This window comes from Amorphus sp. 3PC139-8 (genome assembly GCF_040750475.1).
GTDB lineage: Bacteria > Pseudomonadota > Alphaproteobacteria > Rhizobiales > Amorphaceae > Amorphus.
The window spans coordinates 285,912-342,700 of sequence record NZ_JABJVY010000001.1 but is presented as its reverse complement, the minus strand read 5'-3'; the positions used below and the strand labels follow the sequence as shown (position 1 = coordinate 342,700).

The 56,789-nt window shown below is 65.4% G+C and carries 52 protein-coding genes and 1 tRNA gene (3 of these 53 running past the window's edge); 15 read left to right on the top strand and 38 right to left on the bottom strand.

What is annotated here, in order from left to right:
• Positions 1-32 carry the start of a TetR/AcrR family transcriptional regulator gene (locus HNS03_RS01530; RefSeq protein WP_367192569.1) on the bottom strand. The gene continues 592 nt to the left of window position 1, outside the view, so 32 of the gene's 624 nt are visible here — the first part of the coding sequence; it begins with the start codon at positions 30-32; its stop codon lies beyond the left edge, outside the window.
• Positions 1-970 carry the 5' portion of an SDR family NAD(P)-dependent oxidoreductase gene (locus tag HNS03_RS01525; RefSeq protein WP_367192567.1) on the bottom strand. The gene continues 8 nt to the left of window position 1, outside the view, so the window shows 970 of its 978 coding nt (coding positions 1-970); its start codon is at positions 968-970; its stop codon lies off the left edge, out of view. Before HNS03_RS01525 ends, HNS03_RS01530 begins: the two co-directional genes overlap by 40 nt.
• Positions 971-990: 20 nt before the next feature.
• A complete protein-coding gene (locus HNS03_RS01520) occupies positions 991-1,572 on the bottom strand; it encodes a TetR/AcrR family transcriptional regulator (protein WP_367192565.1) in 582 nt (193 codons plus the stop codon).
• Between the two features lie 74 nt (positions 1,573-1,646).
• Here HNS03_RS01520 and HNS03_RS01515 point away from each other — a divergent pair, with 74 nt between their 5' ends.
• On the top strand, positions 1,647-2,417 hold the full coding sequence (locus HNS03_RS01515) for an SDR family NAD(P)-dependent oxidoreductase (RefSeq protein ID WP_367192563.1): 771 nt from the start codon (positions 1,647-1,649) through the stop codon (positions 2,415-2,417).
• A 552-nt stretch (positions 2,418-2,969) separates the two neighbouring features.
• Here the strand turns inward: HNS03_RS01515 and HNS03_RS01510 are convergent.
• The 5 genes from HNS03_RS01510 to HNS03_RS01490 form a co-directional block, all read right to left on the bottom strand.
• Positions 2,970-3,046: transfer RNA gene (locus HNS03_RS01510), tRNA-Arg, on the bottom strand.
• A gap of 242 nt (positions 3,047-3,288) precedes the next feature.
• Complete coding sequence (ftsY, locus tag HNS03_RS01505; protein ID WP_367192562.1) at positions 3,289-4,722, bottom strand: signal recognition particle-docking protein FtsY; 1,434 nt, start codon at positions 4,720-4,722, stop codon at positions 3,289-3,291.
• Entirely contained in the window at positions 4,719-6,038 is a 1,320-nt protein-coding gene (mtaB, locus tag HNS03_RS01500) for a tRNA (N(6)-L-threonylcarbamoyladenosine(37)-C(2))-methylthiotransferase MtaB (RefSeq protein WP_367192561.1), read from the bottom strand. Before mtaB ends, ftsY begins: the two co-directional genes overlap by 4 nt.
• Positions 6,039-6,091: 53 nt before the next feature.
• Positions 6,092-6,979 (bottom strand): diaminopimelate epimerase, encoded by an 888-nt coding sequence (dapF, locus tag HNS03_RS01495; protein ID WP_367192559.1) that lies wholly within the window; start codon positions 6,977-6,979, stop codon positions 6,092-6,094.
• An 80-nt stretch (positions 6,980-7,059) separates the two neighbouring features.
• Entirely contained in the window at positions 7,060-7,686 is a 627-nt protein-coding gene (locus HNS03_RS01490) for a L,D-transpeptidase (RefSeq protein ID WP_367192558.1), read from the bottom strand.
• A gap of 323 nt (positions 7,687-8,009) precedes the next feature.
• Here HNS03_RS01490 and HNS03_RS01485 point away from each other — a divergent pair, with 323 nt between their 5' ends.
• Both HNS03_RS01485 and HNS03_RS01480 read left to right on the top strand, forming a co-directional pair.
• Positions 8,010-8,723 (top strand): response regulator transcription factor, encoded by a 714-nt coding sequence (locus HNS03_RS01485; protein ID WP_367192556.1) that lies wholly within the window; start codon positions 8,010-8,012, stop codon positions 8,721-8,723.
• Complete coding sequence (locus HNS03_RS01480; protein WP_367192555.1) at positions 8,720-9,193, top strand: Crp/Fnr family transcriptional regulator; 474 nt, start codon at positions 8,720-8,722, stop codon at positions 9,191-9,193. Before HNS03_RS01485 ends, HNS03_RS01480 begins: the two co-directional genes overlap by 4 nt.
• A 50-nt stretch (positions 9,194-9,243) precedes the next feature.
• On the opposite strand, the gene HNS03_RS01475 is transcribed toward HNS03_RS01480, so the two are convergent.
• Entirely contained in the window at positions 9,244-11,496 is a 2,253-nt protein-coding gene (locus HNS03_RS01475) for a putative bifunctional diguanylate cyclase/phosphodiesterase (RefSeq protein WP_367192554.1), read from the bottom strand.
• Positions 11,497-12,142: 646 nt separating this feature from the next.
• On the opposite strand from HNS03_RS01475, the gene HNS03_RS01470 reads away from it, so the two are divergent.
• The 4 genes from HNS03_RS01470 to HNS03_RS01455 all read left to right on the top strand — a co-directional run bounded on the left by HNS03_RS01470 (position 12,143) and on the right by HNS03_RS01455 (position 17,384).
• Positions 12,143-12,835: a methyltransferase domain-containing protein gene (locus HNS03_RS01470; RefSeq protein WP_367192552.1), complete on the top strand. Its 693-nt coding sequence runs from the start codon at positions 12,143-12,145 to the stop codon at positions 12,833-12,835.
• 310 nt (positions 12,836-13,145) lie between these two features.
• Positions 13,146-14,093: a DnaJ C-terminal domain-containing protein gene (locus HNS03_RS01465; RefSeq protein ID WP_367192551.1), complete on the top strand. Its 948-nt coding sequence runs from the start codon at positions 13,146-13,148 to the stop codon at positions 14,091-14,093.
• A complete protein-coding gene (locus HNS03_RS01460) occupies positions 14,090-14,422 on the top strand; it encodes a hypothetical protein (protein WP_367192550.1) in 333 nt (110 codons plus the stop codon). The genes HNS03_RS01465 and HNS03_RS01460 overlap by 4 nt, the downstream gene beginning before the upstream one ends.
• 211 nt (positions 14,423-14,633) lie before the next feature.
• Positions 14,634-17,384 (top strand): cation-transporting P-type ATPase, encoded by a 2,751-nt coding sequence (locus HNS03_RS01455; protein WP_367192548.1) that lies wholly within the window; start codon positions 14,634-14,636, stop codon positions 17,382-17,384.
• A 46-nt stretch (positions 17,385-17,430) separates the two neighbouring features.
• On the opposite strand, the gene HNS03_RS01450 is transcribed toward HNS03_RS01455, so the two are convergent.
• Positions 17,431-18,918 carry a flavin-containing monooxygenase gene (locus HNS03_RS01450; RefSeq protein ID WP_367192546.1) on the bottom strand — a complete coding sequence of 496 codons (1,488 nt, stop codon included), beginning with the start codon at positions 18,916-18,918 and terminating at the stop codon, positions 17,431-17,433.
• Between the two features lie 37 nt (positions 18,919-18,955).
• Complete coding sequence (locus HNS03_RS01445; RefSeq protein WP_367192545.1) at positions 18,956-19,402, bottom strand: cupin domain-containing protein; 447 nt, start codon at positions 19,400-19,402, stop codon at positions 18,956-18,958.
• 168 nt (positions 19,403-19,570) lie between these two features.
• Here HNS03_RS01445 and HNS03_RS01440 point away from each other — a divergent pair, with 168 nt between their 5' ends.
• Positions 19,571-20,569, top strand: coding sequence for an AraC family transcriptional regulator (locus tag HNS03_RS01440; RefSeq protein WP_367192543.1), 999 nt, complete (start codon positions 19,571-19,573; stop codon positions 20,567-20,569).
• Between the two features lie 112 nt (positions 20,570-20,681).
• Here the strand turns inward: HNS03_RS01440 and HNS03_RS01435 are convergent, their stop codons facing one another.
• The 22 genes from HNS03_RS01435 to HNS03_RS01330 all read right to left on the bottom strand — a co-directional run bounded on the left by HNS03_RS01435 (position 20,682) and on the right by HNS03_RS01330 (position 43,655).
• Positions 20,682-21,110, bottom strand: a complete 429-nt coding sequence (locus HNS03_RS01435; RefSeq protein WP_367192542.1) for a nuclear transport factor 2 family protein — start codon at positions 21,108-21,110, stop codon at positions 20,682-20,684.
• 141 nt (positions 21,111-21,251) lie between these two features.
• On the bottom strand, positions 21,252-21,476 hold the full coding sequence (locus HNS03_RS01430) for a hypothetical protein (protein WP_367192540.1): 225 nt from the start codon (positions 21,474-21,476) through the stop codon (positions 21,252-21,254).
• Positions 21,477-21,915: 439 nt separating this feature from the next.
• Complete coding sequence (locus tag HNS03_RS01425) at positions 21,916-22,770, bottom strand: F0F1 ATP synthase subunit gamma (protein ID WP_367192538.1); 855 nt, start codon at positions 22,768-22,770, stop codon at positions 21,916-21,918.
• Positions 22,767-24,332, bottom strand: coding sequence for a F0F1 ATP synthase subunit alpha (locus HNS03_RS01420; protein ID WP_367192537.1), 1,566 nt, complete (start codon positions 24,330-24,332; stop codon positions 22,767-22,769). The genes HNS03_RS01425 and HNS03_RS01420 overlap by 4 nt, the downstream gene beginning before the upstream one ends.
• Positions 24,319-25,062, bottom strand: coding sequence for a F0F1 ATP synthase subunit delta (locus HNS03_RS01415; RefSeq protein ID WP_367192536.1), 744 nt, complete (start codon positions 25,060-25,062; stop codon positions 24,319-24,321). The genes HNS03_RS01420 and HNS03_RS01415 overlap by 14 nt, the downstream gene beginning before the upstream one ends.
• A gap of 37 nt (positions 25,063-25,099) precedes the next feature.
• A complete protein-coding gene (locus HNS03_RS01410; RefSeq protein ID WP_367192534.1) occupies positions 25,100-25,345 on the bottom strand; it encodes a F0F1 ATP synthase subunit C in 246 nt (81 codons plus the stop codon).
• Between the two features lie 25 nt (positions 25,346-25,370).
• On the bottom strand, positions 25,371-26,054 hold the full coding sequence (locus HNS03_RS01405) for a F0F1 ATP synthase subunit A (protein ID WP_367192532.1): 684 nt from the start codon (positions 26,052-26,054) through the stop codon (positions 25,371-25,373).
• Positions 26,051-26,347, bottom strand: coding sequence for an ATP synthase subunit I (locus HNS03_RS01400; RefSeq protein ID WP_367192530.1), 297 nt, complete (start codon positions 26,345-26,347; stop codon positions 26,051-26,053). Before HNS03_RS01400 ends, HNS03_RS01405 begins: the two co-directional genes overlap by 4 nt.
• Positions 26,348-26,351: 4 nt before the next feature.
• Positions 26,352-26,642 (bottom strand): AtpZ/AtpI family protein, encoded by a 291-nt coding sequence (locus tag HNS03_RS01395; RefSeq protein ID WP_367192528.1) that lies wholly within the window; start codon positions 26,640-26,642, stop codon positions 26,352-26,354.
• A complete protein-coding gene (locus tag HNS03_RS01390) occupies positions 26,639-27,097 on the bottom strand; it encodes a F0F1 ATP synthase subunit epsilon (protein ID WP_367192526.1) in 459 nt (152 codons plus the stop codon). The genes HNS03_RS01395 and HNS03_RS01390 overlap by 4 nt, the downstream gene beginning before the upstream one ends.
• Complete coding sequence (atpD, locus tag HNS03_RS01385; protein WP_367192524.1) at positions 27,094-28,554, bottom strand: F0F1 ATP synthase subunit beta; 1,461 nt, start codon at positions 28,552-28,554, stop codon at positions 27,094-27,096. The genes HNS03_RS01390 and atpD overlap by 4 nt, the downstream gene beginning before the upstream one ends.
• 103 nt (positions 28,555-28,657) lie before the next feature.
• Complete coding sequence (locus HNS03_RS01380; protein ID WP_367192522.1) at positions 28,658-31,138, bottom strand: mechanosensitive ion channel family protein; 2,481 nt, start codon at positions 31,136-31,138, stop codon at positions 28,658-28,660.
• Positions 31,139-31,268: 130 nt separating this feature from the next.
• A complete protein-coding gene (locus HNS03_RS01375; protein ID WP_367192521.1) occupies positions 31,269-32,180 on the bottom strand; it encodes a LysR substrate-binding domain-containing protein in 912 nt (303 codons plus the stop codon).
• Positions 32,181-32,291: 111 nt separating this feature from the next.
• Positions 32,292-33,746 (bottom strand): amidase, encoded by a 1,455-nt coding sequence (locus tag HNS03_RS01370; RefSeq protein WP_367192519.1) that lies wholly within the window; start codon positions 33,744-33,746, stop codon positions 32,292-32,294.
• Between the two features lie 11 nt (positions 33,747-33,757).
• Positions 33,758-34,558, bottom strand: a complete 801-nt coding sequence (locus HNS03_RS01365) for a xanthine dehydrogenase family protein subunit M (protein WP_367192517.1) — start codon at positions 34,556-34,558, stop codon at positions 33,758-33,760.
• 10 nt (positions 34,559-34,568) lie between these two features.
• On the bottom strand, positions 34,569-36,956 hold the full coding sequence (locus tag HNS03_RS01360; RefSeq protein ID WP_367192806.1) for a xanthine dehydrogenase family protein molybdopterin-binding subunit: 2,388 nt from the start codon (positions 36,954-36,956) through the stop codon (positions 34,569-34,571).
• 13 nt (positions 36,957-36,969) lie between these two features.
• On the bottom strand, positions 36,970-37,443 hold the full coding sequence (locus HNS03_RS01355) for a (2Fe-2S)-binding protein (protein WP_367192515.1): 474 nt from the start codon (positions 37,441-37,443) through the stop codon (positions 36,970-36,972).
• A gap of 30 nt (positions 37,444-37,473) precedes the next feature.
• A complete protein-coding gene (locus HNS03_RS01350; protein ID WP_367192514.1) occupies positions 37,474-38,598 on the bottom strand; it encodes an ABC transporter ATP-binding protein in 1,125 nt (374 codons plus the stop codon).
• 1 nt (position 38,599) lies between these two features.
• Positions 38,600-39,460, bottom strand: coding sequence for an ABC transporter permease (locus HNS03_RS01345; RefSeq protein WP_367192512.1), 861 nt, complete (start codon positions 39,458-39,460; stop codon positions 38,600-38,602).
• Positions 39,457-40,320 (bottom strand): ABC transporter permease, encoded by an 864-nt coding sequence (locus tag HNS03_RS01340; RefSeq protein WP_367192511.1) that lies wholly within the window; start codon positions 40,318-40,320, stop codon positions 39,457-39,459. Before HNS03_RS01340 ends, HNS03_RS01345 begins: the two co-directional genes overlap by 4 nt.
• 76 nt (positions 40,321-40,396) lie before the next feature.
• Complete coding sequence (locus tag HNS03_RS01335) at positions 40,397-41,719, bottom strand: PotD/PotF family extracellular solute-binding protein (protein WP_367192509.1); 1,323 nt, start codon at positions 41,717-41,719, stop codon at positions 40,397-40,399.
• Positions 41,720-42,038: 319 nt separating this feature from the next.
• A complete protein-coding gene (locus tag HNS03_RS01330; RefSeq protein ID WP_367192507.1) occupies positions 42,039-43,655 on the bottom strand; it encodes a GMC family oxidoreductase in 1,617 nt (538 codons plus the stop codon).
• Between the two features lie 358 nt (positions 43,656-44,013).
• Here HNS03_RS01330 and HNS03_RS01325 point away from each other — a divergent pair, with 358 nt between their 5' ends.
• Complete coding sequence (locus HNS03_RS01325; protein WP_367192506.1) at positions 44,014-45,198, top strand: TIGR03032 family protein; 1,185 nt, start codon at positions 44,014-44,016, stop codon at positions 45,196-45,198.
• A 106-nt stretch (positions 45,199-45,304) separates the two neighbouring features.
• Here the strand turns inward: HNS03_RS01325 and HNS03_RS01320 are convergent, their stop codons facing one another.
• The 5 genes from HNS03_RS01320 to HNS03_RS01300 form a co-directional block, all read right to left on the bottom strand.
• Complete coding sequence (locus HNS03_RS01320; RefSeq protein WP_367192504.1) at positions 45,305-46,003, bottom strand: ABC transporter ATP-binding protein; 699 nt, start codon at positions 46,001-46,003, stop codon at positions 45,305-45,307.
• Positions 45,996-46,742, bottom strand: a complete 747-nt coding sequence (locus HNS03_RS01315) for an ABC transporter ATP-binding protein (RefSeq protein ID WP_367192502.1) — start codon at positions 46,740-46,742, stop codon at positions 45,996-45,998. The genes HNS03_RS01320 and HNS03_RS01315 overlap by 8 nt, the downstream gene beginning before the upstream one ends.
• Positions 46,735-47,748: a branched-chain amino acid ABC transporter permease gene (locus HNS03_RS01310; protein ID WP_367192500.1), complete on the bottom strand. Its 1,014-nt coding sequence runs from the start codon at positions 47,746-47,748 to the stop codon at positions 46,735-46,737. The genes HNS03_RS01315 and HNS03_RS01310 overlap by 8 nt, the downstream gene beginning before the upstream one ends.
• Positions 47,749-47,759: 11 nt before the next feature.
• Positions 47,760-48,632 carry a branched-chain amino acid ABC transporter permease gene (locus HNS03_RS01305; RefSeq protein ID WP_367192498.1) on the bottom strand — a complete coding sequence of 291 codons (873 nt, stop codon included), beginning with the start codon at positions 48,630-48,632 and terminating at the stop codon, positions 47,760-47,762.
• Between the two features lie 85 nt (positions 48,633-48,717).
• Complete coding sequence (locus tag HNS03_RS01300) at positions 48,718-49,881, bottom strand: ABC transporter substrate-binding protein (protein WP_367192496.1); 1,164 nt, start codon at positions 49,879-49,881, stop codon at positions 48,718-48,720.
• A 395-nt stretch (positions 49,882-50,276) separates the two neighbouring features.
• Here HNS03_RS01300 and HNS03_RS01295 point away from each other — a divergent pair, with 395 nt between their 5' ends.
• The 6 genes from HNS03_RS01295 to boxC form a co-directional block, all read left to right on the top strand.
• Entirely contained in the window at positions 50,277-50,744 is a 468-nt protein-coding gene (locus HNS03_RS01295) for a DUF4863 family protein (RefSeq protein ID WP_367192495.1), read from the top strand.
• Positions 50,745-50,881: 137 nt separating this feature from the next.
• Entirely contained in the window at positions 50,882-52,432 is a 1,551-nt protein-coding gene (locus HNS03_RS01290) for a benzoate-CoA ligase family protein (RefSeq protein ID WP_367192493.1), read from the top strand.
• Entirely contained in the window at positions 52,429-53,244 is an 816-nt protein-coding gene (locus HNS03_RS01285; RefSeq protein WP_367192491.1) for an alpha/beta fold hydrolase, read from the top strand. Before HNS03_RS01290 ends, HNS03_RS01285 begins: the two co-directional genes overlap by 4 nt.
• Positions 53,241-54,803: a 3,4-dehydroadipyl-CoA semialdehyde dehydrogenase gene (locus HNS03_RS01280; protein ID WP_367192489.1), complete on the top strand. Its 1,563-nt coding sequence runs from the start codon at positions 53,241-53,243 to the stop codon at positions 54,801-54,803. Before HNS03_RS01285 ends, HNS03_RS01280 begins: the two co-directional genes overlap by 4 nt.
• Positions 54,800-55,372 (top strand): DUF309 domain-containing protein, encoded by a 573-nt coding sequence (locus HNS03_RS01275; RefSeq protein ID WP_367192487.1) that lies wholly within the window; start codon positions 54,800-54,802, stop codon positions 55,370-55,372. The genes HNS03_RS01280 and HNS03_RS01275 overlap by 4 nt, the downstream gene beginning before the upstream one ends.
• Positions 55,373-55,512: 140 nt before the next feature.
• A protein-coding gene (gene boxC, locus HNS03_RS01270) for a 2,3-epoxybenzoyl-CoA dihydrolase (protein ID WP_367192485.1) crosses the window boundary here: on the top strand, positions 55,513-56,789 show its 5' portion. It continues 385 nt past the right edge of the window; only the first 1,277 of its 1,662 coding nucleotides appear in the window; its start codon is at positions 55,513-55,515; the stop codon falls past the right edge of the window.

Genomic DNA, 56,789 nt, shown 5'->3' with positions numbered 1-56,789 from the left:
GCGGGTGAGTGAGTGCCTCCATCTGATTCCACAGTTTGGCGGCTCGCTGCGTATCAAAGGACAAAACCGAAGATCGCGCCTCCTCGAACTCGCCTGAATCACACTGGAAATACTTTCCAGAGCCGTTGGCGAATGCCGGGTCCGCCGCAAGCCTGGCCAGCATGGCGCCGGAGAATTCCAGCGAGCCCATCGTGACACCGATCCGCTTGAACAGCCATCGCGCCGCCGAGGTTTTCATCAGCCACTGCGCGGGTCTCGGCATGCCGCGGATGAACCCGCTGTCCGGGATGAAGCCAGGATCGAAGGCAATCGACGCGGTTCCGGCGCCAGCCCGTCGCAGACGACGGTGCAGTTCATACGCAGTCAGAACATTGCACAATTTCGATGTCGAATAACGTTTGCCTGCGGAAATCGGAGCCGCCCCATCCTTGCCCGCGTTCGCCAGAACGATCGCGTCCGGCTCGACCACCTTGCCGGCCAGCTTGCCATCCATCGTGTCCGGATCGTGGGTGCCGCTTGCCGTGAAGATAATCCGTCCGCCGTCGGCGATCTTGTCCGCCACAAGCTCAAGAAGGTGGAAATGCCCAAGGCAGTTTGTGGCGAATGTCAGTTCATAGCCATCTTCAGAGTAAGCGACGGGTCCATCGAAGCGACCGCCCGCATTGCACAACACGGCGTCCAGCGAGGCGAGGTGGCCGGATTCCAGGCGAGCGACAAGCTCGGCGGCGGCCTGCCTTACAGATCGCAAGGAGGAAGTATCCAGCGGGAGGGTGGTGACGTCCACACCGAAATCGCGTCGGAGATCGGTGGCGGCACGTTTCATCTGATCCGGGCTCCGTCCGGCGAGCAGGATGTTCCATTTGTAGCATGATGCCAGTCGGCGCGCGGCTGCATAGCCGATGCCGCCATGGCCGCCGGTGATCAAAACTGTAGGCATGAAATTCCTCGCGATGTTGACAGTGTCAACCAATCACGAGTCGGTTGACGTTGTCAACATACAGCCTTTCCCGACCCTGGCCGCGTCCCGCCGGCCTGGTCCAGGGTTCGGCTGAACTCCAAGATGGCAGTCTCCATTTCGGCGCAAAGCGTTTGATCCCTTGATGCCTTGCGTAAGATAGATGCGCCCACCATCGCCGCCATCAGCACCAGACGATCCGGCGACACCGGCTTGCCGGCGACCGTTTCCGCCAGAAGACCAAGCCCCTGTTCATACGCCGCGCGAAAGGCGCTGTCCTGGGGTGCGCGAGCCGCATCCATTGCCAGCGTAGCCATTGGGCACGCCTCGGCCAAAGGCTTGGGGGCCAGATAGTACGCTGCCAGATCGTATGCGCCTGTTTCCGCACGCTCGTCGAGCACGCGTTGAGCGCCCTCGAAGGCAAGCGTGCAAGCCTCTGCCAGCAAAGCGTCCTTGGACTCAAACTGCTTGGCGAAAGCGCCCTGCGTCAGCCCGACCGAGGTCATTACCTCGCGTATGCCGACGCCCTCCACACCCTTCTCGCGGATCAGATCCGCCGACGCCTCTAGCGCAGCGCGCCGGTTCTGACCAGCCTGCTGTTTGGATACACGACCCATTTTCGCCCTCGACTCTATAAATGACGTATGTAATCTATCAAATTAGATAGCAGATGTCATCTAAGGAGAATGGTATGGGTTTGCTGGATGGAAAAGTCGCGCTGGTAACGGGCAGCACGTCGGGCATCGGTGCGGCGAGCGCGCTGCTGTTTGCGAAAGAGGGGGCGCAGGTCGTGCTGACCGGGCGACGTGTCGAGGACGGTGAGGCGCTTGTCGCGGAGATCAAGACAGTTGGCGGCGACGCCTTTTTTGTTCAGGCCGATCTGAACGTAATCGAGTCCATTCCCGAGGTGGTCGCCGCTGTGGTTGAACGCTACGGCAGGCTCGACGTCGCCTTCAACAGCGCCGGCACCGCGACCGGTGGCCCGCTTGCGACCATGACCGAAGCTGAATGGGACCGCGTCAACGACACCAATCTGAAATCCGTCTATTTCTGCCTCAAGGCGCAGGCGGAACAAATGCAAGCCCAGGGCGGTGGCGGCTCTATCGTGCTGAATGGCTCGGTGCTCGCAAATATCGCCTTTCCGGGCACCACGATCTACAGCGCGAGCAAGGGTGGGATCACCGCAATGGCGCGCGCAGCCGCTGTTGAGCTCGGTCCGCTCGGCATCCGTGTCAACTCCATCAACCCATCGATCACCCGCACGCCGATGACCGAGAGCATGATTTCGGCCAACGAAGACGGTACTGAAACCCACCCGTTCGCGCCCGCGGGCAGCATTCCACTTGGCCGCTTGGCTGAACCTGAGGAAATTGCCAACGCAGCCCTGTTCCTGCTTTCCGATCGCGCATCCTACATCAATGGTCACGCGCTCGTCGTCGATGGTGGTCAAAGTGTGATGTGAAACCGTGTCGCCTATTCTGCGCGGCCCATCGCGATTTGCAGCGGTACTCCGATTTGAAGTGATTAAGGGCTCCCAGCCACGGCTGGTGTAAATGGCATCGCCAAAAATCAGACGGCAAAGCTGCTTCGAAAACTGAAAGAAGTGGCTGGTGGCCATGAGGCTCATGCGCCACTGATCGTGCTCATGGACCGGGTCAACTTGATGACACCTGAGAACACTCACCTAAACTCGTTCATGTATGAGCCAATCCTCGACATGTCTGCAGAATATTTGGCGCAGCTTCACAACGAACTGATTGCGGCTTGCGCAGTTTGATGCTTCTGCTCACCAAGGAAAACCCGCTTGTTCCCCTCGGATCCGCCTTCCTTCGCTTTGTGCGAAGGCGGCTCCGAGGGAAACAAGCTCTCTTAGGTGTCTATCTCTACCTATCTATTGAGAGCGGAGAGCGTACCAGAGGTCGCGCGAATTGACCCGGATTTACCTTCGCCGTGCTTCCTGTACGAAAACAGCAAAGCGGCAAAGCGGCAAAATCATCTAAGTCATTGAAAAGATTGGCGCACCCGACAGGATTCGAACCTGTGACCTCTGCCTTCGGAGGGCAGCGCTCTATCCAGCTGAGCTACGGGTGCGTGGACGCATCCTGATGCGAAGACCCCTTCCATATAAGATCCCGGTGCGCGCATCAACGCCGCTGTTCGTCCGATCCCCGCTTTGTTCTCTCGTTCGGAGTACCTATCGAAAAAGTGGGGCCCAGCTTGAAGCGATCACCGGTGCGCCGTCGACGACGATCGCCCAGAGCGCCTCCGCATTTTCGTGAAAGCCATAGTCCGAGCGCATCCCGATGGGGTCGGCAGATCCGATCGGACGCGCGTCATGCGGTCCCGTCGCGCAAGCCTGCGATCGCATTGGCGAAATCGTCGGCGGAGAAGGGGGCCAGATCGTCGATTCCCTCGCCAACGCCGACATAGTGGACCGGTAGTTTGTGGCGTGCGGCGATCGCCACCAGGATGCCGCCGCGGGCGGTGCCGTCGAGCTTGGTCATGACGAGGCCCGTCACGCCGACCGTCTTGGAAAAGATCTCCACCTGATTGAGCGCGTTTTGCCCGGTGGTGGCATCCAGCACCAGAAGCACGGCATGGGGCGCGTCCGGCACCTTCTTCTTGATGACGCGGACGACTTTTTCGAGTTCCGCCATCAGCTCGGTACGGTTCTGCAGCCGACCGGCCGTGTCGATCAGGAGCGCGTCGGCCCTCGCAGCGGTCGCCTCCTCCAGCGCGTCGTAGACGAGGCCGGCCGCATCGGCTCCGGTGTCGCGGGCCACCACCCGACTCTTGGTGCGCTCGCCCCAGATCTTGAGCTGCTCGACGGCGGCGGCGCGGAAGGTGTCGCCGGCGGCGAGCACCACATGCTTGCCCTCGCGCGCCAGCTTGGCCGCGATCTTGCCGATGGTCGTGGTCTTGCCGGTGCCGTTGACGCCGACCACCAGCACCACGAACGGCTTCTTGCTGGCATCGAGCGCAAACGGCGCCTCGACCGGCTGCAGCACGTTCGCCACTTCCTCGGCCAGGATCTGGCGCAGGGCGTCCGCCTCGATGCCTTTCTGATAGCGCTGCTCCGACAGGCGGTCGGTCACCGCCATGGCGGTCTCCACGCCGAGATCCGCCTGGATCAAGACGTCCTCCAGATCCTGCAGGGTCTCGCTATCGAGCTTGCGCTTGGTGAAAAGGCCGGTGACGCCTTCCGTCAGCGAGGAGGAGGTGCGGTCCAGCCCGGAAAACAGGCGGCGGAAGAAGCCGGCGCGGGTCTCCGGTGCGGCCGCAACGACCTCCTCGATCGCGTCCTCGGCGGTCGTTTCCGTGTCGTCGACGGGGGCACCCGTCAGATCCGCGTCTGCTGGTTCTTCGTCCTCCGTGGTGGCCGTGGACGGAGCTTGGAGATCGTCCTCGAGCGGTCCGGCGGGCGTCTCCTCGGCTGGGGACGGTTCCTGAGCCTTTAGCGCCGGTTCGTCCGGTTCCGGAACCGATTCAGCCTCGTTCAGGTCCGGGCTTGCAAGTGCCTCATCGCTCGCCTCGGTGCGCAGATCGTCCGAGACCTCGGCGGCTTCTTGCGCGCGCGCCTCGCTCGTCTCGTCGGAAATGACGGCGTGATCGGCCTCCGGTTCGGAAGCCTGTTCGTCTCCCTGGTCCGTTTGGCTTTCGTCGCCGTCGGCGCCCGCATCCTCGGTGGCCTCCGGCGCGCCGTCCGTCTCGGGCTTCTTGCCCCCGAACAGCCGCCGCCACATGCCGCCTTTCGGATTGCTCGTCATGCCGCCTCCGAAACAGGCTCGCCGAGGAGCCGGTCATCCGCCGCGCCGAGAATGCGGGTGGTCACCACAGCGCCGGCCGGGCCGGTCACCGCGACCGGGGTGAAGCCTTCCGTCCGCCCCAGACCTTCGCGCTCGATCAGGACGCTGCGGATCCGCCCCACCTCGGCCCGAAGATGGGCGGCGAATGCCGCCTCGCCGGCGGCCCTCAGCCGCGCGGCCCGTTCTTTCGCCGCAGCGCGCCCCACCTGGGGCATGCGGGCGGCCGGCGTTCCCGGCCGGGGCGAAAACGGAAAGACGTGGAGATGGGTCAGGCCGCAATCTCCCACCAGCGCCAGGGTGTTTTGAAACATCGCCTCGGTTTCGGTCGGAAAGCCGGCGATCAGGTCCGCGCCGAACACGACATCGGGTCGGAGCGTGCGCACGTCATCGCAAAACCGGATCGCATCGTCGCGCAAATGGCGCCGCTTCATCCGCTTCAAGATCATGTCGTCGCCGGCCTGCAGCGAGAGATGGAAATGGCCGAGCAGACGGGGTTCGCCGGCGATCGCTTCCATCAGGGCCGGGTCGACCTCGATGGAATCGATGGAGGACAGACGCAGCCGTGGCAAATCCGGAACCAGCTTCAAGATGCGCTGGACGAGATCGCCGAGCTTCGGCGTACCCGGCAGGTCCGGCCCGTAGCTGGTCAGATCCACGCCGGTCAGCACAACCTCCCGATAGCCATTGTCCACCAGGCGACGGATCTGGTCGACCACCAGACCCATGGGGACCGAGCGAGCGTTACCGCGACCATAGGGAATAATGCAGAAGGTGCAGCGGTGGTCGCAGCCATTTTGGACCTGGACGAAGGCCCGGGCGCGGCCGTCGAGGCCGTCGACCAGATGCCCGGCCGTTTCGCGCACGCTCATGATGTCGTTGACGCGCACCCGCTCGCCGGCCGTCACGCCGAAGCGAGCGAGATCGTGCCAGGTGCCGGGCTTGGTTTTGGCGTCGTTGCCGAGCACGAGGTCGACGGCATCGATGTCGGCAAAGGTTCCGGGCTCCGTCTGGGCGGCGCAACCGGTGACGACGATTTTCGCGCCCGGCCGCTCCCGGCGCAGGCGGCGGACGGTCTGGCGGGCCTGGCGCACGGCCTCGTTGGTGACGGCGCAGGTATTCACCACGATCAAGTCGTCATGGCCGGCGGCTTCCGCCTCGCGGCGGATCATCTCCGATTCCAGCGTGTTCAGCCGGCACCCGAGCGTGACCACGTCCACGCCCGGCGTATCCGCCGGCATCGGCTCATCGATCGTCTCGGTGGGGGGCGGAACGGTCATTTCAGTCCTGGTTGCTGTGGTTTGCGCCGGTGTCGCGGCGGCCGCAGATCCTGTCAAGCCGTCGCAGCGGCCGCGGCGCCCCGATCGATGGCGAACGTGCCGTCTTTCGGATCGAGCGTGCCGGTGAAGTCGGTTGCGACGGGTCCTGCCATGACGATGGTACCATCCGTCTCGATTTCGATCTTAAGGTCGCCCCCCGGCAGGCCGATCGTCACGCGCGGGCCGGTCCGTCCGGTACGGGCGGCCAGCGCACCGGTCGCGCAGGCCGCGGTGCCGCAGGCGCGCGTGGCGCCGGCGCCGCGCTCCCAGACGCGAAGGTCGATCCGGTTCGGCGCGACGACATGGGCAAAGCTGACATTGACGCGGTTGGGAAACAGCGGATCGTGCTCGATCGCGGGCCCAAGCGCCGCCAAGTCGATCGCGGCGGGATCGTCGACCCAGAAGACGACATGCGGGTTGCCCACATTCGCAACGCTGGCCGGGCCGAGGCCGGCCGCCTGCGCGGCGGCGATCTCGGTGACGGCGTCGGTGTCGGCAACGGCGTGGGCAAGCGGGATCTCCGCCCAGCCGAACCGCGCCTTGCCCATGTCGACGGCGACGGTTCCATCGGGCTTGCGCCAGGCGCGGAGGCGGCCGCCGAGCGTATTGATGGAAAGCTCCGGGCGGGCGGCTTCTGCAAACAGGCGGTCGGCGACGCAGCGCGCGGCGTTGCCGCAGGCTTCCACCTCGCCGCCATCGCCGTTGGCGATGCGCATGAAGATGTCGGCGCCGTGCGCGTCTGGCTCCAGCGTCACCACCTGGTCGAACCCAATACCGTCGGCGCGCGGCGACAGCTTGCGGATCGCGTCAGGCGTCAATCCGGTCGGCCGGTCGCGTCCGTCGACCACGAGAATGTCGTTGCCAAGGCCGTTCATCTTCACGAAAGGGAGCGACAGCGTCATAGGAATGCAGATCTTTAAAGGTCTCGGTTAACGGCAGGCACGCGGGCGGAGGATCCCCGCCCACGCCTGCCGAACCCGCTTTATATGGCGGATCGGCGCTTGTGGCGAAAGGTCCGGCGCTTGCGAACCGGACGCGGGCTTGCCGCAATCACGATCGGCCGGGCGGAAAGCAAGGTGCCGCCGAGCCGGCGCCAGACGTCTGGCGGTAGCGCAACGCAGCCGGCCGTCGGCGTCATTCCCTCGCGCGCGCAATGCAAAAATACCGCACTGCCGAGCCCGCGAACGCGCGGTCGGGTGTTGTGATCGATCATCACGACCACGTCATAGAGACCGTCGTCGCGCATCAACCTTTCGTGCGGCACGGGGCAGGGGAGCCAGACGTGGCGGTTGTAGAGCCCCGAGGCCGGGTCATCGGCCCAGCCGTCGTCGGCCCGCACCGGGCGGCGCGGCAGGGTGCCCCCGGCGCCGTCCGTGCGCTCGCGGCGATAGATCAGCGCGAGCGTATGAAAGCGCCCGATCGGCGTGGCTCCGTCGCCTTCCCGCTTGCGCGCCGAAAGTCCACCTTTGCCCAGTGCGCAGGTCATCACGCGCCCGTCGACGGCCAGAAGCCCTAGGGTCGGGCTGCGGGGATGCGGCCGCACCACCATCGCCGACCTTGGGCTGTGATGTCGGCTGCGCGGGGACAGGCCTGGGACGATCGGCATCATCGGGTCGAACCCGGATCACGATGAATTTTGGTGTGATCGGACCAGAACTCAGGAACGTGAGGCGCGTGCGGGGCGGAAATGGAAAACCGGTGCCGATTTTTCCTCATCGCGCGCGGCAAGGGGTCGCTTAACATCCCCTGGAATAATATCGCTTGCATAGACTTGTGGGTCTCTTGATGATTCGGTGGGCAAATTGGCGCACCAGGATGGGGCTTGAGGACTTGGCACCTGTTCCCGCCCCGAATTTGCTTGCATTGGTTAGGATCGATCACGCCTCAAAATCTTCGATCGATTCGGGATTTCCGTGATCCAGAGGACGCTTGATGACTGCCCGTAAGATTCTGATTGTAGATGACGACGAGGACCTGCGTGAAGGTCTCGCCGAGCAGCTCGGCCTCTATGAGGAGTTTCAGGTTCTGGAGGCACCGACGGCGGCCAAAGGGATCGAGACGGCCAAGGAGGAGCGCGCCGACCTGGTGCTCATGGACGTCGGGCTGCCGGATATCGACGGCCGCGAGGCGGTGAAGCTCCTGCGCAAAGCAGGCTTCAAGGCGCCGATCATCGTTCTGACCGCACAGGTGGGCGATTCCGACACCATTCTCGGCCTCGAAGCGGGTGCGAACGACTACGTCACGAAGCCGTTCAAGTTCGCCGTGCTCCTGGCCCGGATCCGGGCGCATCTGCGCCAGTACGAGCAGAGTGAGGACGCGACCTTCGCGATCGGGCCCTATTCGTTCCGTCCGTCCGCCAAGCTCCTGGTCGATGCGCGCGGAACCAAGATCCGGCTCACCGAGAAAGAGACCGCGATCTTGAAATATCTCTATCGGGCCGGCGAGCGCTCGGTTACGCGCGATGTCCTGCTGCACGAGGTCTGGGGCTATAATTCCGGCGTGACCACTCACACGCTGGAAACGCACATCTACCGCCTGCGCCAGAAAATCGAGCGAGATCCGTCGAGTGCTGAGCTTCTGGTCACCGAAGGCGGCGGCTACAAGCTCGTTCCGCAACCCGGACCCGGTGAGGCAGGCGGCGGATGAGCCTTTCCCGCGACATCGCGGTGATGCGGAAGACGCCCATGCTCGCTGGGCTGGAGGAAGAGCATCTGAGATTGCTCGCCTTTTCCAGCGAAACGCGCCGGCTGGAGCGAGGCGAGCTTCTGTTCGACCTGCACACGCCGACCATCGGGGCCGGGGTGATCGCGAGCGGTTCTTTGTCGGTGGCCTCCAGTGAGGAGTCGAGCCGTCGGTCGCGCCTGCTCGGCCCGGGCGGTATCGTGAACGGGCTCGCCTTGCTGCTGGAAGGCCGGCCGAGCGTGCGCGCCGTTGCCCAGGAGCCATCCGAGGTGATCGTCGTGGGACGCGCGCAGTTCCGCAAGATCCTGACTGAATATCCGGAGACGGCGCGCGATCTGGAGGCGAGGATTGCGCAAAATCTGCGCTCCATGGCCGAAGATCTCGAAGGTGTGCGCGCCCGACTTCTGGATCAGGGCGATGCTGGCTCGAAATAATACGTTCCCAAGCGGAAATGGAAACCGGCCGGCCCTTTGGGGCCGTCGCTCTATCCGAGGCCCGGAGGCGGCGCGGCCTCAGGAGTTACCGAAACCGTTGAACGAAAGCTGCTTCTCGGGACGGTTCGGTTTAGCGCCAGAAAGTCGCGAAACGGCATCGGTCGGCCGAGGAAGTTGCCTTGTGCGTGGCGGATGCCGAGATCGCGCAGCGCCTGCGCCTGCTCTTCCAACTCGACGCATTCGGCGACCACATCGATCGACAGCGACGAGCAGATCCGCATGATGCCGTCGATGATCGCGAGCTTATGCGGATCGACGTGGATGTCCTGGATCAGTTGCCGATCCACCTTCACCTGGCGGATGGCGTAGGCGTTGATCTGCACCAGCGAGGAGAAGCCGGTTCCGAAATCGTCGAAGGAGAAGTTCAAGCCGCGGTTCAGAAGATCGCGCAGGCGTTCGCCCATCTGGGCGTGGTCGCGATCGACCATGGTGTCTTCGGACAATTCGACGATGAAATCGTGGTAGCCGACGATCTGGTTGTCCAGCGCTTCAGCCAGCTTTTCGACAAAATCAGGGTTACGGATCTGGCTGCGGGAGACATTGAGGGAGAAGGGGACGGCGTCGAAGAACTCCGCCTTGTAGGCCGCCATGTCGGCGGCGGCGCGGCGGGTGATTTCCTGACCGATCAGCGGCGCCGTCTCGTAGTCGTCGATGGCCGCATGAAAGGCCATCGCCTCCAGGATGCCTTCCGAGCGCACCCAGCGGGCGAGCGCTTCCGCGCCGACGATCGCGCCGGTCTCCAGATCGAACTGGGGCTGATAGAACGGCACGATGGCGCCGGCCTCCACGGCCACGCGCACCTGTCTCAACAGATCGTCGCGCGCCTGCAGCTCGCGACCAAAGCGCGGTTCGTAGATCGTCAGCCGCTTCTCGCGCTGATTCTTGGTGCGGAAAAGGGCGATGTCGGCGTTGCGATAGAGGTCGTCGCCGGTATCGCCATGCTCTGGAAACAGCGCCACCCCCATGCTCATGCGAACGGGCATATGGGCGCCGCGGTAGTCGAACGCGAACTCCGTGGCCGACTTCAGGCGTTCGAGCGGCGGATGAATATCGCCGGTGCGATGGAGATCGCCGAGCACGATGGCGAACTCGTCGCCGCCCAGGCGGGCAATGGAATCGGTCGCGCGGATGGTGTCGAGCAGGACATCGGAGATCTGAGCGAGCAGCCGGTCGCCGGCCTCATGTCCGTAGACGTCGTTGACCATCTTGAAGTTGTCGATGTCGAGAATGACGAGGCCGATTTCCTCGTCGAACCGCTTGGCGTGCTCGATTGCCCGGGCGAGGCGATCGTGGAACAGCATCCGGTTCGGCAGGCCGGTCAGCGGGTCATGGTTTGCCGTCCACCACAGGCGCCGCTCCGCTTCCTTTTCCTCCGTCACGTCCTGGATAATGCCGAACAGGCCGACGGCCGTGCCACCGAGCCGCTCCACCTCGGCCATGATGCGAACGTGCTTCTGCTCGCCGATCGCCGTCGTCGTCGCCAATCCGATGACGAACCCGCGCCCGGTCGTCAGGGTCTCCTCGAAATTGCGGCGCAGATTCTCGCGCGCTTCGTCCCCGAACAGTTCGAGCGCTTCGTCCAGCGACAGGGATGGGCCCGGCGGCAGTCCGAAGATCCGAAACACTTCATCGGAAAATTCGAGGCCGCGCGTCTTGATGTCGAGATGCCAGCGGCCTGTTTTCGACATCGTCTCGATGCGCGACATCATGGCGTCGGAACGGCCGAGTTCGGCGGCCTCCCGCGCGCCATCGATGAGCTGTAAGGCGACCTCGCCAATGCTGGCCATCAACGGCTCGATCCGCGCCGACAGGCCGTTTCGATCTTGGTCGTCGTCCCCGATGACGGCGACGCCGACGGCCGGCGTATTTCCCGCCCGCGCGAGCTTCCGAACCAAGCAGGCGGGTGCGGCCAGCTCGGGGTCGGTTTCGTCGGCGGGGGCGTCAGGGTTGACGAGGTCGTCGTCGGCGGTTCCGTTCTCGCGATCCGCCTCTCCCTCTTGCCCCAAATTCTCAAGCGCTTTCGCTGCACCGTCATCGCCGGAGCAGGCAGCGCTGCTGCGCGCGAGCGCACGGCGCAAGGCTTCCACGCGTTTCCGGTCGTCCGCGTCGATCCCGAGCCAGATGCGGTTGTCGACGAGGATCAGGATCCCGGCCCCCCGAGCATCAAGCAGGCGGCGCACGAGCGAGGCCAGCGACCCGATTTCGGGCGAGACCTCCACCTCCCTTAGCTCTTTACCGAACATTCTCCCTCATGCGCAGGTTTCTGACGTCCCTCTTTTCTCGGCAAATCGAAGACCATTGGTTCAGCGGCATCAGCCGCCCGCGCCGCCGTTTAAAATCTCGGGGCCGGTCTTGCGACAGGCTCGCGTCACCTCGTCGAACGAGAGCGGCGGAACCCAGCAGTCATGCCGTATGCACGACTGCCGCAACCCCTTCTTTTTCAAGGTGCCTTCATTCCCAGGGTGCTAAATTCCCGGAGTGCTTGAGCGCCAAAAGCGTTCCTCAGCCCGGCGGCAGCAGGAGTGCCGCACAGATCGATCGAGGCTTCGGGCGGGTCGCTTCGTCTCGTCCGGACGAATTGCCCCTTCTCGCCGTTTTAGGCCGCTCTACGCACCGTTTTATTTTCGTCCTATGATATCAAATGTTTGAGCTGTCATGTTCCGTCGCCAAGTTGCCCACATGTGTCAGTCTCACATGTGGGCAACTTGGCGCGGCACTGATCCGGCCGTGAAAAATCTCCCCAACTTTTGAAGTATGAACGCAAATTTCGGCAATTGGAACACGTTTGTTGCGAAATCCTGCGTTGTTCCCTCTCTCGTTGTTTCATTCGTTCGGTATTGCGAGCCAACAGCAACGGGATTTTGCGTATGACGAAAGGACGAAATGCTGATGCCCGGCGAGGCCAGTCCTTGTTGCCCCATTTGCGGGGGCAGCGAATTCATTCCAGGTCCGAATGGTCGGCGTGCGCCGGACGGGTCTATGCCCAGGTGCGCGAGCTGCCGTTCTCTGGAGCGTCATCGGGCCTATCGGGTGGTCTTTCACGCGCTTGGTCCGGATCGCTTCGCGGACCTGCGCGCGCTCCAGTTCAGCCCCGATCGAGTCGTCGAGCCCGCATGGTTCGCGCAGCACGAAGTATCGGAATTCGGGACCGAAACCGCGCTCGATCTGCAGGCGATCGCCCGCGACGACGACAGCTATGATGCGATCGTCGTCAATCACGTCCTGGAGCATGTGCGGGATGATGCGGCGGCGGTGAGGGAGCTGGACCGCGTGGTGCGTCCGGACGGCTTCGTGTTCCTGTCTGTTCCCGATCCGGCGCGCACGCCCGCGACCCGCCACTATGGCCGCGCCAGGGAAGACAAGCACGGCCATTGGCGGATCTATGGACCGGACGTTGCCGATTTGCTCCAAAATGCGGCGCCCGAGATGCGTGTGGTGGTGACGCAGCCTGCCGATCCGGTCACCGGCGCGCCCGATACGGCCTATTTCCTGACGCGGTCGCAGGCGTTGGCAGATGACATCGTCGCCCGGTTACAGGCCGCCGGAATCGCCGCGCAGCCTCATGGGCTGGCAGAGGCGTAACGACGCCTTAACAGGCCCGAGAACATTTTTCGTTCAGGCTGAACGAGGAGGAATTGCTCAACCACTTGAATCAGGAGCCATTTCAAATCGATCAGGTGTTTTCACCTGATCGGAAAAGGCTCTGGAGCCGCTATGCTTCCACGGAATGGCAGAACGAATCTAAGTTGTTGTTTTGTCTCGCCTGTGGGCGGCGAGCCGGCTCCCGCTTCGCCTGGAAATGCTCTAGACGCGCCGGCCATCGATCTCCTAACTGATAGGGCGATGACGGTGATCCGGCGCGAGGGCGCCGGAAAGGTGGAAAGCGGGACCCGTGGCAGACAACCCCTATAGCATTCTCGGCGTGAAGCCGGACGCCAGCCAGGACGAGATTCGCAAGGCGTACCGCAAGCTCGCCAAGGAGAACCATCCCGACCTCAATCCCGGCAATGCCCAGGCGGCCGATCGCTTCAAGGATATCGCCAGCGCTTACGACATCGTCGGCGACGCGGAGAAGCGCGCGCGGTTCGATCGCGGCGAGATCGACGCCACCGGCGCCGAGCGGCCGGAACAGCAATATTATCGCGACTATGCCGAAGCGCCGGGCGGTCACTACTACTCTACGTCCGCCGGCTACGACGATCTCGGCGACATGTCGGACTTCTTCTCCGAAGTCTTTGGCGCCCGGGCGCGCGCGGCCGGGGCGGGCGGCGGTGCCGGCGAGCGCACGATGCGCATGCGTGGTCAGGACGTTCGCTACCATTTGGAGATCGACTTCCTGGAAGCCGTTACCGGTTCCAAGAAGCGGGTGACGATGCCGGACGGCAAGAGCCTCGAAATCGCGATCCCCGAGGGCTTGCGCGATGGCCAGACCATTCGCTTGAAGGGCCAGGGCGGGCCTGGATATGGCGGTGGCCCCGCCGGCGACGCATTCGTGGAGGTCGCGGTCCGGCCGCATCCCCAGTTCACGCGGCAGGGTGACGATATCGTCGTCGATCTGCCGATCTCCATCGACGAGGCGGTGCTTGGCGGCAAAGTCGAGGTGCCCACCACCACGGGCCGCGTGACGATGACGGTGCCGAAGGGTGCCAGCGGCGGCCAGACGCTGCGCCTGCGCGGCAAGGGCGTGAAGAAGCGCCAGGGCAGCGGTCACGGCGACCAGCTCGTTCGGCTGCAGATCCGGTTGCCGGAGACGGTCGACAGCGAGCTTGCCGACTTCATGGAAAGCTGGCGCAAGAGCCATGCCTACAATCCCCGCAAGGCGACGGAGGCGGGCCGATGAGATATACCGAGGAGCAGGTGGTTGCGGCCGTCGAAACGCTGACGATGGAGCGACTCCACGCCTGGGTTCGCGAAGGCTGGATCGTGCCGGCCAGCGGCGAAACCTTCGTCACGTACACGGAAATCGATGTGGCGCGCGTACGGCTGGTCTGCGATCTCACCGACACGCTTGCGGTCGGCGAGGAGGCGGTGCCGGTCATCCTCTCTCTGATCGATCAGGTTCATGGCCTGCGCTCCGAACTGAAGCGGATCGTCGCAGCCATCGAGCAGCAACCGGAGCCGGTGAAGCACGCGATCTTGAGCCGGATTGCGGAACGCCCGGACGATTGAGCCTTGGCAAGAGCACCCGCGGCGACACACCGCAGGCGATTTTGGCGTCATGGTCATGATCGGGTCAAGTCGACATTCTCTGTTCGCAGATGCAGCATGACGGGGCGACGGTGCTGGGGGCGGAATTCGGAAATGCGGGAACCGGTTTCCCGCCCCGTTCGGCGCCAGCTCGCCTCCCACGCCAACTCATCGTGATCTGGGAACGCCGACGATGACGACACCGGCCGCTTTGGAACGTGGCTCGACCAAGCTTGCGGATGGTTCGCCGGGCGAGATCTCCGCCTGGCATGCCGTCGCCGTCGACGAGGTGTTGTCGGCGCTGGAGGCGTCGCCGAATGGGCTCGCGTCTGGCGAAGCGACCCGTCGGCTGGAGGTCTACGGACCCAATCGCCTGCCGGAAGGCAAGCGGCAGAGCCCGCTTCTGCGGTTCGCGCTGCAGTTCCACAATCTGCTGATTTACGTGCTGATCGCGGCAGGCGTGTTGGCTGCCTTGATCGGACATGCGACCGATGCGGCCGTCATCTTCGCCGTGGTGGTGATCAACGCGCTGATCGGGTTCGTCCAGGAAGGGCGGGCAGAGCAGGCCCTCAATGCGATCCGCGGCATGATCGACCCGCATGCCTCGGTGCTCAGAGGGGGGCACCGTCTGGACGTGCCGGCGGCCGACGTGGTTCCGGGCGACGTGGTGCTCCTGGAAGCCGGCGACCGGGTGCCGGCCGACCTTCGGCTGATCCGCGCCCGCAATCTCCGCATCGACGAGGCGGTCCTGACCGGCGAGTCCGTGCCGGTGGACAAAGGCATCGAGCCGGTCGGCGAGAGCGCCGCTCTGGGCGACCGCCTGTCCATGGCCTTCTCCGGTACGATTGTGACGGCGGGGGCCGGAATCGGCGTCACGGTCGCAACCGGGGCCAAGACCGAGCTCGGCCGGATCAGCGCCATGATCGGCGCGGTGGAAACGCTGACCACTCCTCTGGTCCGGCAGATGGACGTGTTCGCCCGCCAGATCACGGTTGCGGTGATTGTGGTCTCGGCGCTGGTGTTCCTGTACGCCGTCTACGCCGATACCTATGCGCTGGACGACGCCTTCATGGCGGTCGTCGGCTTGCTGGTGGCGGCGATCCCCGAAGGCCTGCCGGCGGTGATGACGATCACGCTCGCCGTCGGGGTGCAGCGCATGGCCAGGCGCAACGCCATCATCCGCCGGCTGCCGGCGGTGGAAACGCTCGGCTCCGTCTCCGTGATTTGCTCCGACAAGACAGGGACGCTCACCCGCAACGAGATGACCGTCCGCGACGTCGTCACCGCCGAAGAGCGGCTGGCCGTCGACGGCACCGGCTATGCGCCGGAAGGTGGCTTTCGCTTGGGCGACACGGCGATCGATCCGCCCACCTTTCCGGTTCTGGAGGAGATTGGCCTGGCCGGCCTTCTCTGCAACGACGCCCAGCTTCTGGAGGGGCCTTCCGGTTGGGAGGTCGTCGGCGATCCGATGGAAGGCGCCTTGGTGGCGCTCGGCATCAAGGCCGGGCATTCCGCCGAGGCCGCGCGCGCCGAAATGACCCGTCTCGACGAAATCCCGTTCGATTCCCGCTACCGCTATATGGCGACCTTGAACGCCCGGGAGGGAGGCTGGCCGCCGATCGTCTACCTCAAAGGGGCGCCTGAACAGATCCTGGAGATGTGCGAATGGGCGGCGTCGCCGGAAGGGCCTCGCCCGATCGATCGGGATTATTGGCAGGCACGCCTGGCTGAACTCGCCGATGCCGGCGAGCGGGTGTTGGCGCTCGCCAAGACGACGCCCGACCCGGAGACCCGGGATATTTCGCCGGAGACGATCGACCACGGCCTCTGCCTGCTCGGCCTCGTCGGCCTGATCGATCCGCCGCGTGCGGAAGCAATCGCCGCCATCGCGGAATGCCGGGCGGCAGGCATCGGGGTAAAGATGATCACCGGCGACCATGCGGCAACCGCCCGCGCGATCGCGGTCCAACTCGGTCTTGCCGACGATCCGCGCGCGGTGACGGGTCGCGATCTCGACGGCCTCGACGACGCGGCGTTTGCCGAAAACGCCCGCGAGACGACCGTCTTCGCCCGCGTGAGCCCGGAGCACAAGCTGCGCCTGGTGGAGGCGCTTCAGGCGGATGGTTCCGTCATTGCCATGACCGGAGACGGCGTCAACGACGCGCCGGCCCTGAAGCGCGCCGATGTCGGCGTGGCCATGGGCAACAACGGCACCGAGGCGGCGAAAGAGGCGAGCGAAATGGTGCTCGCCGACGACAATTTCGCCTCCATCGTCGCCGCGGTGCGGGAGGGTCGGACAGTCTACGACAATTTGCTCAAGGTGATCGCCTGGACCCTGCCGACCAATGGCGGCGAGGCGATGACGATCATCCTGGCGATCCTGTTCGGGCTGACGCTGCCTGTCACGCCGGTGCAGATCCTCTGGATCAACATGATCACTGCGGTCGCCCTCGGCCTGACGCTGGCGTTCGAGCCCACCGAGCCCGGTGCCATGTCGCGGCCGGCTCGGCCACCCGGACAGCAGCTCATCTCCGGCCGCCTGCTCTGGCGCATCCTGTTCGTGTCGGGCTTGATGGTCACGGGCAGCTTCGGCGTCTACGCCTGGGCGACGGCGCGAGGCCTGGACGTGGCGACCGCCCGCACGATGGTGGTCAACACCCTCGTCGTGATGGAGATCTTTTACCTCTTTTCCGTGCGCTACGTGCACGGCCCGTCGCTCACCTTTGAGGGCGTGCTCGGCACCCGCGCGGTCTTGAGCGGAGTTGCGATCGTGATCGTGGCGCAGCTCGCCTTCACCTATCTGGCGCCGTTCCAGGCGATCTTCGACAGCCGTCCGCTGGATTTAGCCGATGGCGCGGTGATCATCGGTGCCGGCGTTGCGCTGCTCGTAATCGTGGAGGTCGAAAAGCGGATCGTCGGGCTGTTCGCGCGAGGATCCGGTTAACCGCAAAGCCAGGGAAAGTGGGAGCCGGTTTTCCGGCCCCCACCTGTCAGGCGGCTTTATATTGCGGCGCCGAGGCCAGGAATTCGGCGTAGGCAGCGGCGTTCGGGTAGGAGAATTGCTCGGCGAGCGGGTTGGAGCGCTTGCGTTTGGTCGCCCCGATATCGGCGAGCAGCTCGTCTAAATGGCGGAAGTGGAAGGGCGCGGAACAAAGTCCGCCATAGACCTGCGCCGCCGGGCGCTCGGTACGCCGCCAGGCCAGGTTCGCTTCGATGTCGGCCTCCATTTCCGCCCGGCTCGGCTGGTGGGCGAGCTGACCGTCCGCATAGCGCACCAGCCAGTTGGCGATCATTTCCGCCGACAGGACCGAGCAGAACGAGGAGTTGAAGCCGACGAAGCCCATCTCCGGCAGGTCGGGGTTCACCGATAGCCGGTACACCCGGTATTGCCCGTCCGGTTCGATCAGCTTGTCTCGGTACGCGGGATCGAGATAGGGGACGCCGAGCTTCCAGCCGACGGCGAGCACCGCGATGTCCGCCTTCACCCGGTCGCCGGTGGACAGCACGATCTCGTCGCCCTCGTAGCGCTCGAAGGTGCCCCGGATCGGCTTCACTGTGCCGGCCTTGAACGCTTCGAACAGGCCCGGGGTGACGATCGGCAGGGAGCAGGAGACCGCCTTCTCGATCGGCGTGTCGGGAACCATGTCCCATTTCTTCAGGCCGAGCTGCAACTTCAGCAGCGTTTCCAAGCCTCGGAAATTGGCCCAGACTAGCGGCTTGGTTGCCGCCGCCACGGTCCGCGCCACGGGGCCGCGACCCCAGCCGTTGAACTGCATTTCCTGGGCGCGGATATAGAGCAGCCGCTTGAAATTGATGCCGCCGATAAAATAAGGCACGCGCCACACATTCTCCCGGTAGACCAGGGTGACGGACGCGGCCTCGTTCTGGGCGGCGTTGACGGCGATATCGGTGCCGGACTTCGAGGCGCCGAGCACCACCACTTGCTTGCCGCGCACGATCGAGGGATCGGTATATTCCGACGAGTGCATCACCTTGCCGCCCCGGGCGATGAAGTCGTCCTGGCCTGGATGCGAGATGATGTTCTTGTCGGAAAACTGACCGGTGCCGACGGCGACGAAGTCGAAATCCTCCGAACGTTCGCCGTCGGGACCTTCAAGCGTCAGCGTCCAGCCGGGCTTGCCGTCGGCCCGGCGCGTCATCGCTGCGACGTTGGTGTTCAGGTGAAAAAGCGGCTTCAGATCGTGTTTGTCGGCGTACGAGTGCAGATAGGCATGCACCTGTGGCCCTTTCGGCCACTCGGGATAGTCGGCCGGCATCGGGTGGTCGGTGTAGCAGTAAAGATCCTTGGGCGACTGGGTCTGCACGCCCGGGTAGGAGCGCGACGGCTCCCAAACGCCGCCGATATCGTGGGTGCGCTCGAAGGCATGGACCTCGTGGCCCTTCTCATTGAACGCTTTCGCCGCCGCCAGGCCGCTCACGCCGCCGCCGATCACGGCAACTTTCTTTTTCGTCACCATGTCCTGTCTCCGTCTGGTCTGTTCCCGGTCGCCGCGATCAGGCGGCGTCCGGCGGCGGCAGGAAGTTGACGTCGTGCTCGGCGGAGATGCGCACGAGTTCGGCGGGATCGGTGACGTTGTCCAGGGCTGCGAACAGCGCGTAGAGCCGTCCGGCCGGGGCGACGCTGAAGACGGCGGTGGCGATCTTGCCGGACCGGTTGAAGATGCCGTGCGCCTCGTTCTGCGGCATGCGGATCGTGTCGCCGGCCTGAGCGACGTGTTTCTCAGGACCGAACTCGACCTCCAGCTCGCCATCCAGCACCGTGATCCATTCGTCTTGGGTGGTGTGGATGTGCGGCGGTACGAAGGTGCCGTCGGGAATGACGGCATGCCAGACGAAGGCGTGATCGCAATGGAGTTTGGGCGTGTAGGTGTGTCCGACGACGTTCCAGGCCGCGCCGTTGAGGCCGTCCGCGGCCTCTGTAACCCCTGCTTCGAGTTTCATGGATGAAGGCTCCCCTTTTGGTTATGGGGCAAGCCTACGTTGCGGCGCGCGCGGGCATTATCCGGAATGCGAATCAATCTCACCGCGCAAGCCGATTGAGTCCGATCCCGGATCACCTTGTCGCAGGCCAGCTTGACAGGCGAAATCGCCAAGCCGCATGATTCTTGCATGCCGACGACCGAGATCCATGAACCGCCGGCGCCTCTCGACCGGTTCCGACTGTTCAAGAGCACAGACCTCGACGAAGCGCGCACCTTCGTCGCGCGCACTTTCTGCGACCACCGCCTCGCCGTTACACGCGCGGGGGCGGGTCTCGACGCCTGCCACAACCATGTGCGCGGCGCGCAATTGTCGCTGAACTACATCCGTTATGGCGCCGATGTGGCGATCGAGCCGGGGGAGCTCGGGTCCTTCTATTTGTTTCAGATTCCGGTGTCGGGTGGCTCCACCATCCGCCATGGACGGCGCGAACTGACCACGACGTGTCAACGCGCGAGCGTGTTGAATCCCGATCGCCACACCGCCATGCGCTGGCATGAGGGCTGCGAAAAAATCCTGATCCAGGTCGACAAGAACGCGCTATCCCGGCTGGTCGAAACCCTGTCGGGTCACAGCCTATCCGGGCCGGTCCGGTTCGACCCGGAGATCGATTTCGCTCGGCCTGAGTTGGCGCGCTGGCGTGCGCACGTCTGCGCATTGTTTGCGGCCGCCGATGATGGGCGCGCCTTTGCCAAGTCGGCCGTGCCATTCCAGCGCTTGCTGGAAGACGAGCTTCTGTCGGCGTTCGTGATCCATCAGCCGGGCAATGCACGCCATCTTTTGGCGGACGAGCGCCGCGTGGCCCGCCCGCGTCACGTCAAACGAGCGCTCGACTATATCCGAGCCAACCTGGACGCGCCGATCGGGCTGGATGAGATCGCGGAGGCAGCGGGTGTGACCGGCCGCACGTTGCAGCTGGCTTTCCGGGAAAGCTTCGGGATGTCGCCGCTGGCGGTGGCCCGGCGCGAGCGCCTGAAGCAGGTGCAGTTCGCCCTGCTGAACCGCGATCCGGAGACCTCGATCGGCGATATCGCCGCCCGCTGGGGCTTTTTCCATCTCGGCCGTTTTTCCGCGCTCTACCGTGCGGAATTCGGCTGCCTTCCCAGCGAGACCAAGCCGCTGCATTGAGGGAGCAATTCGTTTCGCTTGCAGCTGCTAAGGCGAAGCGGGTACCGGTTCGCCGTTCGGAAACGCGTCGAAACAAGAGCTCGCGGGTCGCGTGTGACGCGAGGAGGCCGGCCTATATCGGCTGCGGCATCGAGTGCCACCAGATCCGAACCTCTTCCGCCAACCCGTCGTCAGCGAATTCGGCGACCAGCATCCCGTCCAGCTCCATGCGCGGCAGCGGATCGCCCGGCTTGCGGTCCGGTACGCCGGTCCCGGTGGATTTCGCCCAGATCTGAAACAGCTCTTCGGACGCGACCTGATAGGTCACGTTCCAGTGGGCGATGCCGCCGCGCTCGGTTTCCGCCAACACCTCGTAGCGGACGGAGATGTCGTCCTGGAGCTTGATCCGGTCCCAATATTGGGCGCGCGCCTCGGGCGTCGCCTGCACTTGGAACGGGGTGTTGTGATAGCGCCCGTCGGGCGTGAAGAGGGAGGCGAAGCCCTGCGAATCCTGCCCTTCCCAGACCCGCTTATAGGCGGCCATGAAGTCGTGAATGCCCATTTCGCTCCCCACCAGCCTTTCGATGTGATCGTTCGGCGGAGAGCATAGAGCCGTTCCCAATTCGACGGAATCGCGGAACGGCTCTCGCGTGTTGAAGCGTTTCGGGGCAGCGGAGCGGTGTCCGCCTGCCCAGAACCGATATCAGGCGGTGACCGGGTCGAGCTGAAGCGTGGTCACCGGCACGCCGAAGCGCTCCGCAAGATGCCAGCGCAGCTCGCGCATTGACTGATAATCGTAGCTACGGTCGAGGAGATGGCTCATCTCCACTTCGCCGTTGGTGTTGCGACGCCAGATCCGATCGAGGCGAAAGGTCGGGCCGTCGGTTTCCCGGTATCCCCCGGGGCGGGTCAGAAACGTGAACCTCATCATTGTTCCCTTCTTGTTGTTGTCACCGGTCGGTTACGTGCCGGCCTCGGTGAGGTGCCCACTTCAACTCTTCAGGTGTCGGTGGGCGTGCGGCCCTGCTTCGTGTCGTGCAGCCCAATTGGCCTCGTGCCGCGAAGGCCGCGATATCGCCTGCCTTTCGTCGAACCCGACGCCGTTTGCCGGACATCAAAGCCGGGGATGAATTGGCGATCCGTTCGAACAAACGTTCGCCCGAACTCCGGTCTTGTGCGCTTTGGGGGCCGATTCCTCGAACCCTCGCAAGCACCTACGATCACAGTCGGTTATGACGTGAAGATGACCCGGGCCTTGCGGAACGATGACGTTTCTGCGGCGTCGCGGGTCTCTGCCGGAAGGCTTGGATGTGGGAACCAAAACTGGAGAATACAAGACTCGCCGGCGGCGAGCGGGGCTCCGGCCTCTATCGCGCGCCGCTCGCCAGTTCGATGATCTCGGCGGTGATCTCGTCCTGGCGCACCTGTCGGGCGCGGGCGACCAGCTTGCCCATCGTGTCCTCGACATTTTCCTTGGCGGCGATCATGGCGCGCATGCGGGCGGCATTTTCCGCCGCGAACGAGAGCATCACCGCCTCGCACATCTCCGCGAAGACATATTCCTCCGCCAGCCGCGCGAGCAGGTGCTGCGGTTCCAGCGTCATCAAGGGCGTCTCCGCCGTTTCGGCGACCGGAAATCGGCTGAAGTCGAAAGGAACCAGCCGCTTTTCCATCACGGCGGACGGATCGCTGGCCTCCGGATCGGCATGCACCACGGTGACGCGCACCACCGCATCGGCGTCGAGACGGGAATAGAGCGCCTCCACGATCCGGTCGGCAAGGCTTGCCGCCTGGCCGGCATGCACCACCATCGGCGCCGACCAGTCGATCGACAAATCGCGCTCGGTCGCCAGCATCAATCCGCGATCGCCGACGAGCATGAGGTCCGTCGCGCCGGGCGGGTCGGCTGCGGCAAGCCGAGCGGCCGCGTCGAGAATGTGTTCGGAGAAGGCGCCGGCGAAGCCCTGCTCCGCCGTCAGCGCGACGATCGCATGGGTGCCGGTGATGGGGGTGTCGAGACGACTGCGGGCATCTTCCGGCAACACCGCCAGGCCTTCGCCGATCGCCGCCCCGATCGTGGTGGCATAGGCGCGTATACCGTCCAGATGGGCACGGGCCTCGCGGGTTCGGGCGGCGGCGATCGAACGCATCGCCGTAATGACGGCGGAGAGCTGATGCACCGTGCCGATGCGAGCCTCAACGTCGCGCAGCCGCTCCGTCATGGTGCGTCGCCGGCCGGCTGTGGCGTCTTTGCCGAGGCTGCCAGTTCGTCGGCGAGGGCCTTTACGGCCGCAACCAGCCGCTGCCGGACGCTGTCGTCGAGGGTCCCGTCGGGCGTGATCGCCGACACTGCATCGGTCGCCGTCTGATCGAGGTGGGAGGCAAGGCGCGGCCGGAGGGCGGCGAGCGTCTCCACCGGCAGGGCATCGAACACGCCATCTGCGAGCGCGGCCAGGAGGGCCACTTGGTCCACGAGCCGCAGGCTGGCGAACCGCGGCTGGATCAGGAGCGCGCGGATGCGTTCGCCGCGGGTGATTTGGCCCTTCACGCGGGTGTCGGACATGCCGCCGAAGCGGGTGAACATCTCCAATTCGAGAAACTGGGAATAGTCGAGCCGCAACCGACCCGAGACCGCCCTGAGTGAGGGAGCCTGGGCCTTGCCGCCGACCCGGCTCACCGACAGACCGACATCCACGGCCGGGCGCTGGTTCGAGGCGAACAGGCGGGAATCCAGGACGATCTGACCGTCGGTGATGGAGATCAGGTTGGTCGGGATGTAGGCGGAGAGGTTGCCGGCGTCGGTTTCGGCGATCGGCAGCGCGGTGAGCGAGCCGCCGCCGAGTTCGGGGGAGAGCTTGCCGGCCCGCTCCAGCATGCGGGCGTGAACATAGAAGATGTCGCCGGGATAGGCTTCGCGGCCGGGCGGCTCGCGGGTCAGAAGCGCGAGCTCGCGGTGGGTCGCGGCATGCTTGGTGAGATCGTCGATCACGATCAGGGCATCCTGGCCCTTGTCGCGGAAATATTCCGCGATCGAAAAGCCCGCGAACGGGGCGAGCCACTGCAGTCCGGGCGCTTCGGCCGCAGACGCGACCACGAAGATGCAGCGCTCCGGCGCGCCGTGTTCGCGGATGGCGGCGATGGCCCGCTCCACCGCCGTCGCCCGCTGGCCGACCGCGACATAGACGGAAATAATGTCGGAGCGCTTCTGATTGATGATCGCATCGACGGCGAGCGAGGTCTTGCCGGTCGCCCGATCGCCGATGATCAGCTCGCGTTGGCCGCGGCCGATGGAAAACAGCGCATCGACGACGAGGGTGCCGGTGGCGACCTGCTCGGAGACGAGATCGCGCTCGATGATCGCCGGCGCAGGTCGCTCCACCGGAACGGTTTCCTCCGCCACGATCGGTTCGCCCTCGTCGAGGGGGCGGCCGAGCGGATCGACGACGCGGCCCAGAAGGGAGGATCCGACGGGCACCCGGATCACTTCGCCGGTGCCCGTGACCGGAGTGCCGGCTTCAATATCGGTGCCTTCCTCGAGCAGCACCACGCTGACGGCGTCCGCGTCGAGAGTAAGCGCGAAGCCGGTGCGGTTGTTCGGGAAATGCAGAAGCTCGTTGAGCCGGACATCGGGCAGACCGGAAACGCGGGCGATGCCGTCGGCGATCTCCACCACCCGCCCGACGCTGCGGGTGCGGGGGGCAAGTTCTGTGCGGGCGACGGTCTTGCGGCTTTGCTCAAGCCAGCGATCGTCAATTTCCGGGGACGGCGCGTCAGGTTCGCTCATGCCGGGTGAGCTCCGTGAGAATCTGGGTCAGGTCGGCGCGCAGGTTGTTGGTCACCACGGCGTGCTCGGCGTTCAGTTCGAGCCCCGCGATCAGCGCCGGGTCGACGTCGATTTCGATTTCGATTTCGCGGCCGAGCGCCTTCGATAGCGCGCTTTGGCAAGCCGCCCGTTCGTCTGCCGTGAGTTCGCGCGGTGCCGTCAGCTGGACGGGTGCGCCATCGGCGCCGATTTCGGCGCGGATCGGCCCTTTCAGGTCGGCAACGCCGGCGGCGAGACCGTCGACGAAACCGAGCACGCGGACATTGTCGGGAAGGCGATCGACCAGCTTGGCCGCAATATCCACCGCAAGCTGCGCGGCGCGGTCTTTCGTGGTCGCCTCCGCCCGGGCTCGCTCGCGCTCGATTTCTGCGGTCGCTTCCGCGCGCAGCTTTTCGGCCTCCGCGCGTGCCGCCGCCAGGATCGACGCCTTCTGCTTTTCGCCCTCGGCCGCGGCCTCCTGGAGCTTCTGTCCGCGCTCTGCGGCAAGCGCCTGCTCGTCGGCTTCCGCCTTGGCGCGCTCCTCGTCGGCGGCCTTGCGCCGCGCTTCCGCCTCGTCCAGAAGCCTGCGCGCTTCCGCGCGCCGGGCCTCGATCATGTTGGCCACCGGACGGAACAGAAAGCGCGAAAGCAGCCAGATCAACACCAGCGCGTTGATCGTCTGCAGCGCGAGCGTCCACCAGTCGATGTGCATCTCTCGGTCCGGAGCGGGAGGAGCGGGGGAGGCTTCGTCAGCCCACGAACGGGTTGGCGAACAGGACCAGAAGCGCGACCACCAGGCAGTAGATCGCCATCGTCTCGATCATGGCCAGGCCGACGAACAGGGTTCGCGACAAGGTGCCGGCGGCTTCAGGCTGGCGGGCGATCGCATCCATGGCGGCGGCGACCGCGCGCCCCTCGCCCAGCGCTGGCCCGATGGCACCGAAAGACACGGCCATGGCGGCGGAAAAGATGGAGACGATTTCGATCCAGTTCATCGCGAGCGTCCGTTGCAGAGGAGAATCAGGAGGCGGATTTTTCCGGCGGTCGTCCTTCGGAGACGGCGGCGCCGATGAAGACTGTGGCGAGCACGGCGAAAATGTAGGCCTGGACGGCCCCGGTCAGCAGATCGAGCGCCATCAGCGGGATCGGAACCAGGAGGCCGGCGAGCGACAGCACGATGCCGACCACGAACACGCCGCTCATGATGTTGCCGAACAAGCGGACCACCAGCGAGAAGGTGCGGGTGATTTGCTCCACGATGTTGAGTGGGATCATCACCCAGGTCGGTTCGGCGAAGGTGGCGAGATAGCCTTTCAACCCGCGCGCCCGGATACCGTAGAAAATGGTGGCGACGAACACGATCAGCGCCAGCGCGGCATCGGTCTCCAGATGGGCCGTCGGAGGCTCCAGCCCAGGAACCAGAGACGACCAGTTCGCAATCAGCACATAGACGAAAATGGTGCCGATCAGAGCGCGAAACGGAGCGGGATCGCTCTGCATGGTGTCGCGGACCTGGTCGTCGACGAAGCCGACGATCATTTCCAGGACGGTCTGCATCCGGCCGGGCTCCAGCTTCAGCCGGCGGGTAAGCAGATAGGATCCGCCAGCGAGAATCACCATGATCGCCCAGGTGACGAGCACCGGCTGGGTGATCGGCACCGGCCCCAGATGAAACAGCGGCTCGACGATCAGTGGCGACGTCATGTGATCTTCCCCAGACGGCGGACTACGACGCGGCGGGCAAGCAAGAGACCAAGTGCGGCTGTCAGCAGCGGCAGCGCGCCGAGAAGAGCAATTCCGGCCAGCACCACGGCCAATATGACAAAGCGGCCGAGCTGTAGGGCGAGCGCAAGCGCGGTGCTGCCCCCTTCGGTGTAGAGCCGGGTATTCCACCACAGCGCACCGAAATGGACGATGCCGAGCCCCGCGCCCACGACGAAGCCGATGGCCGCGCCGACGGCGGGTTCGGAGATCAGGGCCTTGAGCGTTTCCATCATGGTCTCACGCCCTGTTCATCCATTTCCACGCCGACCAGAGGCCGAAGGCAGCGCCGATCATGATCAGGGGCGCGGTGAAGAAGACACCCGTCTCGAAGATGCGATCGAGCCAGCGCCCGATCAGAACGCCAATCAGGGTCGGAACGATGATGGTCCAGCCGAGAATGCCGATCTGGCCAAGCCGGGTGCCGAGCGAGGGTTCGGGATTGTCGCGCCCCTCCTTGGCGCTCTCGGCAGCTTTACGTGCGGCGTCGGCCAGCCGGTCCACGGGCTTGTCGGTGTTGCTCGGGGTCATGGCGCTTCCCCTTGCGCAAACGGCGAGTCATGCGTCTGGCCGTCCGGTCCCGGGCGCAGATAGTGCATGAGCTGACGCACGGCGCGGGCGTGAAGCTGCATCTGCTCGACCCGGGCGCGGCGGTCGATGTCGCTTTCCTGGCTGCGGAAGCGATCGACTTCCGCCTCCAGCGCGTCCAGGTCGGCTCCGACCATGCCCTGGCGGCAGGCAATCGCCACCTGCGCGCCGTCGGAGACCACCAAGACCCCCGCGCGCAGAACGCAATAGTGCTCCGTGTCGGCCCGGTCCCGCCAGCGAACGACGGAGGCTGGCAAAACGGTCAGGAGATCGGCATGGCCGGGCAGGATGCCGAAGCCGCCGCTTTCGTCTTCGGCGCGCACGGAGCGGATATCGGACGCATCGACCAGAACGTCTCCGGGTGTGGTGATGGTCAGGTGCAAGGTCCGTGCGCTCATGCCGCCGCTCCGCTCGCCGACGGTATGGCGGTTGCTTGGCCCGCGTTTTCCTTTTCGCGCGCCTCGTCCAGTGTGCCGATCATGTAGAGCGAGCTCTCGCTCCACCCGTCGCACTCGCCGGCCAGGATCGCCTGGCAGCCGGCAATGGTGTCCTCGATCTTGACCGAGCGGCCCGGCACGCCGGTGAACGCCTCGGTGACGGCGAAGGGCTGGGTCAGAAAGCGTTGCAACCGGCGGGCGCGCTCCACGATCCGGCGGTCGTCGGTGCCCAGCTCCTCCATGCCCAAAAGTGCGATCACGTCCTGCAATTCGCGGTAGTGCTCGATGGTGCGCCGCACCTCCGACGACACGCTGGCATGGGTTTCGCCGACGACCAGCGGATCCAGCAGGATCGACGAGGACTGGATCGGGTCGACCGCCGGGTACATGCCCTCCGCCGCCATGGAGCGTGAGAGCACCACCATGCTGTCCACATGGGTGGCGATTGTGGTGACGGCGGGATCGGTGAAGTCGTCCGCCGGTACGTAGACGGCCTCAATCGCAGTCACGGCGGCGTCGCCGACCGAGGCGATCCGCTCCTGAAGCGCGGCGACTTCACTCGCAAGCGTCGGCTGATAGCCGACGCGGGACGGCAGCCGGCCGAGCAAGCCGGAGACTTCCGCGCCCGCCTGGACGAAGCGGAAGATGTTGTCCATCAGCAGGAGCACGTCCTGGTGGCGCTCGTCGCGGAAATATTCGGCGATCGCGAGTGCGGTCATGGGCACCCGCCAGCGTGCGCCCGGCGGCTCGTTCATCTGGCCATAGACCAGGCAAGTGCGGTCGAGCACGCCGGAGTTCGTCATGTCGAGAAGCATCTCGTGGCCCTCGCGGGAGCGCTCGCCGACACCGGCGAACACCGAGATGCCCTGGTAGGCCGACGCCATGGCGTGGATCAGCTCCATCACCAGCACGGTCTTGCCGACGCCGGCGCCGCCGAACATGGCGGCCTTGCCGCCGCGTGCGAGCGGCGCGAGCAAGTCGATCACCTTGATGCCGGTGGCGAACAGGTCGGCCGAGCCGGTCTGGGCGGCGAAGGGCGGCGGCTGGCGATGGATCGGCCGCCGCGGCACGTCATCGGCAAGCGGGCCGTTCTTGTCGCCGATCGTGCCGACCACATCGAGAAGCCGGCCAAGCACCGCCTCGCCGACGGGAACGGTGATCGGCCCGCCGGCCGGCCGCACGATGTCGCCGCGTTTCAGCCCTGACGTCGCCTGGAGCGCGATCGCGCGCACGGTGTCGGCGGAAAGATGGGCCTGCACCTCGGCAACCACCGTTCCCCGGCCTTCGTCGTCGATGAAGAGCGCATCATCGATCGCGGGCAGCGAGCCACCGGTGAAGGTGATGTCGACGACCGCCCCGCGCAGCGCGATGACGTGTCCGTCCCCGGCTTGGCCGCGTGTCATCCGTACCTGACTCATGGGTTGTTGCTCGTGCCTTGAAGGCATGTGGCGAACTATGAGCCTCTAGGATGACTCCGACATTGCGTTGGAGCAATGCAGCGCACAATCGAGCCGCGGCGGTTCAGGTTCGTCCCCCGCGCGCGAACGACCAGAAGGTGCGCCGAGCGCGATGGGCCTTCATCTGGCCTGCGCCGACCTGCTCGGACATCGGCGGTGTGCCTTCGGGCGGATAGGCGAGCGAATTCTCGATTTCCGTGATCTCCGCGGCGGTCAGGTTCGGGAACGGCAGACGCTCGCCCTGGCGCCAGTCGTTCACTGTGCTTTCCGCCGCCGCCGCGCGCTCGGCGTCTAGGCCCCGGTCGCGGCCGAAATAGACGGTCTGCGCGGGCACGGCGAAGGCCGTTCCGGAACGCTCGACGATGTCCATGATGCGCAGGAACAGATCTTCACGGATCGCCAGGAACTCCGACCAATCGGTGGATTGGACATAGGCGAAGATCTCGATATCGAGGGCGTCCTCGCTGAAGCCGGCAAAGCGCACGCGGGCCGGGTCGTCTGTCACCTTCGGGTGGCCGATGAGGAGCTTGCGCAACTCCACCAGCACGTAGCGGAGCTGATCCGGTGTGGTCTCGTAACGTAGCGAGATCGTCTTGCTCAGAAGGATACGGTCGCGCTTGCCGTAGTTCTCCAGGTGCATGTTGACGAAGTCGGCGTTCGGCACCGAGACGATGGTCCGATCCAGGGTGCGGACGGTGGTGGAGCGGATGCCGATCCGTTCCACCGTGCCGATGCGGTCGCCGAAGCGGCAGAAATCGCCAACGGCCAGCGGCCGGTCGGCAAACAGAATGAAGCCGGCGATCACGTTCTCCAGCGTCGAGCGCGCGGCGAGGGCGACAGCCAGACCACCGATACCGAAGCCGGCGAGTGCCGCGCCGTAGGGAATGTTCAGCGCTTCGGCCAAGAGCAGGAGATTGCCGAGAACGATGGCCACCTTGACCACGCCGACCAGGAGCGAGGCCAGGATGTCGCCGCGCTCGGAAATGACGCCGGCGTCGTCGAGCCAGCTTCGGATCCCGTTGACGATCCAGAACTCGATCGGGACTGCGCCGGCGATCATCGCGATCACGGCAACGGCGAGCACGATGCTGGCATAGCTATCCGGTAGCCCCAGCAGCACCAAGCCCCCATAGCTGATCAACCCGAACACCAGGAGCCGGACGCCCCAGACGGCGAACCGAGCCGAGCTGAAGGCGCTTTCCTCGCTGGTCGGTTCGCCGCTTGCGAACAGGCGCCTGAAAAGCATCAACACCAGGCTGATCAGCCCGGTCGCGATCACAGCAAACAGAAACACCGCGACCATTGCCACCCACTGCCAAATCTCCAACGGCCCGAGCGGCTCCAAGAGGCGCGGCATCAGATCGCCGAGGACACTGCGGATCTTGAAGAAAACGGCGGGTTCGGGCCGATAGAGCGGCAGCACGCGCGGAGCCGGCGGCATGTCCTCCGTCGCGGTGAAGAGCTGGCGGACGGAACGCAGCGTATCCGGCGTGAACTTCCACTGCACGCCGTCGTCCGTCTCAACCGGCGCAATTGCGATATCGCCCATGGGATGCGTGAAGTGGATGTAGGGCGTCTGGCTGTCGGGATCGTTGGGGATTTCCTGGTAGACGACTTCTCCGATCCGCGCGAGCACCTGCTCTAGATATTCCGCGATCAGGGTCGCTTCCCGGTCCCTGGCGACCGGGCTCAACTCGGAGAGGTCGAGAGTCGCGATCGCCGTATCCAGGCCACCCGGACCCACGCGCATGGAATCGATGAACGCTTCTATGGTGTCGCGGGGCGTCCGCATCTTGAAGATGTGATTGATCGGCGGCACGCGGCCGCCGGTGTCTGCCAAAAGTGCTGAAAGCTTGTTTTCGAGGTCCTGCTCGGGCGGGACCTCGATGAACCAATCGCCATTTTTCTGAACGAAGGTCAGATCGAAGGTCTGATCATCGTAGCGCGTAAGCGTCACGGTCGCTTCGCCGCTCGCCGACTGGGTTTCCTGGCGAATATCGTCGAGTTGGAACTGTAGCTGTTCGATCACCAGGCCGAGGAGCGCGGTTTCCTTGAGCTCGTCGCGGCGATCAAGGTCGCCATTTCCGAAGTCGAGCAGCGAGACGGCGTTGTCCAGATATTCGAGCTGCCCGTTTTCGACCGCATCGGAGATGACCATAAAGGCGTGCAGCACGTCGGCCGGATTGGCCTGGGAGATGTTGGTCTCCGCGTCGATGCTCTCCGCCGTAACGCGTGCGCCGGTCCACCAGACGTCCTGGCCGAACCGGCCCATGAAGCTGCTGCCGTCTTCCGACAACACGAAGACGAAGTCGCCGGTCTCGTCCGGCTCCGTCCAGGTTCCGGTCAACCGCCGGCCGTCAACGGTTCCTTCGATCGTCCCGGAATAGAGCGGGTAGGCGCCCACGACATGGTCGTCGGTTTGCTTCAGGGTCAGAAGCGCGCCGCCCTCCGGCCAGCGGGTATCCCAGTTTCCGCCCCAGTTCGGGTCGGCGGCGAGGGCCGGCGCCAGCGTGATGAGGAGCAGGGGAACGATTGGGGCGAACATCCTTGATATCCGCCGAATTCCGTCCGCAACCGTCTGCCTCATGTCGCCCCACAGATCGCTTCGTCGGTCTTGCCGGCGCCAACCAACACCATTGCCGGTGCCAATGGAACCCTTTCGCGGCCAAGCTACGCTATTTGCCGAAGATGTCGGAGGGGTGCGGTGCGGCGCGCGCAGCCTCCTCCGTGGTCGAGCCAAGATAGAAGCTCAGATATTCGTGCAGAGCGCGGGCGGCCGGGTTGACCGCCGAGCGCGATTTATAGAGCAGCATCTCCACTTTCGGCAGCAGCGGGAAGGCGTCGCTGGGAGAGATTTCGCGCATGCCGGGCACGATCGCATGGCGCCCGAGCACGGTGACGGCCATACCGGAGAAAACCGCGGCCTGCAGTCCGGACACGCTTTCGGAAATGCAGGCGATGCGCCAGGGGCGTCCGCTTGCCTCCATCGCCTCGATGGCGTGGTCGCGAAAGATGTTTCCCGGCGGCAGCAGCGCGAGAGGGACCGGGCTCTCTTCGTGGGCGGTGGATTGCTCGCCGGTGATCCAGATGAGCTGTTCGCGATGCACCACCTGCCCGCCTGTGAAATCGTTCATGCGGGTGACCAGCGCAACGTCGACCTCGCCGCGATGGACGAGCTTCACCAGCGGGGTCGAGAGCGAGCACTGAAGCTGGACCTGGATGCGTGGAAATTCCTTGCGGAAATGGGAAAGCACGTCCGGCAGCACGTAGGCCGCATAGAGGTCGGGGGTGCCGAGCACCACTTGGCCTTCGATCTCGTCGGAGGCGAGCTTGGAAACCAGCTCGTCATGGGTCCTGAGGATCGATTTGGCGTAGGTGAGGATCAGTTCGCCGTCGCGGGTGAGAACCATCCGCCGCGCTTCCTGGCGAAACAGGACGCGTCCGCTCAAGTCCTCCAACCGCTTCAATTGCAGCGTGATGGCGGGCTGGGTGCGCCCCAGCCGCCGCGCCGTCTCGGTGACGCTTCCGGTTTCCGCAATCGACAGCAGGGAGCGGAGGACGCGGATGTCGAACGTCAGGGCGCTCATCTTGGCTTCAGCCCATTCCCTCCTCAGTCACGGCGGCGTCTGCGTCTCGGGCAGACGCCGCACGCGATCGTCAACAGCGCACGGAAGCAAGATGCGCGCCATCTTGAGGGATCAAAGCGCCGGCCAGTGCTGAGCCCACGGCCGGGCCAGCTCGAACGCGGACGCCACGGTCACCAGCCGCTCCTCCTGTAGCCAGGGCGCGACCACCTGCAGGCCGATCGGCAGGCCGTCGGTGTCGAAGCCGCACGGGAGACTCGCCGCCGGAAGGCCGGCCAGGTTCATGGGCCAGGTGAAGGGCGACCATCCCAGATGCGGGTCGACGGGGCGTCCGTCGATGCGATCGACGCCAAGCGTGCCTGCAGCGAAGGCAGTGACGGCGACGGTCGGGGTCGCGATCACGTCTACGGAGCCGAACAGCTCCAGGAACCGTCCGCGCAGCTTGGAGCGCCGGTGCGAGGCTTCCACATAGTCGACGGCGCTATAGGTTCGGCCGCGGGCGATCACCTTCAGGAAGTCCGGGTCGGAGGCATCGAAGGCTTGATCGTCGCGCTCCCCAACGGAGGCGGCCTGCTCGGCGAAGGCGATCGGCTGCAGGATGTCTTCCAGAATGTTCGGCGCGATGCCGGTTTCCAGAAGGCGAACGTCGGCGCCGAGCTCGGAAAGCGTCGCGACCGCGGCCTCGAACGCGGCGGCGACTTGCGGGTCGACCGCGGCGTAGCCGAGGTCGGGCGAGATGCCGATCACGAGGCCTTTGAGCGAGCCGTCGCCAGCCGTGTCGAAGTGGTAGGCCGACGGGAACGAGGCGGCATCGCGCGCGTCGTAGCCGGCGAGCACCTCCAGCATGGTGGCGGCATCGGCCACCGTGCGGGCAATCGGGCCGGTGTGGGCGAGACTGCCCCAGGACGGTGGAAAGAAGCCCGGCGCCCGGGAGACGAGCCCGTAGGTCGGCTTGATGCCGAACACTCCGCAAAAGGAAGAGGGAACGCGGATGGAGCCGACGCCATCGGTGCCGACCGCGATCGGCCCGCCGCCGCCGGCGACGGCCGCCGCCGCGCCGCCCGACGAGCCGCCACTGGTGCGGTCGGTCGACCACGGATTGCGGGTGATCCCGGTCACCGGGCTGTCGGCGGTGAGCTTGTAGCCGGACTCGCACGTGGTGGTCTTACAGGTGATGATGGCGCCCGCCTCCTGCAAGCGGGCCACCACATGGGCGTCGGCTTTGGGCACGAAGTCGGCCAGCGAGGGCGCGCCGCCCTTTGCGACCACGTCCTTCACGAACACCAGGTCCTTGATGGTGACCGGTACACCGGCGAGCGGGCCGAGCACGGCGCCGCTGCGATAGGCGGCCGTGGCGGCCTCCGCCGCCGCCGTCGCCTGGTCGTAGAGCTCGGTCACGACCACGTTGCAGGCCGCGTCCACCGTCTCCAGACGGCCGATCACCTGGGCCATCACCTCGCTCGGCGAGAAAGCGGCGGAGCGGAAACCGGCCACCAGCTCGACGGCCGATAGGCACGCGAGGTCCTGCGGAGCGGTCGCCTGCGCGCCGCTCACGATCGACTGCGACATGTCGGATGCTCCTATCGGGCAGCGAGCGCTGAGGCGACGGCGCGCTTGGCCATCACCATGACCATGTGGGCGCGATAGTCGGCGTCGGCGTGGATGTCGGAGTTGAGTCCACTGGAATCGATCGACAAGCGATCGAGCGCGTGCGTCTCGAACGCGGCCGTCAGTGCCTCCTCAAGATCGGGGACGCGGAACACGCACGGGCCGGCACCGGTCACGGCCACCCGGACGCCATCGGCGAAGCGGGCGACGAACACGCCGACCAGGGCGAAGCGCGACGCCGGGCTCTTCAGTTTGGCGTAGCCGGCAGCGGAAGGGACCGGAAAGCGCACCGACGTGACGATCTCGTCGGCCTCCAGCGCCGTCTCGAACAAGCCGAGAAAATAAGCGTCGGCGGGGATTTCGCGCCGGTTGGTGATCACGGTCGCGCCGAGACCGAGAACGGCAGCCGGATAGTCCGCCGCCGGGTCGTTGTTGGCGATGGATCCGCCGATGGTGCCGCGATGGCGGACCTGCGGGTCGCCGATACCGCCGGCAAGGCTCGCGAGCGCCGGGAGGGTGGAGCGGACATCGGGCGAACCGGCGACGTCGGCGTGGCGTGTCAACGCGCCGATCGTCAACGTGCCGTCGCCGATGGCGATGCCGACCATATCGGGAAGCGTCGAGAGGTCGACGAGATCGCTCGGTGCGGCGAGCCGCTGATTGATCGTCGGCAACAGCGTCATCCCGCCGGCCAGGAACTTTCCGTCCTCTGCCCCGGCGATTTGGTGGGCGGCCTCCTCCAGCGAGGACGGCCGGTGCAGCGCAAATCCCATAGCGTTTCCCTCACTCTGCCGCGACGCTTGTCGGGCGCGCGTTTCTGATGACGTTCCAGAGCCGGTTCGGTGTCGCCGGCATGTCGACATGGGTGATGCCGAGCGGTTTCAGGGCGTCGACCACGGCGTTGATGACGGCGGCCGGCGAGCCGATCGTTCCGCACTCGCCGCAGCCCTTCACGCCCATTGGGGTGTGGGCGCACGGCGTGGTGTGCGGGGAGATCGTCAAGGACGGGAGCTGGTCAGCGCGCGGCATGCAGTAGTCCATGAACGAGCCGGAGATGAGCTGCCCGCTCTCCTCGTCGTAGACCCCGTGCTCGAACAGCGCTTGGCCGATGCCCTGAACGATGCCGCCGTGAAGCTGGCCCTCGACGATCATCGGGTTGATGATGGTGCCGACATCGTCGACGGCGACATAGCTCTTCAGCTCGATCTCGCCGGAATCCGGGTCGATCTCGACCTCGCAGAAGTGCGCGCCGCCGGGATAGGTGAAGTTGATCGGGTCGTAGTAGGCCTGCTCCTCAAGACCCGGCTCCAGCACCTCCAGCGGATAGTTGTGGGGGACGTAGGCCGCCCCCGCGATCTCGGCGAAGGACTTGGAGCGGTCGGTGCCGGCGACCTTGAAGTCGCCTTTCTCGAAGACGATGTCGTCGAGGCCGGCCTCCAGAAGATGGGCGGCGATCTTGCGGCCCTTCAGGATCACCTTGTCGCCAGCCTTTGCCAGAGCCGCGCCGCCCACCACCAGCGAGCGCGAGCCATAAGTCCCCATGCCGAACTGCACCCGGTCTGTGTCGCCGAAGACGATGTCGATATCCTCAAACGGCACGCCGAGCTGGTCGGAAACGATCTGGGCAAACGTGGTCTCGTGGCCCTGGCCGTGATTGTGGGTTCCGATCATCACCGAGACATGGCCGGTGGGATGCACGCGAACGGTGGCGCTTTCGTAGAGGCCGCCGCGCGCGCCCATCTGGCCGGCGAGCCGGGACGGGGCGAGGCCGCAGGCTTCCACGTAGGTCGCAAGTCCTAGGCCGCGATACTTGCCGCGCTGGGCCGCCTCGTGCCGACGCGCCTCGAAGCCGGCAATGTCGGCCACCTCGATCGCCTTCTCCAGGCAGCCCATGGGATCGCCGCTGTCATACTCCACGATCACCGGCGTCTGGTAGGGATACTCGTCGGCGGAAATCATGTTGCGCTTGCGGATCTCCACCTTGTCGATGCCGGTCTCGATCGCTGCAACGTCCACCAGCCGCTCCAGGACGAAGGTCGCCTCCGGCCGCCCGGCGCCGCGATAGGCGTCGACCGGCAGCGTGTTGGTGAAGACGACCTTCACCTCGCAATAGATCGCCGGCATCTTGTAGACGCCGGACAGAAGCGGTGCGTAGAGGTTGGTCGGAATGTTCGGCCCGAAGGTGGAGAGATAGCCGCCCATGTTGGCGAGCGTACGCACCCAGAGGCCCAGGAACTTGCCGTCGGCGTCGAGCGCCAGTTCCGCTTCCGTCACGTGATCCCGGCCCTGGCGGTCGGAGATGAAGCCCTCCGAACGGTCGCTGACCCATTTGACCGGCCGGCGGATCTTGCCGGCCACCCAGGTCAGCACCGCTTCTTCCGCGTAGTGGAACTGTTTCACGCCGAAGCCGCCGCCCACGTCCGGCGCCACGATCCGCAGCTTGTGCTGGGGAATGTTCAGCACCAGCCCGCCCATCAGAAAGCGCACCACATGGGGGAACTGGCTGGTGGTGTAGAGGGTGTAGTGGTCGCGGGCGCGGTCGTAGTCGGCGATCGCGGCGCGCGATTCCATCGGGTTGCCGATCAACCGGTTGTTGACCAGCTCGATCCGGGCGATGTGGGCGGCCTTGGCGCGGGCGTCGTCGACCGCCGCGGCATCGCCGAGCGACCAGTCGCAGCAGAGATTTTCCGGCACATCTTCGTGGACCAGCGGCGCGCTGGGCTTCAGCGCCTCGATCATGGAGACGACCGGCGTCAGCGGCTCGTAGTCGACGGCGACGAGATCGGCCGCGGCGCGCGCCATCTCAGGGGTTTCGGCGATCACGACGGCGACCGGATCGCCGACATGGCGGACCTTGTCGACGGCGAGCGGCGGATGGCGCGGCTCTTTCATGGGTTCGCCGTCCGAACCGGTGATGCCCCAGCCGACGGGCAGGCCGCCGACTCCATCGGCATCCATTTCGGCGCCGGTGAAGACGGCGACCACCCCCTCCGCCCCCTTGGCGGCGTCCGTGTCCACCGATTTGATCAGCGCATGGGCGAACGGAGAGCGCACGAAGATCGCGGCCGCCATGTTCGGCAGCTTGATGTCGGCGACGTAGCGGCCCTTGCCGGTGAGGAACCGGACGTCTTCCTTCCGCTTGGGAGCCTCGCCAATTCCGATCGACGTCATGGTCATCCCTTTCTCACACGCTTTGGTGCATGGCGGCGGTGCCGGCCAGCACGGACTTGACGATGTTCTGGTAGCCGGTGCAGCGACAGATGTTGCCTTCCAGCCAGCCGCGGACCTCCGCCTCGGTGGGCGACGGATGGCGGTTGGCGAAGTCGACCGCAGCAATCAGCATGCCGGGCGTGCAGAAGCCGCACTGAAGACCGTGATTTTCGCGAAAGGCCTGCTGCATCGGGTGCAGCTCGCCTTCGGGGCTCGCGAGCCCCTCCACGGTGGTCACCACCGCGCCCTCGAGCGAGGCGACGAGCAGCGCGCAGCTTTTCATGGACTCGCCGTCCACCATCACCAGGCAGGCTCCGCACTGGCTGGTGTCGCAGCCGATATGGGTGCCGGTCAGGTCCAGGGTCTCGCGCAACAGGTCGACCAGCCGCGTCGACGGCTCCACATCGACGCTCATCGGCTTGCCGTTCAGGACGAAACTGACGTTCATGGCGGGCGACCTTTCTACTTTTCGACTGTTTTACTGCGCCATCAGGTGGGCGTGTTCGATGTCCCAGGAGGCGTAGACCACGTCGCCGACGTGCATCGGATCCTGGAAGAAACGGCGTTCGGGAACGAAGGCGATGAAGGCGACATCCTCGCTGGTATCGAGCATGACCTTCACGAAGTTGCCCTGGTATTCGATCGCGGTGATGCGGCTGGAGACGGCGGCGCGACCGGGGCTGTCCAGGCGCTTGTCGGGGCGGATCAGCTCGATGTCGTCGCGGCGGATGGCGATATCGATCGAGGAGCCGGGCTCGATACGGGTCTTGCCGTCGATCGCGACCTCGATCGGGTCGCGGTCACGCGGGGCCACGGTGGCGCGCACGCCATTCACCGCCTCGACCCGGCCGGCGATGACGTTTTGCCCACCCATGAATTCCGCGACGTAGCGGTCGCGGGGCGAGATGTAGACCTCGCGGGCGGGGCCGGCTTGCTTGATCCGGCCCTTCTCCATCACCACGACGAGGTCGGCCAGCGCGATCGCCTCGAGCTGGGTGTGGGTGACGTGGACGAAGGTAATGCCTAGGTCCTTCTGCATGGAGGCGAGCTCGGTGCGCATCTGAATGCGCAGATGCTCGTCCAGCGCCGACAGCGGCTCGTCGAGAAGCAGGACCCGCGGTTCGGTGATGGCGGCGCGCGCTAGCGCGACGCGCTGCTGCTGACCGCCGGAGAGCTGGCCGGGCAGACGCTCGGCGAAGGTGCCGAGCTGCACCTTTTCGATCATCGCCTGGGCACGCTCGTAGCGCTCTTTTTTCCCCATTCCGCGCACCCGGAGCGCGTAAGCGATGTTGTCGCGTACCGAGAGATGCGGAAACAGCGCGTAGGACTGGAACATCATCGCCGTGCGCCGCTTGACCGGTGGCAGCCCGACCACGTTCTCACCGCCGATCAGCACCTCGCCGTCGGTCGGGTCTTCGTGACCCGCGATCATGCGCAGGATGGTGGACTTGCCGCAGCCGGATGGGCCGAGGATGCAGCAATAGGCGCCGTCGGGGATCTTCAGGTTGACGCCGTCCACGGCTCTCGACTGGCCATCGTAGGATTTCACGATGCCGGCAAGTTCGATGGCGCCGCGTCCGGGCGAGGTCGGGTTCGATTCCATATCAGGCCTCGTTGTCGATGCGCGCCGCCCGGCGCCGCTGGATCAGCACGATCGATCCGAGCGCCAGGCCGATGATGAGGAAGGAGACGACGGTGGTGACGGTCCCAAGCGCGTAGAGCGCGGGCGAGGTCACGTTGAGCGTCATGCTCCAGATCTCGAGCGGAAGCGTGTTGAGCGAGCCGGCCGACTGCAGCGTGCGGGCGAACTCGTCGTAGGAGAGCGTGAAGCCGAACAGCGCGACGGCCACGAGCCCCGGCAGCAGGATCGGCAGCACCACCAGCCAGACGGTCTGGAGCGGCGAGGCGCCGAGATCGCGCGAGGCCTCCTCCCAGGCGGAATTGAACCGCGACATCACGGCGAACATGATCAGGACGCCGAACGGCAGGGTCCAGGAGAGCTGGGCGCCGAGGGCGGAGGTGTACCAGGTCGGCTGCAGGCCGAGGAAGTTGAACATCAGTCCGACGCCGAGGCCCAGCACCAGGCCGGGCGCAACCAGGCTGCCGATCATCACGTAGAATACCGCGGTATCGCCCCAGAAGCGCCGGCGGAAGGCGAGGCCGGCGAGGAAGGACACCGCCACCGTCAGCGCTGTCACGATCAGGGCGAGCTTGATGGAGCGGTCGAACGAACCTTTCACGTCGCCGGTGCGCACCTGGGTGAACAGGTCGACGAACCAGTGCAGCGACAGGCCCTTCATGGGGAATACCAGCGCGCCGCGGACATCCTGGAAGGACAGGATGTAGATCGAGATCATCGGAGCGTAGAGCGCGACCACGTAGAAGATGAAGAAGGCGGCGAGGATGTAGAAGGTCCAGGGCCGGCCCGTACGCGGCTCGGCACTTTTGCGCGTCGGGCCGCTCATCGGGCGATCTCCTTGCGGATGTCCACCACACGCAGGATGGCGAAGACGACGGCGAACACGATGACGGTGAGAATGATCGAGTTGGCGGCGGCGGACGGATACTGCAGCACGCCGACATCCTCGTAGAGCGCGCCGACCACCGAGGCGGAGCCGCCGCCGGACATCACCTTCACCACGAAGAAGTCGCCCATCACGATCGAGAGGACGAAGATCGAGCCGAGCGCGATGCCCGTCTTGGACATGGGCACGATGATGTAGCGCATGATGTCGAGACGGCTGGAACCGGCATCGAGAGCGGCCTCGATCAGCGACTTGTCGATCTTCGCCATGGAATTGAAGATCGGCACGATCATGAAGATCGTGAGCTGGTGCACGTAGGCGACGATCACCGCGAAGCTGGAAAACAGCAGGAAGGTCAGCGGCTGGTCGATCGCGCCGGCACCCATCAGGCCTTGGTTGATCAGTCCTTCTTTCCCGAGTAGCGGCAGCCACGAGATCATCCGGATGATGTTGGAGGTCCAGAACGGGACCGTGCACAACAGGAACAGCCCAATCGCCAGCAGCGGGTTCTTCACGTGGAACACGAGAAAGTAGGAGACCCAGAATCCGATGACGGTGGTGAAGACCCAGGTGATCACCGCGAATTTGGCGGTCTCGAAGTAGAGGTCGAAGGTCAGCCGCGAATTGAAGATGTAGAGATAGTTGTCGAGGGTGATTGTCGGGATCATGCCGCCGAAGCCGTCCGTCTCCATCACGCTCGCCGCCAGGATCACGCCGAACGGCACGACGAAGAACGGGATCAGCACGAGCAGAAGCGGGGTGACCGCAAGCCATCCGAACGCGTCGGCGCGCTTGGCCATGATCGGAACTCCATGAGGTCGGAAAGGATCGGGGCGGCGGGCCGCCCCGAAATTTTGGTGGCCACGAACGCCCGGATCAGGCGACCTTGAACTCGTTCCAGCGCTTGTTCATGTAGGCCGCCTCGTCCATCAGCGTGTTCCAGCACGAGATGTTGGTGACGCGGTCCAGGAACGAGCCGCCGTCGCGCTTGGCGCCGGCCGGCTCCATCGGCACGCCGTAGGGGTCGTCGATCGGTGCCGGGGCTGGCTCGCCCTCGTACCAGTAGGCCCACTCGGCCGGCGTGAGGAACTCCTTGGCGGTGTCCGGTACCGGCGAATAGTAGCCGTAGCGCGCCACGAATCCTCCCTGCCAGCCGGAGAGGTACCAGTTCAGATACTCGTAGGCGGCGTCGAGCTTCTTGCCCGACAGGTGCTTCATCAGCGCCATGCCGTTGCACCAGCCGCGATAGCCTTCCTTGCCGTTCTTGCGGTTCACCGGCGCATAGATGCAGGGAACTTCCTTGACGCGGACGGCGGCCACGGCCGGCGACCACATGGACTGGATGATCACTTCGCCAGCCGCCATCAGGTTCACCGACTGGTCGAAGGTGGTCCAGGTGGCGCGGAAGTGGCCGTCACGCTTCAACTGGATCAAGGCGTCGATCGTCTTGTCGATCTCCTCCTTGGTCATGTTGCCCTTGTTGCCGTACTCGATCAGCCCGGCGCTTTCGAAGCAGAGCGCGGCGTCCATGATGCCGATCGCGGGCACGTCCAGAATGGCCGCCTTGCCCTTGTATTTCGGGTCGATCAGCTCCTTCCATTCGGTCACTTCGTGGCCGACGAGGTCGGGCCGGTAGCCGATGGAATCGGCGTTGTAGACCTGGGGCAGGAAGGTCATCCAATCGGTGACGCCCTCGTGCAGCTCGGTGGAATCCGGCGCCTCGATATACATCGCCTCATAGGGCGAAATGCCTTGGCGCGGGATCTCGAAGCCGGCGATCTCACCCTTGGTGAAGATGGGCAGGATGTTGTCGAATTGCTTGATCTTCGCCCGCTCGATGCCCTGGATCACGCCGCGCTTGGTGGCGAGCTTGGCCTGCCAGCCTTCCACATCGGCGATGTCCACCGAGTTCGGCTGGGTGATGAACCGGTTGATCGCGGCCGAGGTGTCGAGATTCTGCATCGTCACCTTGAAGCCGAGATCCTTCGACGCCTGGTCGCCGATCGCCTTCACGACGGAGTAGGACACGCCGACATGGGTCAGCTCGATATCCTTGATTTCTTGGGCCCAGATCGTTGGAAAGCCCGTGATCGCGCCCGAGCCGACAGCCGCGCCTGCCGTGGCGGCCGCCCCTTTCAGCACGGATCGCCGGGAAATCCCCTTATCGCCGGTGCCGGTTCCATTGGAAGTTTTGGTCATTGGTCACACCCCTCCTGATCGGCTGCCGCGGTCGTTCACAGCAGCGCGTCGCAAATCGTCGAGCGAAGGATCAAGTTGAGTGAGATGCTAGGCGGTGGCGCGAAGAATAGACTAATTTAAAGGTCAAATGGGATGGATTTGGCCTGCTTATTCGTCCAGTAAATGTGCAGAATTGTCGATCGGCTGCCTCGGTGAATGGCAATTGGCCGGTCCGGTTGCCGCTTCGTCGGGCAGTGGACGCGAATCTGCTGGCGATTGAGGCGCGGCTATACGGTCGATGGCGGGTGCGAAGCCCGATCGACGCGGTCGGCCGCGCCGCTCATTTGCGGTCGGCGAGGATCATCTCCGCGGCCTTTTCGGCGATCATGATGGTGGGCGAGTTGGTGTTGCCGGACGTGATCGTCGGCATCACCGAGGCGTCGGCGACCCTCAGTCCCTCCACGCCGAAAACGCGCAGTCGCTCGTCGACGACGGCCATCGGGTCGGAGGAAAGCCCCATCTTTGCCGTGCCGACGGGATGGAAAATGGTCGTGCCGATGTCGCCGGCGGCGCGCGCCAGCGCATCGTCGTCGTCCGGAACCGCCGCGCCGGGCAGATATTCCTCCGGTTGGTAGCGTGCCAGCGCCTTGGCCGCCGCAAGACGGCGCGTCAGCCGGATCGCGTTGGCCGCCGTGGTGCGGTCCTCGTCGGTGGACAGATAGTTCGGGGCGATCTCCGGCAGGGCGCCGGGCTCGGGCGAGGTAATGCGGACGTGGCCGCGGCTGGAGGGCCGCAAATTGCACACGCTGGAGGTGACCGCCGGGAAGCCGTGCAGCGGATCGCCGAATTTGTCGAGCGAGAGCGGCTGGACGTGAAACTCCAGGTCGGCGCGTTCGACGTCCGGACCGGATCTGGCGAAGATACCGAGCTGTGAAGGCGCCATGGTGAGCGGGCCCCGCCGGAACAAGGCGTAGTCGACGCCCATCCAAGCGCGCTTGAAGAGATTGGCGTAGTCCTGGTTCAAGGTACGGGTGCCGTGGACCTTGTAGATCAGCCGGAGCTGCAAGTGATCCTGCAGGTTCTCGCCGACCCCCGGCCGATCCACCGCCACCGGCAGGCCAAGGGTCTGAAGTCTGTCTCCGGGTCCAATTCCCGAACGCATCAGCACCTGCACCGACCCGATCGACCCGGAGGCCAGTACGATCTCCGCCTTCGCGTCGGCTCGGCGCCGGACACCGTCCTGAAGCCATTCGACGGCGGTCGCTCGCCCATTCTCAAGCTGGACGCGGTCGACGGTGCATCCGGTCTCGAGCGTCAGGTTGGCGCGATGGAGCACCGGCTTGAGGAAGCCGCGCGCCGCCGACCAGCGCACGCCGCGCTTCTGGTTGACCTGAAAATAGGCCGAGCCTTCGTTGTCGCCACGATTGAAGTCGGGAATCTTGGCGATCCCGACCTGTTCGGCCGCATCGCGGAAGGCATCGAGGATCGGCCAGGAAATGCGCGGCTCTTCCACGCGCCACTCGCCTCCGGCGCCGTGAAATTCCGAGGCGCCGGCGAAATGGTCCTCCTGGCGCTTGAACACCGGCAGGACGTCGTCCCAGCCCCAGCCGGTGAGGCCGAGCTGGCGCCAGTGGTCGTAGTCGGCGGCCTGACCGCGCATGTAGATCATCGCGTTGATGGCGGACGAGCCGCCGATCACCTTGCCGCGCGGGTAGGAAAGGGCGCGCCCGTTGAGGCCCTGTTCGGCGGCGGTCTTGAAACACCAGTCGGAGCGCGGATTACCGATGGCGAACAGGTAGCCGACGGGAATGTGGAACCAGATCCAGTCGTCCTTGCCGCCGGCCTCCAGGACGAGAACGCGATTGGCGGGATCGGCGGAGAGCCGGTTTGCGAGGACACACCCCGCCGACCCCGATCCGACGATGATGTAGTCGTAGGTCTCCGCCTCGTCGCGCATTGTCCGCCCTCCCGTGCGTGGAAAGAGGCCGCCATGAGCGGAGCGCAGCGGCGCAAGCGCAACAGCGATCCAACGGGACGGCCTGACCCAAAGGTGTTGTTCGGCCAAATTCGTCGATCGTTCGCGCACGGGCAAGAGACTTGGCCGGGCGGGTCCCGTCCCGGCGTCGCAGCCGCGACTCCGGTCAGGCGGAAAAGGGTCTTTTGAAGAAAGGGATGGGCAGGGCGGCTTCGCTCCAGTACCACGGCAGCTTTCCGGCCGGGCAACGGTCTGAGGTGTGCGGCTGCGAATCGGCTATCGATCGGATCGGGCGGCATGACTTTGGGCAAAGCCTGGGCGCGATCCGGCAGAGGGCGAGATGACCGAGCACGATCCTGTTCACAGCGAGGGCGAAGGCCCGGGTGCGACGCCGGCCGGCAACGAGGCGCCACAGGCCGCCGACGCGCCCGGCGCGACGGTGGAGCCGCCAAAGGCGTTGGAGACACGGATCTCCTGCTCGCGCGGCTTTCCCCAGTGGCTCGCCCTGCACGGCTGCTCGCTGGCTTTCACCTCCTACCAGACCGGGCAGGTCTTCCTGGTCGGGGTGCAGCCGGATGGGGCCCTGTCGGTCCATCAGCGCAATTTCGTGCGCGCCATGGGACTGATCGGCGACGGCCAGCGGCTGTTGTTGGCGGGCCTTGCCCAGATCTGGCGGTTTGAGAACGTGCTCGGGCCCAACGAGCGGGCCAACAATCACTTCGATCGTCTCTACGTTCCACGCCGGGGACAGACCGTGTCGGACCTCGACGTGCACGAGCTCGGCGTGGATGCCGCCGGCCGGCTGATTTTCGTGAACACCAAATATTCCTGCCTGGCGACGGACAGCGCGGTCCATTCCTTCAAGCCGGTGTGGCGGCCGCCTTTCATCTCGCGGCTGGCGCCGGAGGATCGTTGCCATCTCAACGGCCTGGCGATGGTCGACGGCGTGCCGCGGTTCGTCACCGCCGTCTCCACGACGGACATCGTCGACGGCTGGCGCAACCATCGCCGCGACGGTGGCGTGGTGGTCGATGTCGAGACGGACGAGATCGTGGCGGACGGCCTGTCGATGCCGCATTCGCCGCGGGTTCACGAGGGCGCTCTGTGGGTGCTCGATTCCGGCAATGGGTATTTGACGCGGATCGATCTCGAAAGCCGGGAGCGCGAGCGGGTGGCGTTCTGCCCCGGCTTCCTGCGCGGGCTTTCCTTTCATGCCGGCCATGCCGTGGTGGGGCTGTCGCTAGCCCGCCATGAAGGGGTCTTCTCCGGCCTGCCCTTGCAGGAGGAGCTGGAGAAGCGCGGCGGAGAGGCCTGGTGCGGGGTTCAGGTCGTCAACACCCGCAACGGCGACATTGTGGAATGGATGCGTTTGGAGGGCGCCATCCGCGAGCTGTTCGACGTGCGGATTCTGGATGGGGTGCGCTGCCCGATGGCGCTGCCGACGTTCGGGCCGGAATTGGCGAGCTTCATCACCATCGAAGCGCCGGACCAGCCGCTTTCGGAGCGCGGTTGGCATCCGGCGTAAAGCGTTTCCAGGCGAAGTGGGAACCGGTTCGCCGTCCGGAAACCGCGATGAAAGATGAGGCGCGTGCCGGGTCCGCGACTTGGCTCTCGCGGCACGTTGGGCCGGTCTACACGCCCAGCCATTTGTGTTGGGTGTCGACATCGTGGCGAATCGCGGCCGACGAGCCTTCCCAGACGCTGCGGCCGCGGCCGACGATGATGACCTCGTCCGCCAGGCTGGTGGCGAAGCCGAAATTCTGCTCCACCAGGATCATCGTCAGCCCCTCGTCCTTCAGGGCCGCGAGCTTGTCGTGGATCTGGCGCACGATGATCGGGGCGAGGCCTTCGGTTGGCTCGTCCAGGATCAGAAGCCGAGGGTTCATCAGGAGTGCGCGGCCGATTGCGAGCATCTGCTGCTCGCCGCCGGAAAGCTGGTTGCCGCCGTTGGCGAGCCGTTCGCCCAGCCGTGGGAAAAACTCGATCACCCGCTCCATCGTCCAGGCCGCGTCCGGCGGCGCCGTGCGGGCGGCGAGTGCGAGATTTTCCTTCACCGTGAGCGAGGGGAAGATGTCCCGGGTCTCCGGCACGTAGGCGACGCCGCGCCGAGCGATCTCGTAGGGCCGGGTGCGGGCGATCGACGCGCCGTCGAACGCGACGTCGCCTTCCAGGACCGGCAAAAGGCCCATGATCGCCTTCAAGGTGGTGGTCTTGCCGGCACCGTTGCGGCCGAGAATCGCCAGCATGCGGCCGGGAGCGGCCTTGAGCGACAGGCCGTGGATGACCCGGGTTTCGCCGTAGCCGGTATGAAGGTCACGGATCTCAAGCATGGGCGTCCCATTCGCCGAGATAGATTTCACGCACCAGGTCGCTCGCCCGGGTCTCTTCCGGCGTGCCTTCGAACACCACCTCGCCGTAGTTGAGGACGGTGATCCGGTCCGCCACGTCGAAGGCGAGATCCATGTCGTGCTCGATGATCAAAACGGTGAGATCCCGCGGGAGCGTGTGCAGCAGCGCGTGGAAGGCCTGGATCATGCCGGGCCCGACGCCGGAGGTCGGCTCGTCCATCAAAAGCACGCTCGGCCGGGTGGACAGCGCGATCCCGACTTCCAACTGGCGACGCATGCCGTAGGAGACCGCGTCGACGCGGGCGCCGAGCACCTCGGTCAGGCCGACTTTTCCGGCCGCGTCGCGGACGGCCTCCCGGATCGCCGGATCGGCGAGCGTGTCGCGGGCAAGCCAGCCTGCGGCTCCGGTCGCGGTCGCAACGGCGAGCGCCAGGTTCTCGCCGATGGTGAGCGAGCCGAACAGATTGTTCTTCTGATAGGACCGCGCCATGCCGCGCCGCGCCCGTGCGGCGACGGAGAGTGCGGTGATGTCCTCACCGTTCATGATGACCGCGCCCGAGGACGGCTTCAGCTCCCCGGCCAGGAGATTGAACAGCGTCGTCTTGCCGGCCCCGTTCGGGCCCAGCACGACACGGCGTTCGCCCTTTTGGAGCGCGAACGAGACATCCTTGGTGACGGTCAGCGAGCCGAACGCCTTGTTGAGTCCGCGCGCCTCAAGCATGGGTTTCGCTCTCCTGGCCGATCGGAGCGGCGCTTGGCGCGCTCGGGGCTTTCGGCGTCTTGGCGCGCCGCGTTTCGATCATGTGCTCGATCTGGCCGTAGAGGCCGCGGCCCCCGGCGACGATGGTGAGAATCAGAACCGCACCGGCGACGATGTGCCAATAGGGCGTCGCCGACGAGATCTCGTGTTTCAGGAACACCCAGACCACGGCGCCGATCGCCGGACCGACAAGGGTGCCGAGACCGCCGAAGATCACCACCATGAGCACGGTGCCGGACACCATCCAGACCATCAGCTCCGGCGAGACGAACATGGTCTGCTGGGCCGCGATCGCGCCGCCGAGCCCGGCGAGCGCGCCGGAAATGCCGAATGCCGCGGCCTTATAGCTCCAGACCGTCAGGCCGACGGCGCGCATGCGCGCTTCGTTGACGTGGATGCCGACCAGGGTACGGCCGAAGCCGGAGCGCAGTACGAAGGCGGCGATGACGTAGACCAGCACCGCCAGCGCAATCGCGAACAGGGCGAACTGGGTGGAATCGTTGAAATCGATCCCAAGCGCGGAGAAATCCAGCCGCGGGACGCCGGCCAGCCCGTCGTCACCGCCCAGCGTGCGGCTTTCGAACGCCGTCACGTAGGCCATCTGGCCGAAGGCGAGGGTGGCCATGATGAAAAAGATGCCGTGGGTGCGCGAGGTCACGGCGCCGACGGCGAACCCGAACACGCCGGAGGCGACGATCGCGACGGCGAACGCCGCGATCGGATCGATACCGTAGAGCACCGTCAGGGCGGCATAGGTGTAGGCGCCAACACCGAAGATCGCACCGTGGCAGAGTGAGATCATCCCGCCGAAGCCGGCGATCAGGTCGAGGCTGATGGCAACCATCGCCAGGGTGGCGGCCTCGATCACCAGTTCCTTGCCGAAATAGCCGGTGGTGAGGGTGTAGGCGATGCCGACAGCGACCAGGATGATAAGGGCGATCGACTTGATGAGGGTCTGATGGAACATCGTGCGCTGCCTCAGGCCCTGGCCGGGAACAGGCCGGTCGGCCGGAACACCAGGATGCCGGCCAGAAGGATGTAGATCAGCAGCGAGGCGATCTCCGGCACGAGCACGGCTCCGAAGGTCTGCGCAAAGCCGACCAGGAACGAGCCGGCGATGGCGCCCCTCAGGCTGCCCATGCCGCCGACCACCACGACGATCAGGGTGGAGATCAGGATCTCGGTGCCCATGTCGGGGTGGGCGGAGAACACGGGGGCGGCGACCGCGCCGGCAAGCCCGGCAAGCGCGCAGCCGACGCAGAACACGATGAAGAAGATGCGCTCGACATTCACGCCCAGGCAGGCGGCCATCTCGTCATTGTCGACGCCGGCGCGGATCATGGCGCCGAGCTGGGTGCGCGACAGCACGAGCGCGAGCGCGGCCATGACGATCGCGCCGAGCGCGATGATGAAGAGCCGGTAGGTCGGATAGACGATGCCGAACGCCTCGGTGCGGCCGGTGAAGAGCGTGGGCTCGCTGGTGCCGATGGCAAGGTCGCCCCAGAGCAGCCGGAAGACGTCCACGAAGACGAAGATCAGGCCGAGGGTCACGAGCACCTGGTTCATCGGCCCGGCGCGGCGCATCCGCTTCATCAGGCCGAGATAGAGCAGGATGCCGGTCAGCGCGACGACGACGGGAGCGGCGGCGAAGCCGGCCCAGTAGGATCCGGTCGCGGCGGCGGCGGAAATGCCGACATAGGCGCCGAGCGCATAGAGCGCTCCGTGAGCCAGATTGACGAAGTGAAGAAGCCCGAAAATGACCGTCAGGCCAACGGACAACAGAAACAGCAGCATGGAGAGCTGCAATCCGTTCAGCGTCTGAGCCGCCCAGAACGTCCAGTCGGAGACCATATGCGCGCCCGGTCCGAGAGAGAAAGAGAAGGGGAAATGGCCGGACGACGCATGCGCCCGGCCATCCGTGATCGGTAGCGACCGCTTACAGCTTGCAGCCGTTCGGCGCGTCCTGGACGTTTTCGACGGTGCCGACGAGCTTCTGGGTCAGCTTGCCGTCGTCGCCCTCGACCGTCTCGTAGATGTACATGTTCTGGACGATGTTGTTGGTCGCCGGATCGATGGAGACCGGGCCGCGCGGGCTGGTGTAGCTCACCGTCGGAAGCGCTTTGGCGATGGCTTCCTTGTCGGTGGCGCCCGACTTGATCGCCTCGACGAACGACCGGCCGGCGTCATAGCCCTGCACGGTGTATTCGGACGGCACGCGGCCGTACTTCTTCTCCACGGCCTCGACGAACGTCTTGTTTTCCGGGGTGTCTAGCGTCGGAATATAGTGCAGCGAGCCGATCACGCCGACGGCCGCCGGGCCCTCCGCGTCGACATAGAGCGGGGAGGTCACGAAGCCGGAGCCGTGAAGGGTCGCGCTCTTGTTGAGGCCGAAGGCGTCATACTGCTTGACGAAGTTGATCGCCTCGCTGCCGGCATAGAACACGTAAACCGCGTCCGGGTTGGCGGCCTGGGCGGCGCTCAGATAGGGGCCGAAGTCCTGGGTCGTGCGGAACGGGGTGAATTCCTGTCCGACGATCTCGCCGCCGGCGGCCTTGAAGGCATCCGCGAACGCGCCGATCTGCTGACGCCCGGCGGCATAGTCCGGCGCCATCGTGTAGACCGTGCGGATGCCCTGATCGTACATCCACTGGCCCATCGGCCGGTTGACCTGGCTGTTGGAGAACGACACCCGGACGATGTAGGGGCTGCAGTTCTCGCCGGTCGCTTCGTCGTTGCCGGCGTTGGAGACGATGATTGGCGTGTGGGTCTGGTCGACGAAATCGCGCACCGCACCGAGCACGCCGGAGGAAACCGGCCCCACCAGCACGTCGACCTGGTCTTCCAGTACCATCTTGCGCGTCTTGGCGAGGCCGACCGGTGGCTTCACCTCGGTATCCTCGCGCACGATCTCGACCTGATCGACCATGCCGGCCTCTTCGAGCGCCAGCACGAAGCCTTCGTCGATGTCCTTGCCGAGGGCCGCGTAGACGCCGCTATAGGGCAGGAGCATGCCGACCTTATAGTCCTGGGCCGCGGCTGGCGCTGCGATGGCCAAGGTCAGCGAGGCGCACGCAAGGGCGCCGGTGATCGTCTTGAGCATTCCGTTTCCTCCCTGGATCGGTCCGCCAAGGGGCGGCGATCCCGATCGTTTCCTCTTTGTGTCGGGCATCCGGTGATCAGCTTCGTGACCTCAGAAGCCCTCGGCCGGCGCCCTCTTGCTGGGGTTTCGCCGGGGCGCGCATGGCCTGACCGCGCTACGGTACAAGAGCCATTCTTTAGGTGCAAGCAATATAATGCACATTTGGGGAGTGTCTCTAAGATCAGAGCTAAGCTGCTGGATCTATAGTGATTTCATCTAAATCGATCGCCGCGGTGACATGACCGTGCCGGGCCGTCTTGCGGCCCTCCTCCAAGATATGCATAATAGTGCAGAAACAGGAGACGTTCGAAGGTGGCGCTCGGCGCCATTTCTATCCGAGCGCACGGGAGGACCGAATGAGCCAGCAGGCATTCCTCGACCTCGTATCCAAGATTGCCGATGCGATCGGCAATCGCCCTCTCGATGACCAGCTAGCTGCCCATCTGAATGCCGCGTTTCCCAAGGACGGGCCCGACTTCTCCACGCTGGAAGCCCTTTGCGCCGAAGGCGAGCGGGAGGGGTGGCTGCTGCAGCGCGAGGCCGGCGGCATCAAGTTCTGTCGGCCGGTGAAGCCGGGTGCGGAGGCCGGTCATTTCAGCGTGGATGTGGTTCGCATGAACGACATTCGCGGGCCGCATCACGTCCACACCACCGGCGAAATCGGCGCAATTATGCCGATTGCGGGCGATGCCAAGTTCGATGGCATGGACGAGGGCTGGTATGTCTACCCGCCTGGCAGCGACCACCATCCAACCGTTTCCGGCGGCGACGCCTACGTTCTCTATTTCCTGCCGGAAGGGCGGATCGAGTTCACTGGGCGCTGAGCCGGCGAGGCCGTGGCGCGTCGGCACGTGGCTGGTGCCCGCGATTTCAGTTGCAAAAATAACGACGCGGACGGGTAGCCAATGTGCACTTTAGATCCGTCCGCTCAACCAACGCCAGACTGTTGGAGGATCCACCCGTGGAGGGGACAAGCGGAAACGCCGCAACCTATTTCGTCGATCGCCATATCGAAAGCGGTCGAAGCGACAAGACGGCCTTCATCGAAGGCGCGGGAAACGGTCGCAGCATCACTTATGGGGCGCTGGCGACCGACAGCGACAAAATGATCGGGCTCTATCGACGGCACGGCATCCGGCGGGAAGACCGCGCGGTGATGCTGGTGCTCGATTGTCTCGAGTTCCCGGTCATCTTCTGGGGAAGCCTGAAGGCCGGCGTCATCCCGATCCCGGTCAACACGCTACTGTCGGCCGATTTGTGGGCAGCGATCTTGGATGATTCCCGTGCGACGGCGGTGTTCGTCTCCAGCGAGCTTCTGGAGGCGGCCGGTCCGATCCTGGATCGCGGCGATCTCAAGGTGTTCGTCGTGGGGGGCGACCCCGGATCCTATCTCGATTTCGCGGCGGAGCTGGCTGCGAGCGAGCCGGGCACGGCCATTAACGCCTCGCCGGACGAATGCGCCTTCTGGCTCTATTCCTCGGGCTCGACCGGTCGGCCCAAAGGGGTGCGCCACGTCCATTCCAACCTGAAGGCCACCTCCGACACCTATGCCACCCAGGTGTTGAAGATCCGGGAGGACGATACCGTCTTCTCCGCGGCGAAGCTGTTCTTTGCCTATGGGCTCGGCAATGCCATGACCTTCCCCATGTCGGTGGGCGCGACGACCGCGTTGCTCGCCGGCCGGCCGACGCCCGACAGCGTGTTCTCCGTTCTGGAGAAGACCAGGCCGACGGTATTTTGCGGCGTGCCGACCCTTTATGCGGCGATGGTCGCGTCCATGAACGGCACCACCCCTGTCGGTCTCGACCGGCTGCGGATCTGCGTGTCGGCGGGCGAGGCGTTGCCGGAAGAGGTGGGCCAGCGCTGGCGGGCCAAAGCCGGCGTCGACATCCTCGACGGTGTCGGTTCCACGGAGATGCTGCACATCTTCCTGTCCAACGCCGAGGGCGACATCTGCTACGGCACTTCGGGCCGCGCCGTGCCGGGTTACGAGCTGCGGCTGGTGGACGAGACCGGCCAGGATGTCGAAGTTGGCGGCATCGGCGAACTTCTGGTCAACGGCCCGTCCGCGGCCGAGGGCTACTGGAACCAGCGCGACAAGACCCGCTCCACCTTCGAGGGTCGCTGGACCCGGACCGGCGACAAGTATGAGCTCCGGCCCGACGGCCGGCTGGTCTACTGCGGCCGCACCGACGATATGTTCAAGGTGTCGGGTATCTGGGTCTCGCCGTTCGAAATCGAGCAGGCGTTGGTCTCGCACGAGGCGGTTTTGGAGGCGGCCGTGGTGCCTGCCCACGACGAAAGCGGACTGGAAAAGCCGCGCGCGTTCGTCGTCCTCAAGGAGGGTGCGCCGACGGCCGAGCTTGCGGAGTCCTTGCGCCTGCATGTCAAGGACCGGGTCGGCAAGTGGAAATATCCGCGCTGGATCGAGTTCGTCGAGGAGCTGCCGAAGACGGCCACCGGCAAGATCCAGCGATTCAAGCTTCGGGCGCTTGAAGGAGAGGTGGCATGATCTGGGACACGGAAAGCCCGGTTCGCCTCGAGATCGACGGGGTGGGTCTGGAAGGACGTTGCTTCGGGCCGTCGCCGGAGGACAAGCCGACCATCGTGATGCTGCACGAAGGCCTTGGCTGCGTGGCGCTGTTCCGCGACTTTCCGGCCAAGGTGGCCGAGGCGACGGGCCACGGCGTCTTCGTCTATTCGCGCCAGGGCTACGGCCAGTCGGATCCGGTGCCGCTGCCGCGTCCCTTGGACTATATGACACGCGAGGCGGTCGACGTTCTGCCGAAGCTGCTCGACGAGATCGGCTTTCGCTCCGGCGTGCTGCTCGGCCATTCTGACGGGGCGTCGATCGCGGCGCTCTATCTCGGCAACATCCAGGATCATCGGGTGCGCGGCCTGATCCTGTTGGCGCCGCATTTCTTCACCGAGCCGGGTGGCCTCGCCTCAATCGCGGAGGCGAAGAAGGCCTATGACACCGGCGACCTGAAGTCCCGTCTTGCCAAATATCACGCCGACGTGGAGAGCGCGTTCCGGGGCTGGAACGACGCCTGGCTCAATCCCGGCTTCGAGCGCTGGAACATCGCCTACGCCATCGACTACATCCGCGTGCCGGTTCTGGCGATCCAGGGCGCCGACGATCAGTACGGCACGCTGGCCCAGATCGATGCGCTGGATGCGCTCTATTCCCCGTTCGACCGGCTGATCTTGGACGATTGCGGTCACGCGCCGCATCTGGAGCAGCCGGACAAGACCCTTGCCGAAATCGCCGACTTCATCGCCCGGCTGGACCGGATCGAGGCGGCGTCCGTGGAGGTTGCATGAAACTGGAAAGCTACGTCGTCGGTCGTTGGGTTGCCGGTGAGGGCGAAGGTCGGCCGTTCGTCGACCCCACCACCGGCGAAGAGCTCGGCCGGATCGATGCGACCGGGATCGACGGGGCGGCGGTGCTGGACCATGCCCGCAGTGTCGGCGGGCCGGCGCTTGCCGGGCTTTCCTTTGCCGAGCGCGGCGCGATCCTGAAGGTGATCGCCGACACGCTGACCGCCAACCGCGACGCCTATGGCGAGATCGCGCGCAAAAATTCCGGCAACACGGTCCGCGACGCCGCGGTCGACATCGACGGCGGCATTGCCACCCTCAAGGTTTATGCACGCCTCGGCCAGTCGCTGGGCGAGGCGAAGACGATCGTTGAGCCGGGCACCGAGCAGCTTTCGCGCGCCGGCACCTTCGCCGCGCGCCACATCTGGACCAGCCGGCCCGGCGCTGCGCTGCAGATCAATGCCTTCAACTTCCCCTCCTGGGGGATGTGGGAGAAGGTGGCCACCGCGCTCCTGGCGGGCGTGCCGTCGGTCGCGAAACCGGCGTCCGCAACCGCGTGGCTGTCCTATCAGATGGTGGCCGACGTGATCGCGGCCGGCGTCGTTCCGGACGGGGCGCTGCAGATCGTCTGCGGCGGAGGACAGAGCCTCGTTTCCGCGCTGACGCCGTTCGATTCGCTCGCCTTCACCGGCTCGGCTGCAACCGGAGCGACGCTGCGCGCCGACGCGGCGGAGGCGCAGCCGCGCATCACCATTGAGGCCGACAGCATCAATGCCACGATCCTGGGACCGGATGCGGGCCCCGACAGCGAGATCTTCGCGCTCGCCGTGCGCGAGGTGGTCGGGGCGCTCTCCGTCAAGGCGGGTCAACTTTGCACCAACATCCGCCGGGTGCTGGTGCCGGCGGCACACGCGGAGGCGTTTCGCGATGCCGTGGCCGCCAAGGTCGCGGCGCTCACGGTCGGCAATCCAGCGGACCAGTCGGTTCGGGTCGGTCCCCTGGTCGATCTCGGCCAGCGCCAGGCGGCGCTCGACGGTATCGAGGCGCTGAGCCGGGAGGCCGCCGTGGTTGCCGGCGGCGGCATCCCGAACGCGGTTGTCGGCGCGGACCCTGAAACGGGCGCCTTCGTCGCACCGACGCTGCTTTATTGTGCCGACCCAGCGGCGGCACGCGCCGTGCACGAGATCGAGGTGTTCGGTCCGTGCGCGACCGTGATGCCCTATGAGAGCGTCTCCGATGCGGTGGCGCTGGCGGCCCGCGGCAGCGGCTCGCTCGCCCTCAGCCTGTTCTCCGACGATGCCGCGGTAAAGCGCACGGCGGTCTTGGGCGTGGCACCTTATCATGGCCGCGTCATGAGCGTGGACGGCGAGGTCGGCCGTGATCACACCGGCCATTCGATCGTGATGCCGCAGTGCGTGCACGGCGGACCCGGGCGCGCTGGCGGTGGCGAGGAGCTCGGCGGCGCGCGCGGCCTCAGGCTGCACATGCAGCGCACGGCGGTGCAGGGCGGCCCCGGATTCCTGGGCGAGCTTGCCGCCGACGCGGTCGAGGCGACGCTGTGACCCGGGCGGCGGCCCCAGCCTCCGCGCTTGCGGACGTTTGGTCCTGGCCGCTGCCGGAAGAAGCCTATGTACCGGGGCGGACGACCCGCCCCGAAAGCGGCGATGTGTTCGACATCGCCGAGGCCGCGCCCGACGTCACCGACCCGGCGTGCTGGCGGGACAACGAGGCATGGCTTGCCGGCTTTCGGCTCTACCGGGCTGGCTATTTCTGGGAAGCCCACGAAGTGTGGGAGCCGGTCTGGATGGGCGCGCGGCCAAACAGTGCCGAGCGGGCCTTGGCTCAGGGCGTGATCCAGCTTGCCAATGCTTGCCTCAAGCTTCGCATGGAGCGGCCCAAAGCGGCTGCCCGGTTGGTCGCGCTCGCGGGCGAGTGCCTGGCCGATGCCACATCCGGCGGGCAGGCGCGCGAGGTGATGGGGCTCGACATGGTCGCGCTCCGAACGGCGATCACGCGCTTTGCCGGTGAGCTGTCGTTGGGCCCCGAGGCCGCGCTTGCCCAAAGGCCAGTGCTGCGACTGCAGGACACTCCTCATCAGAAGAATATGCATCATAATGCATATCTCGCTTGACGGAGCGGTGATTTGGCCGCAGATAGAAGCGGAATTTTGCCGGAATTGACCGCATATTTCGCATCGATTCCGTCAGTTTAGAATTGCACGCGTTCAATTCGTGCAATATATTTCTCAAACTCATCCCTAGGGAGGCCTGCGTGACGAAGCGCATCGATTTCCAGACCGACCCGTCGAAGTATCGCCATTGGCGCATCTCTTATGATGGCGACGTGGCGACGCTTACGATGGACGTCGACCCGTCGGCCGGCTTGTTCGACGGCTACGAGCTGAAGCTGAACTCCTACGATCTCGGCGTGGATATCGAGCTTGCCGATGCGGTGCAGCGGCTGCGGTTCGAGCATCCGGAGGTCAAGGTCGTGGTGTTGCAGTCCGGCAAGGACCGTGTGTTCTGCGCCGGAGCCAACATCCGCATGCTCGCCGGGGCGGCCCATGCCCATAAGGTGAATTTCTGTAAGTTCACCAACGAGACCCGCAACACCTACGAGGCGGCGGGCGCGGATTCCGGGCAGTATTATATCTGCGCCATCAAGGGCGCCTGCGCCGGCGGCGGTTACGAGCTGGCGCTGGCCTGCGACCACATCATCCTGGCCGACGACGGCAACTCCAACGTGGCGTTGCCCGAAGTGCCGCTGTTGGCCGTGCTGCCGGGCACCGGCGGCCTCACCCGCGTGACCGACAAGCGTAAGGTGCGCCGCGATTTGGCGGACGTGTTCTGCGCCATGGAAGAGGGCGTGCGCGGCAAGAAGGCGCTCGACTGGCGTCTCGTCGACGACGCGGTGCCGAACTCCAAGTTCGAGGAGACGGTCGCGACCCGCGCCAAGGAATATGCCGAAAAGTCGCCCCGGCCGTCGGACGTGAAGGGCATCGAGCTGACGCCGCTGAAGCGGACCTTCGGTGACGACGGCAGCGTGACCTACTCCACCGTTGAGGTCGAGATCGACCGGGAGAAGCGGGTCGCCCACATTACCATCAACGGGCCGACCGATCCGGCGCCGGCCGATGTCGCGGCGCTCCATGCAGAGGGGGCGGAAACCTGGATGCTGCGCGCCGCGCGCGAGCTCGACGATGCCATCTTGCATCTGCGCCTCAACGAGCTGGAAACCGGCGTTCTGGTGTTCCGGACTCAGGGCGATCCGGAGCGGGTGGTCGCGCACGAGCGCTTCCTGTTCGACAACCGCTCCGACTGGCTCGCCAACGAGATCCTGACCTACTGGAAGCGGGTCCTGAAGCGCATCGACGTCACCTCGCGCTCGCTGGTCGCCCTGGTGGAACCGGGGTCGTGCTTCTCAGGTGTGCTGGCCGAGATCCTGTTCGCCGTCGACCGCTCCTACATGGCCGAGGGCGACTTCGAGGGCGACAACCGCCATGTGGCGGCCGTCACGCTCACTCAGTCCAACTTCGGTCCGTTCCCGAT

Coding starts and splice junctions, on each gene's coding strand:
- HNS03_RS01315 (WP_367192502.1), bottom strand. CDS start 46,742: ATGCTTGAGGCGCGCGGACTCAACAAGGCGTTCGGCTCGCTGACCGTC.
- HNS03_RS01305 (WP_367192498.1), bottom strand. CDS start 48,632: ATGGTCTCCGACTGGACGTTCTGGGCGGCTCAGACGCTGAACGGATTG.
- HNS03_RS01340 (WP_367192511.1), bottom strand. CDS start 40,320: ATGGCCAAGCGCGCCGACGCGTTCGGATGGCTTGCGGTCACCCCGCTT.
- HNS03_RS01430 (WP_367192540.1), bottom strand. CDS start 21,476: ATGAGGTTCACGTTTCTGACCCGCCCCGGGGGATACCGGGAAACCGAC.
- dapF (WP_367192559.1), bottom strand. CDS start 6,979: ATGACGCTGTCGCTCCCTTTCGTGAAGATGAACGGCCTTGGCAACGAC.
- HNS03_RS01450 (WP_367192546.1), bottom strand. CDS start 18,918: ATGGTGACGAAAAAGAAAGTTGCCGTGATCGGCGGCGGCGTGAGCGGC.
- HNS03_RS01425 (WP_367192538.1), bottom strand. CDS start 22,770: ATGACGGAGCGGCTGCGCGACGTTGAGGCTCGCATCGGCACGGTGCAT.
- HNS03_RS01310 (WP_367192500.1), bottom strand. CDS start 47,748: ATGTTCCATCAGACCCTCATCAAGTCGATCGCCCTTATCATCCTGGTC.
- HNS03_RS01335 (WP_367192509.1), bottom strand. CDS start 41,719: ATGACCAAAACTTCCAATGGAACCGGCACCGGCGATAAGGGGATTTCC.
- HNS03_RS01400 (WP_367192530.1), bottom strand. CDS start 26,347: ATGATGGAAACGCTCAAGGCCCTGATCTCCGAACCCGCCGTCGGCGCG.
- HNS03_RS01435 (WP_367192542.1), bottom strand. CDS start 21,110: ATGGGCATTCACGACTTCATGGCCGCCTATAAGCGGGTCTGGGAAGGG.
- HNS03_RS01485 (WP_367192556.1), top strand. CDS start 8,010: ATGACTGCCCGTAAGATTCTGATTGTAGATGACGACGAGGACCTGCGT.
- HNS03_RS01320 (WP_367192504.1), bottom strand. CDS start 46,003: ATGCTTGAGATCCGTGACCTTCATACCGGCTACGGCGAAACCCGGGTC.
- HNS03_RS01420 (WP_367192537.1), bottom strand. CDS start 24,332: ATGAGCGAACCTGACGCGCCGTCCCCGGAAATTGACGATCGCTGGCTT.
- HNS03_RS01355 (WP_367192515.1), bottom strand. CDS start 37,443: ATGAACGTCAGTTTCGTCCTGAACGGCAAGCCGATGAGCGTCGATGTG.
- HNS03_RS01480 (WP_367192555.1), top strand. CDS start 8,720: ATGAGCCTTTCCCGCGACATCGCGGTGATGCGGAAGACGCCCATGCTC.
- ftsY (WP_367192562.1), bottom strand. CDS start 4,722: ATGACGAGCAATCCGAAAGGCGGCATGTGGCGGCGGCTGTTCGGGGGC.
- HNS03_RS01345 (WP_367192512.1), bottom strand. CDS start 39,460: ATGAGCGGCCCGACGCGCAAAAGTGCCGAGCCGCGTACGGGCCGGCCC.
- HNS03_RS01390 (WP_367192526.1), bottom strand. CDS start 27,097: ATGAGCGCACGGACCTTGCACCTGACCATCACCACACCCGGAGACGTT.
- HNS03_RS01470 (WP_367192552.1), top strand. CDS start 12,143: ATGCCCGGCGAGGCCAGTCCTTGTTGCCCCATTTGCGGGGGCAGCGAA.
- HNS03_RS01285 (WP_367192491.1), top strand. CDS start 52,429: ATGATCTGGGACACGGAAAGCCCGGTTCGCCTCGAGATCGACGGGGTG.
- HNS03_RS01325 (WP_367192506.1), top strand. CDS start 44,014: ATGACCGAGCACGATCCTGTTCACAGCGAGGGCGAAGGCCCGGGTGCG.
- HNS03_RS01440 (WP_367192543.1), top strand. CDS start 19,571: ATGCCGACGACCGAGATCCATGAACCGCCGGCGCCTCTCGACCGGTTC.
- HNS03_RS01295 (WP_367192495.1), top strand. CDS start 50,277: ATGAGCCAGCAGGCATTCCTCGACCTCGTATCCAAGATTGCCGATGCG.
- HNS03_RS01410 (WP_367192534.1), bottom strand. CDS start 25,345: ATGAACTGGATCGAAATCGTCTCCATCTTTTCCGCCGCCATGGCCGTG.
- HNS03_RS01280 (WP_367192489.1), top strand. CDS start 53,241: ATGAAACTGGAAAGCTACGTCGTCGGTCGTTGGGTTGCCGGTGAGGGC.
- HNS03_RS01415 (WP_367192536.1), bottom strand. CDS start 25,062: ATGCACATCGACTGGTGGACGCTCGCGCTGCAGACGATCAACGCGCTG.
- HNS03_RS01445 (WP_367192545.1), bottom strand. CDS start 19,402: ATGAAACTCGAAGCAGGGGTTACAGAGGCCGCGGACGGCCTCAACGGC.
- HNS03_RS01370 (WP_367192519.1), bottom strand. CDS start 33,746: ATGTCGCAGTCGATCGTGAGCGGCGCGCAGGCGACCGCTCCGCAGGAC.
- HNS03_RS01490 (WP_367192558.1), bottom strand. CDS start 7,686: ATGATGCCGATCGTCCCAGGCCTGTCCCCGCGCAGCCGACATCACAGC.
- mtaB (WP_367192561.1), bottom strand. CDS start 6,038: ATGACCGTTCCGCCCCCCACCGAGACGATCGATGAGCCGATGCCGGCG.
- HNS03_RS01395 (WP_367192528.1), bottom strand. CDS start 26,642: ATGACCCCGAGCAACACCGACAAGCCCGTGGACCGGCTGGCCGACGCC.
- HNS03_RS01300 (WP_367192496.1), bottom strand. CDS start 49,881: ATGCTCAAGACGATCACCGGCGCCCTTGCGTGCGCCTCGCTGACCTTG.
- HNS03_RS01405 (WP_367192532.1), bottom strand. CDS start 26,054: ATGACGTCGCCACTGATCGTCGAGCCGCTGTTTCATCTGGGGCCGGTG.
- HNS03_RS01380 (WP_367192522.1), bottom strand. CDS start 31,138: ATGTTCGCCCCAATCGTTCCCCTGCTCCTCATCACGCTGGCGCCGGCC.
- HNS03_RS01475 (WP_367192554.1), bottom strand. CDS start 11,496: ATGTTCGGTAAAGAGCTAAGGGAGGTGGAGGTCTCGCCCGAAATCGGG.
- HNS03_RS01520 (WP_367192565.1), bottom strand. CDS start 1,572: ATGGGTCGTGTATCCAAACAGCAGGCTGGTCAGAACCGGCGCGCTGCG.
- HNS03_RS01350 (WP_367192514.1), bottom strand. CDS start 38,598: ATGGAATCGAACCCGACCTCGCCCGGACGCGGCGCCATCGAACTTGCC.
- HNS03_RS01460 (WP_367192550.1), top strand. CDS start 14,090: ATGAGATATACCGAGGAGCAGGTGGTTGCGGCCGTCGAAACGCTGACG.
- HNS03_RS01360 (WP_367192806.1), bottom strand. CDS start 36,956: ATGACGTCGATCGGAATTGGCGAGGCTCCCAAGCGGAAGGAAGACGTC.
- HNS03_RS01515 (WP_367192563.1), top strand. CDS start 1,647: ATGGGTTTGCTGGATGGAAAAGTCGCGCTGGTAACGGGCAGCACGTCG.
- atpD (WP_367192524.1), bottom strand. CDS start 28,554: ATGAGTCAGGTACGGATGACACGCGGCCAAGCCGGGGACGGACACGTC.
- HNS03_RS01455 (WP_367192548.1), top strand. CDS start 14,634: ATGACGACACCGGCCGCTTTGGAACGTGGCTCGACCAAGCTTGCGGAT.
- HNS03_RS01365 (WP_367192517.1), bottom strand. CDS start 34,558: ATGGGATTTGCGCTGCACCGGCCGTCCTCGCTGGAGGAGGCCGCCCAC.
- HNS03_RS01375 (WP_367192521.1), bottom strand. CDS start 32,180: ATGAGCGCCCTGACGTTCGACATCCGCGTCCTCCGCTCCCTGCTGTCG.
- HNS03_RS01330 (WP_367192507.1), bottom strand. CDS start 43,655: ATGCGCGACGAGGCGGAGACCTACGACTACATCATCGTCGGATCGGGG.